Annotated in this window: 43 protein-coding genes; 23 read left to right on the plus strand and 20 right to left on the minus strand. The window is 73.2% G+C overall.

Features of this window, described 5'->3' with window-relative positions:
- The 9 genes from HF526_RS23645 to HF526_RS23685 all read right to left on the minus strand — a co-directional run.
- Window positions 1-876 (minus strand): hypothetical protein (locus HF526_RS23645; RefSeq protein WP_211177702.1); only part of this gene is annotated, 876 nt, incomplete at its 3' end.
- 628 nt (window positions 877-1,504) lie between these two features.
- Window positions 1,505-2,182, minus strand: coding sequence for a DsbA family protein (locus HF526_RS23650; protein ID WP_169383761.1), 678 nt, complete (start codon window positions 2,180-2,182; stop codon window positions 1,505-1,507).
- 323 nt (window positions 2,183-2,505) lie between these two features.
- A complete protein-coding gene (locus HF526_RS23655; protein ID WP_169383762.1) occupies window positions 2,506-2,895 on the minus strand; it encodes a DUF2267 domain-containing protein in 390 nt (129 codons plus the stop codon).
- A 90-nt stretch (window positions 2,896-2,985) separates the two neighbouring features.
- On the minus strand, window positions 2,986-4,326 hold the full coding sequence (locus tag HF526_RS23660; protein ID WP_169383763.1) for a phosphoglycerate mutase: 1,341 nt from the start codon (window positions 4,324-4,326) through the stop codon (window positions 2,986-2,988).
- A complete protein-coding gene (locus HF526_RS23665; RefSeq protein ID WP_169383764.1) occupies window positions 4,323-4,865 on the minus strand; it encodes a cytidyltransferase in 543 nt (180 codons plus the stop codon). Before HF526_RS23665 ends, HF526_RS23660 begins: the two co-directional genes overlap by 4 nt.
- Window positions 4,862-5,950: a selenide, water dikinase SelD gene (selD, locus tag HF526_RS23670; RefSeq protein ID WP_169383765.1), complete on the minus strand. Its 1,089-nt coding sequence runs from the start codon at window positions 5,948-5,950 to the stop codon at window positions 4,862-4,864. The genes HF526_RS23665 and selD overlap by 4 nt, the downstream gene beginning before the upstream one ends.
- Entirely contained in the window at window positions 5,947-7,227 is a 1,281-nt protein-coding gene (locus HF526_RS23675) for an acyl-CoA dehydrogenase family protein (protein WP_169383766.1), read from the minus strand. The genes selD and HF526_RS23675 overlap by 4 nt, the downstream gene beginning before the upstream one ends.
- Window positions 7,224-7,847, minus strand: coding sequence for a TetR family transcriptional regulator (locus HF526_RS23680; protein WP_169383767.1), 624 nt, complete (start codon window positions 7,845-7,847; stop codon window positions 7,224-7,226). The genes HF526_RS23675 and HF526_RS23680 overlap by 4 nt, the downstream gene beginning before the upstream one ends.
- 196 nt (window positions 7,848-8,043) lie before the next feature.
- Entirely contained in the window at window positions 8,044-8,625 is a 582-nt protein-coding gene (locus tag HF526_RS23685; RefSeq protein ID WP_169383768.1) for a TetR/AcrR family transcriptional regulator, read from the minus strand.
- A gap of 130 nt (window positions 8,626-8,755) precedes the next feature.
- On the opposite strand from HF526_RS23685, the gene egtA reads away from it, so the two are divergent.
- From egtA to HF526_RS23710, 5 genes are all read left to right on the plus strand, one after another.
- Window positions 8,756-10,159: an ergothioneine biosynthesis glutamate--cysteine ligase EgtA gene (egtA, locus tag HF526_RS23690; protein ID WP_169383760.1), complete on the plus strand. Its 1,404-nt coding sequence runs from the start codon at window positions 8,756-8,758 to the stop codon at window positions 10,157-10,159.
- Window positions 10,156-11,520 carry an ergothioneine biosynthesis protein EgtB gene (egtB, locus tag HF526_RS23695; protein WP_169383796.1) on the plus strand — a complete coding sequence of 455 codons (1,365 nt, stop codon included), beginning with the start codon at window positions 10,156-10,158 and terminating at the stop codon, window positions 11,518-11,520. Before egtA ends, egtB begins: the two co-directional genes overlap by 4 nt.
- A gap of 48 nt (window positions 11,521-11,568) precedes the next feature.
- Window positions 11,569-12,354 carry an ergothioneine biosynthesis protein EgtC gene (gene egtC / locus HF526_RS23700; protein ID WP_169383769.1) on the plus strand — a complete coding sequence of 262 codons (786 nt, stop codon included), beginning with the start codon at window positions 11,569-11,571 and terminating at the stop codon, window positions 12,352-12,354.
- The gene (egtD, locus tag HF526_RS23705; RefSeq protein ID WP_169383770.1) at window positions 12,351-13,322 is read left to right on the plus strand and encodes an L-histidine N(alpha)-methyltransferase; all 972 of its coding nucleotides are present in this window, start codon (window positions 12,351-12,353) and stop codon (window positions 13,320-13,322) included. The genes egtC and egtD overlap by 4 nt, the downstream gene beginning before the upstream one ends.
- An 82-nt stretch (window positions 13,323-13,404) precedes the next feature.
- Window positions 13,405-13,869 carry a cupin domain-containing protein gene (locus HF526_RS23710; RefSeq protein WP_169383771.1) on the plus strand — a complete coding sequence of 155 codons (465 nt, stop codon included), beginning with the start codon at window positions 13,405-13,407 and terminating at the stop codon, window positions 13,867-13,869.
- A gap of 414 nt (window positions 13,870-14,283) precedes the next feature.
- On the opposite strand, the gene HF526_RS23715 is transcribed toward HF526_RS23710, so the two are convergent.
- The 6 genes from HF526_RS23715 to HF526_RS23740 all read right to left on the minus strand — a co-directional run bounded on the left by HF526_RS23715 (window position 14,284) and on the right by HF526_RS23740 (window position 22,191).
- Window positions 14,284-14,994 (minus strand): sulfite exporter TauE/SafE family protein, encoded by a 711-nt coding sequence (locus tag HF526_RS23715; protein WP_338051696.1) that lies wholly within the window; start codon window positions 14,992-14,994, stop codon window positions 14,284-14,286.
- Between the two features lie 403 nt (window positions 14,995-15,397).
- A complete protein-coding gene (locus HF526_RS23720; protein WP_169383773.1) occupies window positions 15,398-16,384 on the minus strand; it encodes a DUF5996 family protein in 987 nt (328 codons plus the stop codon).
- 202 nt (window positions 16,385-16,586) lie between these two features.
- On the minus strand, window positions 16,587-17,420 hold the full coding sequence (locus tag HF526_RS23725) for an alpha/beta fold hydrolase (protein ID WP_169383774.1): 834 nt from the start codon (window positions 17,418-17,420) through the stop codon (window positions 16,587-16,589).
- 262 nt (window positions 17,421-17,682) lie between these two features.
- Window positions 17,683-18,138, minus strand: coding sequence for a PPOX class F420-dependent oxidoreductase (locus tag HF526_RS23730; protein ID WP_169383775.1), 456 nt, complete (start codon window positions 18,136-18,138; stop codon window positions 17,683-17,685).
- 199 nt (window positions 18,139-18,337) lie between these two features.
- Window positions 18,338-19,204: a rhomboid-like protein gene (locus HF526_RS23735; protein WP_169383776.1), complete on the minus strand. Its 867-nt coding sequence runs from the start codon at window positions 19,202-19,204 to the stop codon at window positions 18,338-18,340.
- 182 nt (window positions 19,205-19,386) lie between these two features.
- Entirely contained in the window at window positions 19,387-22,191 is a 2,805-nt protein-coding gene (locus HF526_RS23740) for an aconitate hydratase (protein ID WP_169383777.1), read from the minus strand.
- A gap of 420 nt (window positions 22,192-22,611) precedes the next feature.
- Between HF526_RS23740 and HF526_RS23745 the strand changes: the two genes are divergently transcribed.
- The 10 genes from HF526_RS23745 (at window position 22,612) to HF526_RS23790 (ending at window position 33,072) form a co-directional block, all read left to right on the plus strand.
- On the plus strand, window positions 22,612-23,925 hold the full coding sequence (locus HF526_RS23745; protein ID WP_338051697.1) for an NlpC/P60 family protein: 1,314 nt from the start codon (window positions 22,612-22,614) through the stop codon (window positions 23,923-23,925).
- A gap of 99 nt (window positions 23,926-24,024) precedes the next feature.
- Window positions 24,025-25,065, plus strand: a complete 1,041-nt coding sequence (locus HF526_RS23750; RefSeq protein WP_169383797.1) for an AAA family ATPase — start codon at window positions 24,025-24,027, stop codon at window positions 25,063-25,065.
- Window positions 25,062-26,015: a DUF58 domain-containing protein gene (locus tag HF526_RS23755; RefSeq protein ID WP_169383778.1), complete on the plus strand. Its 954-nt coding sequence runs from the start codon at window positions 25,062-25,064 to the stop codon at window positions 26,013-26,015. The genes HF526_RS23750 and HF526_RS23755 overlap by 4 nt, the downstream gene beginning before the upstream one ends.
- Window positions 26,012-26,995 (plus strand): VWA domain-containing protein, encoded by a 984-nt coding sequence (locus HF526_RS23760; RefSeq protein ID WP_169383779.1) that lies wholly within the window; start codon window positions 26,012-26,014, stop codon window positions 26,993-26,995. Before HF526_RS23755 ends, HF526_RS23760 begins: the two co-directional genes overlap by 4 nt.
- Window positions 26,996-27,123: 128 nt before the next feature.
- Window positions 27,124-27,834 carry a 3-oxoacyl-ACP reductase FabG gene (gene fabG / locus HF526_RS23765; RefSeq protein ID WP_169383780.1) on the plus strand — a complete coding sequence of 237 codons (711 nt, stop codon included), beginning with the start codon at window positions 27,124-27,126 and terminating at the stop codon, window positions 27,832-27,834.
- 29 nt (window positions 27,835-27,863) lie between these two features.
- Window positions 27,864-28,640, plus strand: a complete 777-nt coding sequence (fabI, locus tag HF526_RS23770; protein WP_169383781.1) for an enoyl-ACP reductase FabI — start codon at window positions 27,864-27,866, stop codon at window positions 28,638-28,640.
- 8 nt (window positions 28,641-28,648) lie between these two features.
- Entirely contained in the window at window positions 28,649-29,692 is a 1,044-nt protein-coding gene (locus tag HF526_RS23775) for a ferrochelatase (RefSeq protein WP_169383782.1), read from the plus strand.
- 63 nt (window positions 29,693-29,755) lie between these two features.
- Window positions 29,756-31,333 carry an alanine/glycine:cation symporter family protein gene (locus HF526_RS23780; RefSeq protein WP_169383783.1) on the plus strand — a complete coding sequence of 526 codons (1,578 nt, stop codon included), beginning with the start codon at window positions 29,756-29,758 and terminating at the stop codon, window positions 31,331-31,333.
- A 164-nt stretch (window positions 31,334-31,497) separates the two neighbouring features.
- Complete coding sequence (locus tag HF526_RS23785; RefSeq protein WP_169383784.1) at window positions 31,498-31,953, plus strand: hypothetical protein; 456 nt, start codon at window positions 31,498-31,500, stop codon at window positions 31,951-31,953.
- 711 nt (window positions 31,954-32,664) lie between these two features.
- Window positions 32,665-33,072: a nuclear transport factor 2-like protein gene (locus HF526_RS23790; RefSeq protein ID WP_211177703.1), complete on the plus strand. Its 408-nt coding sequence runs from the start codon at window positions 32,665-32,667 to the stop codon at window positions 33,070-33,072.
- A gap of 569 nt (window positions 33,073-33,641) precedes the next feature.
- Here HF526_RS23790 and HF526_RS23795 read toward each other — a convergent pair.
- Window positions 33,642-34,865, minus strand: coding sequence for a tyrosine-type recombinase/integrase (locus HF526_RS23795; RefSeq protein WP_169383785.1), 1,224 nt, complete (start codon window positions 34,863-34,865; stop codon window positions 33,642-33,644).
- A 148-nt stretch (window positions 34,866-35,013) separates the two neighbouring features.
- On the opposite strand from HF526_RS23795, the gene HF526_RS23800 reads away from it, so the two are divergent.
- The gene (locus HF526_RS23800; RefSeq protein ID WP_169383786.1) at window positions 35,014-36,093 is read left to right on the plus strand and encodes a coiled-coil domain-containing protein; all 1,080 of its coding nucleotides are present in this window, start codon (window positions 35,014-35,016) and stop codon (window positions 36,091-36,093) included.
- 378 nt (window positions 36,094-36,471) lie between these two features.
- On the opposite strand, the gene HF526_RS23805 is transcribed toward HF526_RS23800, so the two are convergent.
- From HF526_RS23805 to HF526_RS23815, 3 genes are all read right to left on the minus strand, one after another.
- A complete protein-coding gene (locus tag HF526_RS23805) occupies window positions 36,472-36,780 on the minus strand; it encodes a MoaD/ThiS family protein (protein WP_169383787.1) in 309 nt (102 codons plus the stop codon).
- Window positions 36,777-37,892 (minus strand): WD40/YVTN/BNR-like repeat-containing protein, encoded by a 1,116-nt coding sequence (locus HF526_RS23810; protein ID WP_169383788.1) that lies wholly within the window; start codon window positions 37,890-37,892, stop codon window positions 36,777-36,779. The genes HF526_RS23805 and HF526_RS23810 overlap by 4 nt, the downstream gene beginning before the upstream one ends.
- 158 nt (window positions 37,893-38,050) lie before the next feature.
- Entirely contained in the window at window positions 38,051-38,848 is a 798-nt protein-coding gene (locus tag HF526_RS23815; protein WP_169383789.1) for a hypothetical protein, read from the minus strand.
- A gap of 164 nt (window positions 38,849-39,012) precedes the next feature.
- Here HF526_RS23815 and HF526_RS23820 point away from each other — a divergent pair, with 164 nt between their 5' ends.
- From HF526_RS23820 to HF526_RS23845, 6 genes are all read left to right on the plus strand, one after another.
- Entirely contained in the window at window positions 39,013-39,834 is an 822-nt protein-coding gene (locus tag HF526_RS23820; protein ID WP_169383790.1) for a DUF3097 domain-containing protein, read from the plus strand.
- 19 nt (window positions 39,835-39,853) lie between these two features.
- Window positions 39,854-40,285, plus strand: a complete 432-nt coding sequence (locus HF526_RS23825) for an NfeD family protein (RefSeq protein WP_169383791.1) — start codon at window positions 39,854-39,856, stop codon at window positions 40,283-40,285.
- Between the two features lie 35 nt (window positions 40,286-40,320).
- Complete coding sequence (locus HF526_RS23830; protein ID WP_338051699.1) at window positions 40,321-41,679, plus strand: SPFH domain-containing protein; 1,359 nt, start codon at window positions 40,321-40,323, stop codon at window positions 41,677-41,679.
- Window positions 41,680-41,791: 112 nt separating this feature from the next.
- Window positions 41,792-42,814 (plus strand): metal ABC transporter solute-binding protein, Zn/Mn family, encoded by a 1,023-nt coding sequence (locus HF526_RS23835; protein WP_169383793.1) that lies wholly within the window; start codon window positions 41,792-41,794, stop codon window positions 42,812-42,814.
- A complete protein-coding gene (locus tag HF526_RS23840) occupies window positions 42,811-43,605 on the plus strand; it encodes a metal ABC transporter ATP-binding protein (protein ID WP_211177704.1) in 795 nt (264 codons plus the stop codon). Before HF526_RS23835 ends, HF526_RS23840 begins: the two co-directional genes overlap by 4 nt.
- Window positions 43,602-44,480, plus strand: coding sequence for a metal ABC transporter permease (locus HF526_RS23845; RefSeq protein WP_169383794.1), 879 nt, complete (start codon window positions 43,602-43,604; stop codon window positions 44,478-44,480). The genes HF526_RS23840 and HF526_RS23845 overlap by 4 nt, the downstream gene beginning before the upstream one ends.
- A gap of 6 nt (window positions 44,481-44,486) precedes the next feature.
- Here HF526_RS23845 and HF526_RS23850 read toward each other — a convergent pair whose 3' ends face one another.
- Window positions 44,487-45,368 (minus strand): glycosyltransferase, encoded by an 882-nt coding sequence (locus tag HF526_RS23850; protein WP_239029076.1) that lies wholly within the window; start codon window positions 45,366-45,368, stop codon window positions 44,487-44,489.
- A gap of 432 nt (window positions 45,369-45,800) precedes the next feature.
- Between HF526_RS23850 and HF526_RS23855 the strand changes: the two genes are divergently transcribed.
- Window positions 45,801-46,709 (plus strand): glycosyltransferase family 2 protein (locus HF526_RS23855; protein WP_169383795.1); only part of this gene is annotated, 909 nt, incomplete at its 3' end.

Genomic DNA, 46,709 nt, shown 5'->3' on the forward strand with positions numbered 1-46,709 from the left:
GGCGGGCACGGGGGCGGGAGGTTCCGGACCGGCCGCTGTGGTCGTCCCCTGCCGGCCCGCGCCCAGGACCAGCCCGATGTCGCGGGTGATCTGGTCGTGCAGGAAGGCGAACTCGATCAGGATCGTCGCGACCAGCACCACGAACGAGAGCGCCCACTTCCAGGACCGCCGCGCCACGCTCCGCGCTGCGGCGCGCAGGCGGTCCTCGCGGGGGGCCGCGGGTGCGACGAGCCTGCGGGCCTCGGCCGTGGATGCCGCTGCGATGGGCCGGCCCGGCGGTTGCCGGCCGCCGGCCGCCGCGACGAGCGCCGCCAGTTCGGCCCGCGCCGAGGCGCTCGCGGCACCGGCGCCGCGCAGCAGCGCGGCGATCGGCCCCGCCTCAGCCTCGGGCCGGGCAGCGTCCGCGGTGGCGTGGTCGAGAACGCACAGCAGGTCGGTGGCCCGCTGGTCCGGGTTCGGGAGCGGGCGCCGCGCGGCGAGAGTCAGCTCGGTGAGCACCGCCGCGGCCGCGGTGAGGTCGTCACGGCAGTGTCCGGTGGGTGCCGGGGACCCGTCACCGGGATACCCCGCCCGGCCGGTGAGCCGGCTCCGGCCGTCCGCGCCGACGCGCACGGCGTCGAGACCGAATCCGCCGCCGGCGTCCCCCGTCGCGTGCAGGGACTCCAGGGCGCAGAGCACGTCGGTGGCGATCGCCGCTGCCTGTGCAGGTGTGAGCCGGGTGATCTCGAGCAACCGGAGCAGGTCCACTCCGGTGCCCGGGTCGGTGCTCGGCCGGTCCGGCGCCGCCCGCCACACGAGGTGTGGTCGCGGGTCCGTGGCGGTCGTCGCGGGGCGGGGGCGCTCCTCGACGGCCAGGCCACCCGCCGGGGCGGCCACGACGGCCACCTCCTCCGTCTCCGCCGGTCCGGTGCGGCACAGCCAGGGCCATCGCACGTGCCCCCCTGCGCCGGGCCCCCGTGGCCGTCCGAATCCCGGCTTCGCCATCGCGCCACCTCAGTGGATAACCGTCTTCTCCCCGGGCCGCGTCGCGTGGCATCCACGTCCGAGACCCCTGCACCGGATCGAGTTCTGCGTGGCCGCGGACAGCTAGGTCGGCGAGGGATCGCGCGCGCAGGAGTACCTGGTCAGAGCCGGGAGCGGGTCCGGACGCCCCCAGGTCCGGCGATGTGCCCCCAACCCGCCCATGGCGTCCCCCTCACGTCGGTGAGAGCGCAATTCCACTACGGATGTGCCCGGGCCGAACGGGTCCAACGTCCCCAATCCGTGCGCGAACAGCCGCTAGCGACATGGTGTGGCACAGAACGATGGCGCCCGGTCCGGCGTCAGGGTCGCCGGACCGGGCGAGCCGGTGCGGGATGGGCCGGCGCGCACCGGCTCGGGGCGGGGCCGCGGCCCGTCCGGAGGGCCCGGCCCGGGCGGAGGGGGCCCGTCGCGAAGGGACCCGGCCCCGATGCCGGGGGAGAAGCGGACGGCAGCGGGGCCACCCGCTGCCGCCCGTTCCGGGTCAGCGGACGACGACCTGGATGGCGGCCTGGACCGCCTGCAGGATCGGTTCCGGCCGGGCCGCGACCGGCACGCCGGCGACGAACAGGCTGGGGGTGCCTGCGACCCCGCGCTCGACGGCCCGCTCGGTCACGTAGGGCGGCCAGGGCAGATAGACGCCGTTGCGGATGGTCTCGGCGAACGCCGGGTCGGTGATCCCGGCCATTGCGCCGAGCGCGATCAACTCGTCGTCGGACAGGCCGGGACCGCCCTCGGGGGGCTGGTTGTCGAACAGGACGCGGGCGTACTCGCGGTACCGCCCGGCGTCGGAGGCCGCGCCGGAGGCCGCCGCGGCGCGCGTCGAGTACCCGGTGGTGGAGACCGCGTCCAGGAAGTTCATCGGGTGGTAGACCAGGCTGATCAGCCGGTTGGACAGCAGGGTGTCGAGCGTGGAGCCGGCCATCATCTCGAACTGGCGGCAGAACGGGCAGCCGAAGTCGATGTAGGCGTCGACGGGGACCGGGCCGTTGCCGACCACCACGCCGTCACCGGAGGGCGTCGCGCCGCGCGGAAGGGGTATCGACGGCACCACGCTGCCACCGGGCGCGGTGCTCGCCAGACCCAGAACGGGCAACGCCAGCAGCCAGATCCAGGGCCCGCGCCGCCGGGCCTGCGTTCCGCGGAGCTCGTTTCCTGCCATCTCACCCTCCGTCGTCCTCTTCCGGTGAACGGGTACGGACGCCGCCCGACAACGACGGCGGAACGCCGATGCTCCCGGCCGCGACGGTCGCTGCGCCTCGGTCCACCGGTGCCAGAAGCGTTGCGGGAGTTCGTCATCGGGGGTCGGCAGCTCCGGCCGGCCCGTTCACGACGTGAGTCGGGTGCGCGCGGCTCAGCCCTCCCCGCCGTGCTCGCGGGCTGCCGAGGTGGGGATCCTGCGCTGCACCGCACCCCCCATGGTCGCCGACGACCCGGCTGTGCGGCCCGCGGGCGCCCGCGCCGGCCCGAGCGGGGTGCCGCGGGTCAGCTGCCTTCCGCAGCCTCCTCGAGAAGGCTGCGGAACTCGCCGGGCAGCTGGCCCATCGCCTGGGTGAACGCGTCCTCCGGGACGGCGTCGCGCAATGTGGTGAGCACCCCGCGGACGCCGTCGTGCACCTCCTGCTCGTTCAGCCGGGTGCGGTCCATGACCTGCTGCTTGATGTCGAGCAGCCCCTTGCGCTTGGACGGCCGCCCGCGCCCGCTCTTCAACGAGTCCGCCAGCTGGTCGGGCAGGAGCATCGCGAGGTCGTCGACCTCACCCGGGCTCATCCGCGCGGCGATGGCCTGCATCGTCGCCCGGCTCAGGTCGGCGGCCTCCTCCCGCGACAGGCCCGTGCGTTCGGCCACCGTCCGGTAGAACTCGCGGTCGTCCATGTCGCCTCCTCGTCGCCCCCGTGGCCCGCTGAGTTACCCCAGGTGTACCAGGGAAAACGGCGGGCGGTTCGGCGCTGCCGATCGGCCGGTTCAGGGTGCCGCGGGCATCGGCTCCGGGTCGTCGGGCAGCGCGAGGCTGAGTCGTGGGGTGGCGCGGTGGCCGAGGAAGACCGGCCGGTTGGCGTGCCCGAACAGCAGTGGCAGCAGCTCGGTGGCCCGCACGGCGCCGTACCAGCCCGCACGGGCCGGTGTTTCGCCGAACGCGGTGACGCCGTCGGGGCGCACCGCCGGGCCGGCGACGACCAGCGGGGTGGGGTCACCGGTGTGCAGCACCCCGTCGACCGAGGGGGTGGCGTGATCCCCGGTGACGGCGACGACGGCGTGGTCGGCCAGCTCGGCGAGCCCGGCCAGGCCGGTGTCGGCGGCCTCCAGGACCTCCCGCTTGGCGAACGGCTGCTTGGTGTGCCCGGCCTCGTCGGTCGCCTTGGTGTGCACGTGCACGAACCGGGCGCCGGAGCCGATCAGCTCCCGGGCGACGACCAGTCGCGCGGCCAGGTCGGCCGACACGTCCGGGTCGGGGGGCAGGTGCCGCTGCGCCATGCCCAGGATCCCGGCCAGCCCGCGGTAGAGCCGGGTGCTGGTGACGGCGGCCCCGGCCACCCCGGTCTGCTCGACGAAGTCCGGGATGGGCCGGCGTGTCCCGGACCACTTGGTGGTCAGCACGTCCAGCGCGGGCGCGCCGCGCCCGGCCCGGGCCGCGTTGACCTCGCTGGCGCACAGCGCGGCACGCACGTCGAGCAGCAGCGCGGTGAGCGCCTCGGCGGTCGCCGCGCCCGCGGGTCCGGTCGGGCGCACCCGCAGCCAGGGATGGAAGTCCTCGAAGAACGGGTCGGAGTCGGTGACCTCGCCGGAGGTGTGCCCGGGCAGGACCAGCAGGGCCTCGCCGCGGCCGCCCAGCGGGCGCAGCGTCGCGCCGTGCCGGGTGAGCACGGGTTCGAGTTCGGCGAGCAGCGCGGTCGCGTCCGCCTCGTCGCCGCGGCCGACCCGGCCGGTGATCCACACCCGGCCGGCGTCGACCCGCGAGGTGCGCAGAGCCGCGTGCGCCATCGCGACGCCGTACTCGACGTCGAGCCCGGCGCCGATCGCCTCCAGCACCGCGCGCCCGGGGAAGGCGACGTCGGCGAAACCGAACATCGCCCAGTGCGCCAGCTCCGAGGCCGGCGCCCGGCCCCAGCCGAAAGGCAGGTGCCAGCCGGAGGCGCCGCGCCGGGCCAGCGCGTCCAGCACCGGGGTGTGCGCGGCCTCGGCCGGGGTGCGGCCGCCGAGCTGCGGCACCGGCCGGTCGCCGAGGCCGTCGAGGACGACCAGCACCACCGGCAGCCGGTCGTCGTCGAGGCGGGGCTGGGTCTCGCCATGGCCGGGGGGTCTCACGTGCGTTGCTCCATCGGGGTCTCGGCGAGCAGCTCGGCCAGCACGGGGACGGTCGCCGCCGGGACCGCGTCCCGCCAGTCGCCGCCCGTGGCCAGCAGCCGGCGGATGTCGGTCGCGGACACCTTGGTGCCGGGATCGCCGTCGAGCACGGTGACCGGGTAGCCGGCGTCGGCGAACCAGCCGGCCTTCCGCCGCTCCCAGGCGCTGTAGGCCCGCACGAAGTGCCGCGCGTGCAGCGGGACGTACTGCGGCCACAGCTGCGGCCGGGTCAGGTCGAACGGCACCACGGTCACCCGGGGCGCCCAGCCGGCCGCGGTCACCGCGGCCCCGAGCAGCAGTGCCCGCTCGTAGTAGGTGAACGGGTTGGCCGCGGCGGTGTGCCGGTGGGCCGACGTCGGCTCCGGGTGCCGGGCCCCGGTGTCCGGGTTCGTGATCGCCACGATCAGGCGGTCGCACCGGCCCAGCGCGATCTCGAACAGCTGCAGGTGCTGGTCGTGGACCGGCTGGAACCGACCGGTGACGCAGCCGAGCGCGGTCACCGGGCGACCGCGATCGTGCCGGGCGCGCCGTCGACCAGCTCGCCGACCACCGCGGCCGCGGTGTCGCCGTGCTCGTGCAGCCGGGCGACGACGCCGGCGGCCCGGGCCGGGGGCACGGCGAGTAGCAGGCCGCCGGAGGTCTGGGCGTCGGCGAGCAGCACCTGTTCGGCGCGGCCCAGGCCGGCCGGGTCGAACCAGCCCGCGGCCAGGGCGGCGTCCAGCGTGCGGACCGACCCGTCGGGCGCGCAGCCCGCGGCGAGCAGGCCGGCCACTCCGGGCAGCCGGGGCACGGCGCCCGGGTCGATGCGGGCGGCGAGCCCGGCGGCCAGCGTCATCTCGTGCAGGTGCCCGATCAGCCCGTAGCCGGTCACGTCGGTGCCGCCGCGCAGGCCCGCCTCCCGCGCGACCGCAGCAGCGTCGGCGTTCAGCCTGGTCATCGACGCGACGGCGGCCTCGACGAGCTCCGCCGGTGCCTGCCCGCGCTTCACCGCGGTGCCCACGACGCCGACGCCGAGCGGCTTGGTCAGCACCAGCGCGTCGCCGGCGGCGCCGCCGCCCTTGCGCAGCACCGCCCGCGGGTCGACCTCGCCGATCGCGACCAGCCCGTACTTGGGCACCGGGTCGACGATGCTGTGCCCGCCGACCAGCAGCGCCCCGGCCGCCGCGACGGCCTGCGCACCGCCGCGCAGCACCGCAGCCAGCAGATCGCCGCCCAGTTCGGCGGGCCAGCCGAGCAGGTTCAGCGTGAGCAGCGGTCGCCCGCCCATGGCGTACACGTCGGACAGTGCGTTGGCCGCGGCGATCCGGCCCCAGGCCCGGGCGTCGTCGACGACGGGGGTGAGGAAGTCGCAGGTGATCACCCATGCGCGGGTCTCGTCGATCGCGTAGACCGCGGCGTCGTCGGCCGGGTCGAGGCCCACCCGCAGCGCCGGGTCCCGGACCGGCCCGGCGCCGCCGGCGCCGAGCACCCCGGTGCCGCGCACGGTGGCCAGGACGTCGGCCAGCAGCGACTGCGGCAGCTTGCACGCGCAGCCGCCACCCGTGGAGTACCGGGTGAGCCGCGGTGTGCCGGTCGGCCCGGTCATCGCGACGCCGGATCCCCCCGGAGCAGCCCGCGGGCGATGGCGTTGCGCTGGATCTCCACCGTGCCCGCGGGGATCCGCAGGTTGCGTGCGACCCGGAACAGCTTCTCCTCCGGTGAGCCCTGCAGCAGCCCGGTGGCGCCGTGCACCTGCACCGCGTTGTCCGCGACCCGGTAGAACGCCTCGTCGTTGATCACCTTGACCAGGCTGATCAATCGCGGTGCGTCGCGGTGCAGCGGGATGTCGAACGGGCCGAGCACGTCCAGTTCGGCCTGCGCGACCAGCGATGCCGACCGCGCCGCGTAGATGTCGGCGTCCATGTCGGCGAGCAGGTGCTGCACCGCCTGCAGATCGGCGATCGGACGCCCGCCCGAGGTCCGCGTGCGGGCCCGGTCCAGCGCCCGGTCGAGCAGCCAGTGGCCCCACCCGGCGCACATCCCGCCGCGGCACAGCCGCCGCCAGTTGATCCAGGACATGGCCAGCGCGAAACCGTCACCGATCTCGCCGACCACGTTCTCGGCCGGAACCCGCACCTCGTCGAACCCGAGCTCGCCGGTCAGCCCGTCGGCCATCATCGTCGGAATGTCCCGGCCCCGGCTGAACCCGGGCGCGTCGGCGTCGACGAGGAACATCGACAGCGACCGGGTGCCCGCGCCCGGTTCGGTGACCGCGACGACCTGCACGAAGTCGGCGAAGTGCGCGTTGGTTATCCACGCCTTGCGCCCGTTGACGATCCAGTCGGCGCCGTCGCGGCGGGCGTGGGTGCTCATCGCCAGCACGTCGGTCCCCACACCCGGCTCGGTGTTGGCGAACGCGGCGGTCACCTCACCGGCCAGTAGCGGATCGAGGTAGCGCCCCCGGGCGGCGTCGGAGACGTGCTCGATGGCCGGGTTCGCGCCCTCGGTCCAGGCCAGCGCGGCGAGCCCGAGGCCCAACCCGGCGTTGCGGTAGACGAACTCCTCCACGTGCTGCATCTCGACCCGGCTGAACCCGCCGCCGCCCAGCTCGGCGCGGATGTGCGGGTTGTACAGCCCGGCGGCGGCCGAGCGGCGCTGCACCTCGCGGCGGGCCTCCCAGACCTCCGGGTGCATCCGGCCGGCGTCGTCGAGCTTCGGTTGCCACGGGGTGCCGACGCCGCGGCGCGCCAGATCCTGCTCCAGCGGGGCGACCTCGGTCTCGAGGAATTTCGCGAACCGGTCGGTGTAGTCGGTGACGCGCGCGGTGGGGGCGATGCCGCCCGGGCCGCCCGGTCCGTTCGTGCTGCCGTTCTGGTCGGTCATCTCTGCTTCCGTGTCTCGTTCCGCGTCGTCAGGGTGCTGAGGTAGGTGTCCAGTTGCGCCTCGGCGTCCTCGCCGAGGGAGCGCAGCCGCCCGGTCTTGGTCATCAGCAGCAGCCCGAACACCCAGGTCGCTGCGGAGACCGCGAGATGGTGGGCGTGCTCGGGTTCGGCGAGGCCGTCGTCGGCCAGGCAGCCGGCGATGTGATCCATGACCCGGTCCAGCAGGCCGTTGAGCTCCCGGTTGAGCTCCGGGGTCAGCCCGACCGGCCGGGCACCGCCGTAGAGGTAGAAGCCGAGCTCGAAGTCCGAGCGGCGGCTGTCGTAGAACGTCCACAGCCCGCGCAGCGCCGCGGCCGCCCGGTCGGCCGTCGCCGCCGCGGTGGCCGCGACGACCTCGTCGTGCAGGGCGTCGAGGGAGTCGCGCAGCACGTCGGCGTAGAGCTCCTCCTTGGTCGCGAAGTAGGTGTAGATCGCGCCCGTCGTGTAGCCGGCGGCCTTCGCGATCTCCCGCACCGACGCCCCGCCGATGCCCTTCTCGGAGAAGATCCGCTTCGCCGCGTCGCGGATCAGCCGGCGCTTGAACAGTCGGACCGACTCCTGCCGGTCCGGTTCGACCTCCACCCGTTCACCTCGCATAACAACGTTCACTGGACTGAACGCCGTTATCCTGCCGTCGCCGGGTGGTGTCGTCAAGCCGGTCCGGGAAGGGGAGTGCGGTGTCGATCCCGAGCCGCGTGCGGACCGGGGCTCTCCGGCGGCGGCTGCGCCGACGGGGACGCCCGGTGGCCGATGCGGGCCCAGGCCCGCCGGGTGCGGATCAGGAGCGGCGGACGGCCTGCTCGACCAGGTCCAGCACGCCGTCCAGCTCGTCGGCCGGCAGACCCATCGTCAGGTGGGAGACGAGCCCCTCCAGCATGAGCTCGAGGTACTGGGCGAGCACCGGCACCGGCACGTCGTCGCGCAGCGCGCCCGCGGCGGCCTGCCGCTCCAGCCGGGTGCGGGTGGCGGCCGTCAGCTCGGCGGAGTGCGCCTGCCAGCGCTCCCGGAACTCCGGGTCGGTGCGCAGCCGGCGGGAGACCTCCAGCCGGGTGCCGAGCCAGCTGAGGTCGTCGGCGTCGGTGCCGTTCCCGGCGCCCACCAGCAGCTCGCGCATCACCTGGACCAGGCCCTGTCTGGCGACCACGTCGGCCATCCGGCGCGCGTCCTGCTCGGCGAGAGCCAGGAACAGCGCCTCCTTGTCCCGGAAGTAGTGGAAGATCGCACCGCGGGACAGCCCGGTGGTCTGCTCGAGCCGCCGGACCGTGGCGCCCTCGTAGCCGTAGCGGGCGAAGCAGGTCCGTGCGCCGTCGAGTATCTGCTGACGCCGCGCGGCGAGCTGATCGGTACTGACCCGGGGCATCCGGTCAGTATCCCGTACGTACGGATTGCTGACGGCGCGGCCGGGTCCGAGGTGCGGCGGGCGGAGGTGCGCCGGCGAGCGATCGGTCAAGACCTGCGATTGTCGGGGGCCGAGGGTAGCGTTTCCCGACGTGGCGCAGGACGCGGGGATCATGCCGACGGCCCGGGGCCCCCTGGGCGCGCCGGTCGTGGTGACGGCGGACGACGGCTCGGGGCCGGACACCCTGCACACCTGCGCCGAGGCCGAGGCGTACGTCGCGTCGGTCTGCTTCAAGCACGGGCCCCCGCGGCTGGCGGGCGTCGAACTCGAGTGGGTCCTGCACCGCTTCGACGCCCCGGCCGCGCCGGTCGACCTCTCGGTGCTCATCGCCGCCCTCGGCCCGCACACCCCGACCGCCCTCGATCCCGCCTCTCCCGCTCTCCCGCTTCCCGCCGGCTCCACCGTCACCATCGAGCCGGGCGGCCAGGTCGAGCTCGCCAGCCCCCCGCTGGCCGGCCTCGCCCCCCTCGTGCAGGCCGTCGAGACCGACATCGACGAGCTGCACCGCCTGCTCGCGGCGTACGGTCTGCGCCCCCAGCCCCGGGCGGCCGATCCCATCCGCCCGCCGCTGCGGGTCCTCGACCTCCCGCGCTACCGCGCGATGGAGCAGGCCTTCGACCGGATCGGCCCGTACGGCCGCACCGGCATGTGCGCCACCGCCGCGGTCCAGGTGTGCCTGGACGCGGGGGAGGGCCCCGACGTCGCCACCCGCTGGGCGGTCCTGCACGCACTCGGGCCGGTGCTGCTGGCCGCGTTCGCGAACTCGCCGGTGCTGCACGGGCGCCGCACCGGGTGGAAGTCCTCCCGGATGGCCACCTGGCTCTCGCTCGACCCGGCGCGGACCGCGCCGCCCACCTCCACCGACGGCGACCCGGCCGCGGCCTGGGCCGCGCGGGTGGTGCAGTCGCCGTTGTTGTGCGTGCGGCGCGACGGCCCGTGGGACGTCCCGGAGCGGGTCACCTTCGCCGACTGGGTGCACGGTGCCCTGCCCCGGCCGCCGACCACCGCCGACCTCGACTACCACATCTCCACGCTGTTTCCGCCGGTCCGCCCGCACGGCCACCTCGAGGTGCGCTACGTCGACGGGCAGGCCGGCCGCGAGTGGGCGCTGCCCACGGCGGTACTGGTCGCCCTGCTCTGCGACCCGTTCGCCGTGGATCGCGCGCTGGAGGCCTGCGAACCCGCGCGGGACCGCTGGATCTCCGCAGCACGGCACGGCCTCGCCGACCGGGTGCTGGCCCGGGCCGCGGGCACCGTGTTCGAGCTGGCCTGCGCCGCGGCACCCGATGCGGGGGCCTCCGCCGAACTGGTCGCCACGCTGGAGGAGGTCACCGAACGCCGGGTGCTGCGCGGCCGATGTCCGGCCGACGACCCGACCCCGCCCGCCGAGCTGGCCGGCGGCGTGGCGACCGGTCATCCCGTGGACTGGGCCGGCCCCGCCTTCCCTCTCGATCCGACCGACCGACCGGGCACCCCGGAAGGAGACCGATCATGACCGAGACCTCCACCGTTCCCGCACCCGCCGAGCTCGGCGCCGAGGGGCTGCGCGCGCACGTCGCGAGCCTGCTCGAGCGCAGCCGCGCGCGCAGCACCGCGCTCACCGACGCCGTCGACGAGGCCGATCTGGTCGCCCAGCACTCGCCGTTGATGTCGCCGCTGGTCTGGGACCTCGCGCACATCGGCAGCCAGGAGGAACTGTGGCTGGTCCGTGACGCGGGCGGGCACCAGCCGCTGCGCCCGGAGATCGACGGGCTCTACGACGCGTTTCAGCACTCCCGCGCGAGCCGTGTCGATCTGCCGCTGCTGACCCCGCCCGAGACCCGCGCCTACGTCGCCGAGGTCCGGGACAAGGCCCTCGACGCCCTGGAGCGCAGCCCACTCACCGGCCGCCGTCTGGTCGACCGGGCCTTCGCGTTCGGGATGATCGTGCAGCACGAGCAGCAGCACGACGAGACGATGCTGGCCACCCACCAGTTGCGGGCCGGCGCACCGGTACTGCAGGCCGACGCCCCGCCCCCCGCGGCCGCCCCCCGCGGGGCCCGCGAGGTGCTGATCCCGGCCGGCCGGTTCACCCAGGGGACGTCCACCGAGCCGTGGGCGCTGGACAACGAGCGGCCCGCACACCCGGTCGATCTGCCCGCGTTCGTGATCGACGCCTACCCCGTGACCAACGGCGAGTACGCCGAGTTCATCGCCGGCGGTGGCTACGACGACCCGCGCTGGTGGACCGACGCCGGCTGGAAGCACCGCACCGAGGCCGGGCTGGTCGCCCCGCAGTTCTGGGAGCGGGACGCGTCGGGGCAGTGGTGGCGGCGCCGGTTCGGCGTCGTCGAGCCCGTTCCGGCCGACGAGCCGGTGGTACACGTGTGCTTCCACGAGGCCGCGGCCTACGCCGCGTGGGCGGGCAAGCGGCTGCCCACCGAGCCGGAGTGGGAGAAGGCCGCCCGGCACGATCCGGCCACCGGCCGGTCCCGGCGCTACCCCTGGGGCGACGAGGAGCCGACGCCCGCGCACGCCAACCTCGGCCAGCGCTACCTGCAGCCCGCACCGGTCGGGGCCTACCCGCGCGGGGTGTCGGCCCACGGGGTGCACCAGTTGATCGGCGACGTGTGGGAGTGGACGTCATCGGGCTGGGAGCCCTACCCGGGATTCGAGGTGTTCCCCTACCCCGAGTACTCGCAGGTGTTCTTCGGCGGCGACTACCGGGTGCTGCGCGGCGGCTCGTTCGGCACCGATGCGGCCGCCATCCGGGGCACGTTCCGCAACTGGGACCACCCGATCCGCCGGCAGATCTTCTCCGGGTTCCGCTGCGCGCGGGACGCCACCGCAGCCGAGGCCGCGGAGGGCCGGCTGTAGTGCCGGGGATCGCACGTCCGGCCGCCGCCGGGGCCGGGCGCTAGGGGCATGTGCCGGCATCTGGCCTACCTCGGACCGCCGACGACGCTGTCGGCGTTGCTGCTCGACCCTCCCCACGGGTTGGTGCACCAGTCCTACGCCCCGGCGGACATGCGCGGCGGGGGGACGATCAACGCCGACGGGTTCGGCGCCGGTTGGTACCCGGGCCCGGCGGCCGATGCGGTGCGCTACCGCAGCGACAAGCCGATCTGGTCCGACGTCGCGTTCTCCGCGCTGGCCGGCGTCACGAGCAGCACCGCGGTGCTCGCCGCGGTCCGCTCGGCCACCGTCGGCATGCCGGTGACCCCGACGGCCGCCGCGCCGTTCGGGGAGGGGCGCTGGCTGTTCAGCCACAACGGGGTCGTCCGCGGCTGGCCGGACTCGGTGGCCGGCCTCGCCGCGTCGCTGCCGGTCACCGACCTGCTGACGCTCGACGCGCCGACCGATGCCGCGCTGCTCTGGGCGCTGGTGCGGCACCGGCTGCGTGCCGGCGACGAGCCGGGCCGGGTGCTCGCCGAGACCGTGCTCGCCGTCGACGCCGCGGCCCCGGGTTCCCGGCTCAACCTGTTGCTCACCGACGGCGAGCGGATCTGGGCCACGGCCTGGGACCACGCCCTGGCCGTCCGCACCGAACCCGGGGCCGAGGCTGCGGTCACCGTCGCCTCCGAGCCCGTCGATCCACTACCCGGCTGGGCGCACGTGCCCGACCGGCACCTGGTGACGGCCCAGCCGGGCCGCTGCCGGTTCGAAGCGCTCATGACAGAGAAGTCCGAGAAGCCCCGGGGAGTCCGATGAGCACCGCCCTGCTCGACGTCCACCTGACCGGCGCCGACGCCGACGCCGCCCTGCGCGCCGACGCCCGCGCCGGGCTCACCGCCGACCCCAAACAGTTGCCGCCCAAGTGGTTCTACGACGCCCGTGGCAGCGAGCTGTTCGAGAAGATCACCGAGCTGCCGGAGTACTACCCGACCCGGACCGAGCGCGCGCTGCTGCTCGACAGCGTCGGCGAGATCGCCACCGCGTCCGGCGCCCACACCGTGGTCGAGCTGGGTTCGGGGTCGTCGTACAAGACCCGGGTGCTGCTCGACGCGTTCGCGAAGGCCGGAACGCTGCGTCGCTACGTGCCCCAGGACGTCAGCGAGTCGGCGCTGCGCGGCGCGATGGACGCGCTGGAGGAGGAGTATCCGGGTCTGGAACTGCACGGCGTGGTCGGCGACTTCACCCGCGACCTCGGCCGGCTGCCCCGTGGCGGCCGCCGGATGATCGCGTTCCTGGGCGGCACCATCGGCAACCTGCTGCCCGATGAGCGGGCCGCCTTCCTCGCACACGTCCGATCGGTGCTGGAGCCGGGGGAGCAACTGCTGCTGGGCACCGGGCTGGTCATCGACCCGGCGGTCCTGGTGCCGGCCTACGACGACGCCGCCGGGGTGACCGCCGAGTTCAACCGCAACGTGCTGCGGGTGCTCAACCGCGAACTCGGGGCCGACTTCGACGAGGAGGCGTTCGCCCACGTCGCGTTGTGGGACGCCGAGAACGAGTGGATCGAGATGCGGCTGCGTGCCGAGCGGGACATGACGGTGACCGTCGCCGAGCTCGATCTGACGGTGGCGTTTGCGGCGGGGGAGGAGATGCGCACCGAGGTGTCGGCGAAGTTCCGGCCCGACGGGGTGCGCGCGATGCTGGTCGACGCCGGGTTCGAGCTGACCCGGTGGTGGTCGGATCGCGACGGACGCTTCGGGCTGAGCCTGGGCACCGCGCTGTGACCCGGCCCGGCTCCCGGCGTGGCCGGTGAGCCGGGAAGACCGTGGTTCCGGACCGCACGCCCGGACCATTAGCCTGGCGCGCATGGGCACGGACTGGCGCACCGACGGCGTACGCGTCATCCCCGGTGACGCGCTGGACACCAACACCCCGCAGACCCCGGGGATGCACCGCGCCGCCGCGGTGACCCATGGCCGGGTGGGAGCGGAGAAGCTGTGGGCCGGGACGGTCACCATCCACCCCGGCGCCCGGACCGGGGCGCACCACCACGGTGAGCTGGAGAGCGTGATCTACGTGGTGCGCGGCCGGGCCCGGATGCGCTGGGGCGAGAACCTCGAGTTCACCGCGGAGGCGGGACCGGGCGGGTTCATCTTCGTGCCGCCCTACGTGCCGCACCAGGAGATCAACGCCCTCGACGACGAGCCGCTGGAGTGTGTACTCACGCGCAGCGGCCAGGAGCCGATCGTGGTCAACCTCGACATCGACGGCGTCGCCGAGCCCGAGCACGTGCCCTGGGTGGACCCGGCTCATCCCGCGCCCGCCGGCTGACCCGCTGCAGAGCCCGGCGTGGAGCCCGCTCGCTCCAGTAGTCAATGAAACATTGACGCAACCTCAGCGGTGCGGCCGGCGGTCGGGGAGAAGCCGGTGAGTCCTCAGCAGCCGTGGCCGCGGTCCGGAGAGTGCGATGACCGGCGACCGATCGTGAACGGGCCGCGGTGACCGGGGCGCCCGCTGGTGCCGGCCGCGCGGGACCGCCGATCGACGAGGCAGTACCGGGGCCGGCCCCATGCCGGACGAGCGCCGGGCGCGCCCGCTTCGGATGCGCTCGTCCACACCGCAGGTCCGGCCTCTCGGCAACGGGCCCCTCTATCTGTCAATGACAGATTGACACTCCTTGTCGTGAACCTGTCGTGGACAGATGAACCCGGACGGACCCACGCGCGCCCGCAGGGCCGTCCCGGCTCAGGGCGCCAGTGCCTGGGCGAGCAGCACCAGCGCGCTGGTGCAGGCGAGCCCGACGACGGCCGGCCGGGTCCAGCCCCGGTCCAGGAACCGTCGGGCGGGGGAGGAGAGCAGGAACCCGGCGAACATGAACGGGAGCAGCAGGGCGCCGGTGAGCAGACCGTCGAGACGGACCTGGCCGGCCGCGGCCAGGGAGAGCACCGACATCGCGGTGCCGGCCGTGAAGTAGGCGGCCATCGTGGACCGGATCCGCGCACCCCGCTCGCGCTGGTAGGCCAGGGCCACCGGCGGTCCGCCGATCGAGGACGCGGTGCCCGAGACGCCGCCGACCAGCCCGGCGACCATCAACGTGCGCGGCGTGGGATGCAATCGCCAGCGCAGGGCGGACAGGCCGGCGCACACCAGGACCGAGCCCGCGATCAGGATCGCGAACTTCCGCTGCGGCAGGGTGGCCACGGCCAGCACCCCGAGCGCCGTACCGGGCAGCCGGCCGACCAAGGCCCACCCGACGCCCCGCCAGTCCGTGTCCCCACGCTCCCGCGCCAGGCTGAGCAACGCGTGCGTTCCGGACAGCACCAGCAGTGGGACCGGGACGAGCCGCGGATCCAGAATCGCGAGCAGCGGCGCGGAGACCAGTGCGATGCCGAACCCCACCGTGCCCTGCACCAGGGCGCCGAGCGCGACGACGAGGCCGGCCAAGACGATCACCACGGACTCACGGTAGGTGGTCGGCAGGCCATGAGTGCAGCGGGCCGGGGCGATCCGGTCGACGATGCGGACAGGACCCGCGCCTGCCCCGGTCGGTTCCTCAAATGTCATTGAATGATTGACGCTTCTAATCGTCAACCAACCGTTGACAACGAATCCGCGACGCAGACTCCGAGACGCCGGCTCACGGACGGCCCGCGAAGGAACCGCAGAGGCAGGCCCCCGGTGCCGGCCCGGGGTCGATCAGACCGCGGACGTGCTGGCCCGGCGGCCGTTCAGCCTGTCCGCCGGGCCCGCAACACGGCGTCGTGGACGGTGGTCGTCCGGCCTTCGGGTCACGATGACCAGCTCCGAGAGCACGGTCCCGGCGACAGGAGCGGGTCGACAAGGTCTCGCGCCGGCGGCGTCACATGACGGGCCGCCCGTGCCGCTCCCACGCGTACGGGTCGGTGGCCCCGCCGATGCAGTCGTCGCGGGCGAGGTCCCAGCCGGTTCGGCGCGTGCCGGCCCGGTAGGCGCTCTCGTAGAAGTCGAGCACAGCGGTCCGGGGCTCGGGCAGCGTCCGGGCGTCGTCGTAGCGGAGCACGGCGATGTGGCTGCCGTTGCGCTCGGCCCATCGCGCGCCGGCGGGTTGCAGCGGTTCGTCGGCGAGGCCGTCGGGTTCGGGGGAGGTGTAGGAGTAGAACGCCGGCTCCGGGAAGGAGTCGTCGCCGAACCAGAACCCGAAGCTGATCACCTCACGCGAATAGGCCTCCCGGGTGACCGGGTCGGTGGTCGGCGGGTGCTCGACGCGCCCGGCGCCGAACCGCGTGACGGCGATGTCGAAGGTGTGCCAGAAGTGGTGGACCGGGCTCGTCTTGCCCGACCAGCGTCCGGCGAACTCCTCCAGGAGCAGGTTCACCCGGCTCAGCACCCGCCAATACCGGGTGACCGCGGCCGGGTCGTAACCGGCGTGCTCGGTGTCCTCGGCGAAGGGCCGGGCGGCGTCGGGCAGGTCGAACGGCCGCGGGTGTGCGATCGCCACGTCCACGTCGACGGCCTCGAGCCCGCGGGCCAGCTCGGCGGTGAAGCCGGCCACCGACTGCCCGACCAGTGGAAAGGCGTGGCGTAGCCCGCTGACCGTGGTGATGTCGAGCCGATGGTCGAGGAAGTCGAAGTCGATCGTGAAGATCGGGTCGTCGCCCATCGGGCGGGTGGTGATCCCTCGCCCGGTCAGATGGAAGGGCACGTTCCACCAGTGGTTGCGCCGGTGGCTGGCGGCCAGCCGGATCTTGCCGACCACCTGCGCGAACCGGTGCAGGGTGGCCAGGCTGTCGCGCCAGGACGGGTAGGGGATCTCGGGGAACGCCGCAGTCGTCGCCCGGGACGCCCGGATCGGCGGTTCAACTGCCATGGCACGCCCCCTCCGGCGGCGAAGGCCGGGATCTCCGGCAGCTCCGCGGGCACCGCCCGGGGAGCTGCGCCACAATCGTACGGCCGTACGCAGCGGTCGCCCCTCACCGACGATGGCCTGCCCGGCGGCGGCTGACCAGGCGGCCGGCCCCCGTCACCGGGGCTCGGAAACGGGCCCCGGACGTCGGGCCGGGTCCCGCGGGTCACCCCGCGAGGAAGCCGAGCAGCTCGCGGTTGACCTCCTCGGCATGGGTCCAGCCGATGTTGTGCGGGCCCGCGGGGATCTCCACGAGCCGGGAGTCCTTGATCAGCGCGGGCAGCCGCCGGCCGGTGGAGTCGATGGGCAGGATGCGGTCCTCGGTGCCCTGGACCACCAGCACGGGGACGTCGATCTTCGGCAGGTCGCCGCGGAAGTCGGTCAGCCAGGTCGGGACGCACGCCCATGTGGCGTAGGCCGACGCGCCGGCACCGACGTTCCAGCTCAGCTGCCAGGCCTGGTCGCTGATCCGGGTGCCGCGGAACTTGTCGACGTTGTAGAAGTTGTCCAGGAAGTCCTTCAGGTATGCCGGCCGGTCGGCGATGACCGCCGCCATGATCTGGTCGAAGACGCTCTTGTCGACGCCCTCGGGGTTGTCGTCGGTCTTGAGCAGATACGGCGGGATGGGCCCGAGCAGCACCGCCGAGCGGACCCGGTCGGAGCCGCGGGTGCCCAGATAGTGGGTCACCTCGCCGGTACCCATCGAGAACCCGACCAGCGTCGTGTCGCGCAGGTCGAGGGTCTGCATCAGGGCGGTCAGGTCCGCGGTGAAGGTGTCGTAGTCGTAGCCGACGGTGGGCTGGCTGGAATCGCCGAAACCGCGGCGATCGTAGGTGATCACCCGGTGGCCGGCGTCGAGCAGGACCTTGAGCTGCTTCTCCCAAGAGTGCCCGCTGAGCGGATAGCCGTGGATGAGCACCACGGGCCGACCGCTGCCGTGGTCCTCGTAGTAGATGTCGATGTTGCCGGAGTTCTCCCGGCCGACGGTGATGAAGGGCATGGGCTTCCCCATCGAGCACGTGCGGTGATCCGGCCGCCGGTTGACAACCGGAGACGGTGTCTTCGCGTGCGGGCATCCGCGTCGTGCGCGGCCCCGGTCTGCCGCCCGGCCATCGTCGACCACCCTCGACGGCGGTGTCTACGGACCGATGGCGGCAACCGACTCCGCTGTTCGCGCGCCGCGACGGCCCCCGGCCTGCACCGATCCGCGGCCCGGCCAGCGCTGGTCGAGCGGCCCCGTCAGCCGCCCCTGTCCGGGCTGATCATGTTGGCGATGAACCGCGGGACGTTGTGACCGGCTCGTCCTCCGCAGACGGCGCGGTGGTCCATCCCGTGCTGCTGATCGTGTCCGCCTCGACGGTGATCAGCAGGCGGGTCTGGTCACGGCCTCCGTACCAGGGATACGGGCCACCCAGATACCGCTGAGCCAGTTTCTCGATGTGGTCGACCGCGCCGTCGGTCGTCACGTCCAGGACGTGGCCACGAACTGCGAAGTACCGGGCGGGGTCGGTCGGGTCGGAGACGGTCAGGGCCACCCGCGGGTCGCGTTCGATGTTTCTGATCTTCTGGTAGCCGGCGACGCTGTTGATCAGGATGTGCTCACCGTCGGTGTCGACCCAGGTCTGCGTCAGTTGCGGGGAGCCGTCGGGCATCGACGTCGCCAGGTAGCAGGGACTGGACCGGCGGAGCAGTTCGAGCAACCCGGGAGGCAGGTCCATGTTCGAGGTTCTCCTGTCGGCTCGTGCACGCGACGCCCATCGTGCCGGTGGGGCCGGGGACTGCCGTCGCCGGGACCGGCGTCCGTACCTGGTGGCGGCCGCGAGCGTGTTCGTACTGCTCGGCATCGTCGCGACCCGGAGCACCGCCGGCGGCGACGCCGGGAGTCGCACGACGCCGCCGCAACGACCGCGGGTCACGTCACAGCGTCGGGCGGCAGGTGGCCCGCACGGCCCTCCGCCGGTTCGCCGCATACCGGACGGCCGCGACCCCGAGACCGGCGGCCAGGCCGATCGGCAACGGCGACCACCAGGCGCCGACGCTGCCGCCGACGGCCGCGTACACGAAGGCCACACCCACCGCGAGCAGCGCCCGGAAGCCCAGCGAATCGGTCCGCGTTCCGGCCGTCCCCGCGCCGCGGCGCACCGTCACAGCGGCCACCGCGAGGCCGAGGAGCAACCCGAGCACGTGCCCCACGGCCGTGAAGCTGGGCGCCGCGATCAGGGCGGTCACGGCGACGGCCGAGCACCCGGCCGCCCAGGGGAACCGGTACCGGGCCGGCAGCACGGCGGTCAGGGAGCCGAGTACGGCGGCCGCGCCGTAGCTGACCCCGACGTCGTCGGCGCCGCTCAGGCTCGCCGGCAACCACGACCCCTCGATCCCGATCACCAGCCCCACCGCCACCAGCGCAGTCGCCCCGACATGGCCCAGCGCGAACGTCGTGACGAGCCGGCGGCTCCCGAGGGCGAACTCGGCCGCGGCGAGCAGCGCGCCGACCCCCGCCCACCACAGCCAGCTCGGCGGCTCGTCGGTGACGAACGCGCTGGTCACCAGCGTGACGAGATCACCCCTGCTGAGGTTGTCCAGGTTGGTGCTCGCGGCCAGGATCACGTGCGCCTGGGCGCCGGGCCGCAACGACGCCAGCAGCGTCGCGACGACCGCCGAGGTCAGGAGGTAGGACACCGTCACCGGCAACCGGGTCACGCCGACGGCCAGCGCAGCGATCGGCGCGAGACGCCGACGGCCGTCGGGACCGACCACACGTGGCGGGACGGCGGTCATCGTCATCTCGGCGGTTCCTCTCCCGAGCGGGTCACCTGCTGCGCACCTCCGAGTACAGCCCATCCTGCTATGCGCATGCTGTGCGCAATCGGGCGAACCCACAGCGAATTCCCAGCTCGGGGTCTGAGACGGCCCGGAAAACGCCGACGGCGGGCACCCGAGGGGTGCCCGCCGTCGTGCGGTGGCGCTCAGCTGCGCGCGAGCATCCCGCGCAGCACGTACTGCATGATCCCGCCGTTGCGGTAGTAGTCCGCCTCACCGGGGGTGTCGATCCGGACGACGGCGTCGAACTCGACGGTCTGGCCGCCGTCCTTCGTCGCGGTCACCCTGACCGTGCGCGGGGTCGAGCCGTCGTTGAGCACGGTGACCCCGGAGACGTCGAAGGTCTCCGTGCCGTCCAGGCCCAGCGACGCGGCCGACTCGCCGGCCGGGAACTGCAGCGGCAGCACGCCCATGCCGATCAGGTTCGACCGGTGGATGCGCTCGTAGGACTCCACGATCACGGCCTTGACGCCGAGCAGCGCGGTGCCCTTGGCCGCCCAGTCGCGCGACGAACCCGAGCCGTACTCCTTGCCGCCCAGCACCACCAGCGGTGTGCCCTGCGCGGCGTAGTTCTGCGCGGCGTCGTAGATGAACGCCTGCGGGCCGCCCTCCTGGGTGAAGTCGCGGGTGTAGCCGCCACTGACCCCGTCCAGCAGCTGGTTGCGCAGCCGGATGTTGGCGAACGTGCCGCGGATCATCACCTCGTGGTTGCCGCGCCGGGAGCCGTAGGAGTTGAAGTCCTTGCGGTCCACGCCGTGCTCGGTCAGGTACTGCCCGGCCGGGGTGTCCGCCTTGATCGAACCGGCGGGGGAGATGTGGTCGGTGGTCACCGAGTCACCCAGCAGCGCGAGCACGCGGGCACCGCTGATGTCCTGCACCGGCTCCGGCTTCGGCTGCATGCCCTCGAAGTACGGGGGCTTGCGGACGTAGGTCGACTCCGGGTCCCACTCGAAGGTGTTGCCCTCCGGGGTGGGCAGCGACTGCCAGCGCTCGTCGCCCGCGAAGACGTCGGCGTAGTCCTTGGTGAACATCTCCTGGCTGATCGCGTTGTCGATCGTGGTCTGGACGTCCTGCGCCGAGGGCCAGATGTCGCGCAGGAACACGTCGTTGCCCTCGGTGTCCTTCCCGAGCGGCTGGGTCTCGAAGTCGAAGTCCATCGTCCCGGCCAGCGCGTAGGCGATGACCAGCGGCGGCGAGGCCAGGTAGTTCATCTTGACGTCGGGGTTGATCCGGCCCTCGAAGTTCCGGTTGCCCGACAGCACCGAGACGACCGCCAGGTCGGCCTCGTTCACCGCCGCGGAGATCTCCTCGGCCAGCGGGCCGGAGTTGCCGATGCAGGTGGTGCAGCCGTAGCCGACCAGGTGGTAGCCCAGCTTCTCCAGGTAGGGCCAGAGGCCGGCCTTCTCGTAGTAGTCGGTGACGACCTGCGATCCCGGCGCCATCGACGTCTTCACCCACGGCTTGACGGCGAGGCCGCGGTCCACGGCGTTGCGGGCCAGTAGCGCCGCGCCGAGCATCACCGACGGGTTGGAGGTGTTGGTGCACGAGGTGATCGAGGCGATCACGACGGCGCCGTGGTCGAGCTCGAAGGAGGTGCCGCTCTCCAGCGTCACCCGGGTGGGCTTGCTGGTGCGCCCGTCGGCGCCGGCCGCGGCCGAGATCGGGGCGTGCGGCGTACCGTCGCCGTTGCCGTTGTCGACCGCGGGCGGGTCGCTGGCCGGGAACGACTGGTCGGAGGCCTCGTCGACGCTGGAGCGCTTGCCGTCGTCGTCGGCGTAGTCGCCGAGCGCGGAGCGGAAGGCCTCCTTCGCCTGGACCAGCTCGATGCGGTCCTGTGGGCGCTTGGGCCCGGCGATGGACGGCACGACGGTCGACAGGTCCAGCTCGAGGGTCTCGGAGTAGACGGCCTCGCGGGACGGGTCGTGCCACAGACCCTGCTCCTTGGCGTAGGCCTCGACCAGCGCGATCTGCTCGTCGGAGCGGCCGGTGAGCGTGAGGTAGCGCACCGTCTCGTCGTCGATCGGGAAGATCGCCGCGGTGGAGCCGAACTCGGGGCTCATGTTGCCGATGGTGGCGCGGTTGGCCAGCGGCACGGCGCCGACGCCCTCGCCGTAGAACTCCACGAACTTGCCGACGACGCCCTGCCGGCGCAGCATCTCGGTGATCGTCAGCACCACGTCGGTGGCGGTGGCGCCGGCCGGGATCTCCCCGGTCAGCTTGAATCCGACGACCTTCGGGATGAGCATCGAGACGGGCTGGCCGAGCATGGCCGCCTCGGCCTCGATGCCGCCGACGCCCCAGCCCAGCACGCCCAGGCCGTTGACCATGGTGGTGTGGCTGTCGGTGCCGACCAGGGTGTCGGGGTAGGCCTGCCCGTTGCGGGCCATCACCACGCGGGCCAGGTGCTCGATGTTGACCTGGTGCACGATGCCGGTGCCGGGCGGGACGACCTTGAACTCGTCGAAGGCGCCCTGGCCCCAGCGCAGGAACTGGTAGCGCTCCTTGTTGCGCTGGTACTCGAAGTCGACGTTGCGCTCGAAGGCGTCCGGCCGACCGAAGATGTCGATGACCACCGAGTGGTCGATGACCAGCTCGGCCGGGGCGAGCGGGTTGACCTTCGCCGGGTCGCCGCCGAGCTCGGTGACGGCCTCGCGCATGGTGGCGAGGTCGACGACGCAGGGGACACCGGTGAAGTCCTGCATGATCACCCGGGCCGGGGTGAACTGGATCTCGGTGTCCGGCTCGGCCGTGGGGTCCCAGGACGCGAGCGCCCGGATGTGGTCGGCGGTGACGTTGGCGCCGTCCTCGGTGCGCAGGAGGTTCTCCAGCAGCACCTTCAGGCTGAACGGCAGCTTCTCGGCACCCTCCACGGCGGAGAGCCGGAAGATCTCGTACGAAGCGCCGCCCGCCTCGATTGTTCCTTTGGCTCCGAAGCTGTCGCTGGTGGCCACGATGGCTCTCCTCCTGGCGTGGTGGGCGCGTCTGTTCGGTTGCGGGGCAGTCTCGCGCACAGCACCCGGCGCGTCAGCGAGACCCCACTCGGGCCAAACAGTACGCCCGTCCTATTAGCGCGTCGACCGCAGGGGCCCTCACGGGCGAGGCGGGGCGGAGGGGGTGCCACCGGCTGCCCGGACCGGCTCGGGCGGGCGATTGGTGACCGTCGGGGATGCATCGGGTGAAATCTCCTACGGCTGATCGGAGTAGTCGCTCCCTCATGACTCCGCACCGTGTTGGCATTACGCCATGTGGTGGAAGTTGCTCTGCGTTGCGCGTGTGGCTACCCGCTGTGTCGTCCCCCGACTGGCACAGTCGGCGCGGTTCGCGTGATCACCGGCGGGCCTGGCCCGGTCGGCGGCGGGATGGAGGGATACGTGCGGTCCGGACGCGCGGTTGTCGTACTGCTCGTGCTGGTCGCACTGCTCGGCGGCACCTCGACGGCGATGGCCCAGCCGCCGTCGCCGGCGCCCCCGCCGAACCCGAGCGACGGTGAGCTGCAGCGCAGCCGCGACGCCGTGTCCCAGCAGGCCGTGGCGGTCGGGCGGCTGACCACTCAGCTGGCCGACCTGGACAGCCGGGCCGAGGAGCTGAACATGCAGCTCGCCGGGCGCCGGGAGATCGCCAACCGGGCGCTGGTGGATATGCAGAACGCCCAGGACGCGGCAGTCGCCGCGACCCGCAAGGCGGAGGCCGCCCGCGTCGAGACCAATGCGGCGAGCGCGGCCATCGACGCGGCCCACCGGCAGTTCGACGACTTCATCGCCGTCCAGTACCAGCAGGCTCTCGGCGACGGGCCACTCGGCCTGCTGAACGCCGCCACCAGCCCGGACGATCTGCTGGACCGGGCCCAGCTGACCAACGTCATCGCCCAGCAGCAGAAGCAGGCCCTGGACGGCCTGGAACGCGCGCGGGTCGACAAGGCCAACGCCGACTCGCGCGCGCGGGCCGCGCAGGAGGAGGCCCGGGCCCGTGCGGACCAGGCGCAGCGGGCCAAGACGGCCGCCGACGACGCGATGGCCCAGGCCGAGTCGGCGGCTCAGGCGCAGGCCGCCCAGCTCGCGGCCGTGCAGGCGCAGCGGGCCGGTGTGCAGAACCAGCTGGACGCGGCGCAGGCCGCGGACGCCGGGCTGCGCGGACAGCGCGCGCGGTTCCAGGAGTGGCAGCGCGAACAGCAGGCGGCGGAGGCGGCGCGGGAGCGGGCCGAGCAGCAGGCCGCGGCGAGCCGGGTCGCGTCGGCGGCCGGGTCACCGCGCGCCGCCGCCGGTTCCAGCAGCGTGCAGCGGGTCATCGACCGGGCCATGTCGCAGCTCGGGGTGCAGTACGCGTGGGGCGGCGGCACCGGGTCCGGCCCGTCGCTGGGCATCCGCGACGGCGGGGTCGCCGACGAGTTCGGTGACTACCGCAAGATCGGCTTCGACTGCTCGGGGCTGATGATCTACGCCTTCGCCGGAGCCGGGATCTCCCTGCCGCACTACAGCGGCTACCAGTACACCTCCGGCCAGCAGGTGCCGGTCGCGCAACGGCGGCCGGGAGACATGCTGTTCTACAGCGACGGCGGGACCATCGTGCACGTGACCCTCTACATCGGGAACGGTCAGATGATCGAGGCCCCGTACTCGGGCAGCCATGTGCGGGTCACCGCCGTGCGCACCAACGGCCTGATGCCGTACGCCACGCGCATGCTGTGAGCCACGTCCGCCGGTGCAACAGGCCCGGACGTGGTCGAGTGCGGGCATTCCGGTTTCACCGCCGTCATACGGTGATCGCGGTGTGATGGAGAGGTGAGCGTGCCGCAGTCTGCGTCCGACCAGCCCGATGGTGTCCCGAGCCCGGCGCGGGAGGGTGAGAAGCTCGAGCGGGTCGTGTTCGAGATCAAGCGGGTGATCGTCGGACAGGACCGGCTGGTCGAGCGGATGCTCGTGGGGCTGCTGGCCAAGGGGCACCTGCTGCTGGAGGGCGTGCCCGGAGTCGCGAAGACCCTGGCCGTGGAGACGGTGGCGACGGTGGTCGGCGGCACGTTCGCGCGCCTGCAGTTCACCCCGGACCTGGTGCCCGCCGACATCCTCGGCACCCGGATCTACCGTCAGGGCCGCGAGGAGTTCGACGTCGAACTCGGCCCGGTGGTGGCGAACTTCGTGCTCGCGGACGAGATCAACCGGGCGCCGGCCAAGGTGCAGTCGGCGATGCTCGAGGTGATGGCCGAGCGGCACCTGTCGATCGGCGGCCGGACCTTCCCGATGCCCGACCCGTTCCTGGTGCTGGCCACCCAGAACCCGATCGAGAACGAGGGCGTCTACCCGCTGCCCGAGGCGCAGCGCGACCGCTTCCTCTTCAAGATCATCATCGAGTACCCGGGCGTCGAGGAGGAGCGCGAGATCGTCTACCGGATGGGTGCCGAGCCGCCGGTGGCCCAGCAGATCATCGACCCGGCCGAGCTGTCCCGGCTGCAGCAGGTCGCGTCGCGGGTGTTCGTGCACCACGCGCTCGTCGACTACGTGGTGCGGCTCGTCGTCGCCACCCGCACCCCGGCCGACCACGGCCTCGGCGACATCGCCGGCTGGGTGTCCTACGGCGCCTCGCCCCGCGCCACCCTGGGGATCGTGGCGGGCGCGCGGGCGCTGGCGCTGATCCGCGGCCGCGACTACGTGCTCCCGCAGGACGTCCTCGACGTCGCGCCCGACGTGCTGCGGCACCGGCTCGTGCTGTCCTACGACGCCGTGGCCGACGCCGTGCCGATGGACCACATCATCTCCCGGGTGCTGCAGACCGTCCCGTTGCCGCAGGTCAGTGCGCGGCCGCAGTACAGCCAGGCGGGCACGCCGACGTGAGTGCCGGGCCGCCCCGCGCCACGCCGCGGCGGGCCGCCGCCGCGCCGCCGTCGCTGCGCGACGGCCACATCGACGCTGCGCTGCGCACCCTGGAACTGACCGTGCGCGGCCGGCTGGACGGACTGCTGCAGGGCAACCACCTCGGGCTGGTCCCGGGGCCGGGCAGCGAGCCGGGGGAGTCCCGGCCCTATCAGCCCGGCGACGACGTGCGCCGGATGGACTGGGCGGTCACCGCGCGCACCACCGAGCCGCACGTCCGCGAGACCATCGCCGACCGCGAGTTGGAGACCTGGGTCGTCATCGACCTGTCACCCAGCCTGGACTTCGGCACCGCGGCCTGCGAGAAGCGCGACCTCGCCGTCGCCGCGCTCGCCGCCGTCACCCACCTCACCCGGGGCGGCGGCAACCGCATCGGGGCATTGGTGGCGACCGGGGCGCAGACCGTCCGGATCCCGGCCCGCAGCGGCCTCGGGCACGCCCGCGCGCTGCTGCGCCGGGTCGCGGAGACCCCGCGCGCGCCGGAGGGCACCCGCGGCGACCTGACCGCGGCCGTCGAACAACTGCGCCGGCCGCCGCGCCGGCGCGGGCTGGCCGTGGTGATCTCCGACTTCCTCGGCGAGCCCGACTGGGAGCGCTCGCTGCGGGCGCTGTCGACCCGGCACGACCTGCTGGGCGTCGAGGTGCTCGACCCGCGCGAGCTGGAGCTGCCCGACATCGGCACCGTCGTGCTGGCCGACCCGGAGACCGGGCGGCAACGCGAGGTCGTCACCACCCCGCTGCTGTGCCGCGAGTTCGCCGCCGCGGCCGCCGAGCACCGCGAGCGGGTGGCCGCGACGTTGCGCCGCTGCGGGGCCGCACACCTGACGCTGCGTACCGACTCCGACTGGATCGCCGACGTCGTGCGGTTCGCGCTGACCCGCAAGCGGGCCTGGTCCGGGGGCGGCCGGTGACCTTCTCCCACCCCTGGTGGCTGCTCGGGTTGCTGCTCGTGATCGCGCTGGTCGCCGGGTACCTGCTGCTGCTGCGCCGGCGCCGCCGCGACACCGTGCTGTTCACCAACCTGGCGTTGCTCGACACGGTCGCCCCGCGGCGTCCGGGCTGGCCGCGGCACCTGCCGGCCGCCGCGCTGATCGCGGCCGTGGCCGTGCTGACCGTCGCGCTGGCGGGCCCCGAGGCCGAGGCGAGGGTTCCCCGCAACCGGGCCACCGTCATGCTGGTCATCGACGTGTCGCTGTCGATGAAGGCCACCGACGTCGCACCGACCCGGCTGGCCGCGGCACAGGCCGCGGCCAAGGCGTTCGCCGACCAGCTCACCCCCGGGATCAACCTGGGCCTGGTGTCCTTCGCCGGCACCGCCGCGGTACTGGTCTCGCCGACCACCGACCGGGAGGCCGTCAAGCGCGCGGTCGACGGGCTGCGGCTCGCGGAGTCCACGGCCACCGGCGAGGCCATCTACGCGGCGATGCAGTCGATCGACAACTTCTCCCGGGCCGTCGCCGCCGCGGACGCGGCGGGGCCGCCGCCGGCCCGGATCGTGTTGATGAGCGACGGCAAGCAGACCGTTCCCGGTCCGGACGGGGAGAACGAGCCGCGCGGCTCGTTCACCGCGGCCCGCAAGGCCGCCGAGGCGAAGATCCCGGTCTCGACCATCTCCTTCGGCACCGATTACGGCACGATCGAGATCGAGGGCGGCCGGACCCGCGTCGCGGTGGACGACGCGTCGATGCGCGAGATCGCCGCCCTGTCCGGCGGCCAGTTCTTCACCGCCGCCAGTGAGCAGGAACTCCGCCAGGTCTATGCCCAGCTCGGCGAGCAGATCGGCTACGAGGTACGCCGCGTCGACACCAGCCGCCCATGGCTGATCGCCGGCACCGTCCTGCTGGTCCTCGGCACCGCCACCGGCCTTCTCCTCGGCCGCCGCTTCCCCTGACCGCGAGTCGGCACTTTCGGGATGGCGAGTCGGCACTTTCCGGTGAGTGGGCCCGGTGAAGGTGTGACCGTGGCCGACCCGGGCCGCGCGACGTGTCCGGTGCAATCCGGTGCAATAGGGTGGCCGCCGTGGGACGCAGCGTGCTGGTGACCGGAGGAAACCGCGGAATCGGGTTGGCGATCGCGCAGGCGTTCGCGGCCCGGGGCGACCAGGTGGCGGTGACGCACCGCAGCAGCGCCGACGGCCTGCCCGGGGACCTGCTGCCGGTGCAGTGCGACGTCACCGACGCCGACGCCGTCGACGCCGCCTTCACCACCGTCGAGGAGAAGCACGGCCCGGTGCAGGTGCTGGTCTCCAACGCGGGGATCACCGACGACACCCTGCTCATGCGGATGAGCGAGGACCAGTTCACCCGGGTCGTCGACGCCAACCTCACCGCCGCCTACCGGGTCGCCAAGCGCGCCTCGCGCGGCATGCTGCGCGCGAAGAGCGGTCGGATGATCTTCGTCTCCTCGGTCGTCGGGCTGACCGGCTCCGCGGGCCAGGTCAACTACGCGGCCTCCAAGGCGGGCCTGGTCGGGCTGGCCCGCTCCATCGCCCGCGAGCTCGGCTCCCGCGGCATCACCGCCAACGTCGTCGCCCCCGGCTTCGTCGACACCGACATGACCCGGGCGCTGCCCGACGCCCGGCGCGCCGAGATCCTCGGCCAGATCCCGCTGGGCCGCTACGCCTCACCCGAGGAGGTCGCGGCCGCGGTCACGTGGCTCGGCTCCGACGCGGCCGGGTACGTCACGGGCGCCGTGATCCCGGTCGACGGCGGCCTCGGCATGGGTCACTGATTCTCTCTCCACAACCAGAAAGGGCCCACATGGGACTGCTCGACGGCAAGCGGCTGCTGATCACCGGGGTGATCACCGACGCCTCGCTGGCGTTCCACGTCGCGAAGGTGGCGCAGGAGGAGGGCGCGGAGGTCGTGCTCACCGGGTTCGGCCGGATGCGTCTGGTGGAACGGATCGCCCAGCGGCTGCCCAAGCCCGCCCCGGTCGTCGAGCTCGACGTGTCGAACTCCGAGCAGCTCGACAGCCTGGCCGAGCGGGTCTCCGAGCACCTCGGCGCGCAGCCGCGCCTCGACGGCGTGCTGCACTCGATCGGCTTCGCCCCGGCGAGCTGCCTCGGTGAGGACGCGTTCATGAACGCGCCGTGGGAGGACGTCGCCACAACGATCCAGGTCAGTGCCTACTCGTTCAAGTCGCTGTCGACGGCGCTGCTGCCGCTGCTCGGCCCAGGTGCCTCGATCGTCGGGATGGACTTCGACAACCGGCAGGCCTGGCCGGCCTACGACTGGATGGGCGTGGCGAAGTCCACGCTGGAGTCCGTCACCCGTTACCTGGCCCGGGATCTGGGTCCGAAGGGCATCCGGGTCAACCTGGTCGCCGCCGGTCCGGTGAAGACGATGGCCGCCAAGTCGATCCCCGGATTCTCCGCGTTCGAGGACTCCTGGGACGGCCGCGCGCCGCTGGGCTGGGACGTGAACGACCCGCTGCCGGTGGCCAAGACCGTCTGCGCGCTGCTCTCCGACTGGATGCCGGCCACCACCGGCTCGATGGTGTGGGCCGACGGCGGGTTCCACGCCATCGGTGTCTAATCGTCGGTGTGAGTGAGTTCGACGCGCTACTGGTGCTGTCCTTCGGCGGCCCCGAGGGACCCGACGAGGTCCGCCCCTTCCTGGAGAACGTGGTCCGCGGGCGCGGCGTCCCGCCCGAGCGGCTGGACGCCGTCGAGGAGCACTACCGGCATTTCGGCGGCGTCTCGCCGATCAACGCGCGGAACCGGGAGCTGATCGCGGCGATCCGGGAGCGCACCGACCTGCCGGTCTACTTCGGCAACCGCAACTGGCACCCGATGGTCGAGGACACGGTCGCGGAGATGACCCGCGACGGGGTGCGCCGGGCGCTGGTGTTCGCCACCAGCGCCTACGGCGGCTACTCGGCCTGCCGGCAGTACCACGAGGACATCGCGCGGGCCCGCAAGGCCGTCGGCGACGACGCGCCGGAGCTGGTGAAGCTGCGGCACTTCTTCGACCACCCCCGGTTCGTGGCCGCAGGCGCCGACGCGGTGCGGGCCGCGCGAGCCACCCTGCCCGCCGGTGTCCGGGACTCCGCGCGGATCGTGTTCACCGCGCACTCCATCCCGACGGCGGCCGACGCCGCCGCCGGCCCGCCCGAGGAGGGCGGGTACCGGTACTCCCGGCAGGTCGCCGAGGCGGCCCGGCTGGTGGCGGCCGAGCTGGGGGTGACCGAGCACGACGTCGTGTGGCAGTCCCGGTCCGGCCCGCCCCAGGTGCCGTGGCTGGAGCCCGACGTCATCGACCACATCGAGGCGCTGCACTCCGCCGGAGTGCCCGCGGTGGTGGTGGCGCCGGTCGGTTTCGTGTCCGACCACGTCGAGGTGGTGTGGGACCTGGACAACGAGGCCGCCGAACGGGCCGCCGAGCTCGGCATGGGCTTCGCCCGGGCGGCGACGGCCGGGCCGGATCCGGGGTTCGCCGACATGGTCGTCGAGCTGATCGCCGAGCACACCGCCGGCGCCGCGGAGCGCGGGATCGGCGACGTGCCGCGGGCCGGGTGCGCCGCGAACGGGCAGCTGTGCGCGGTGAACTGCTGCGTCCCCGCGCGCCGCCCGGCACGTCCGGAGTGACGTTACCTCCCGTTCATCCCGGAAACTTGCCCCTCGACCGTTTCTACGGTCGACTACGGCCTCATGGCTCCCCCCAGCGCAGGTCTCACGGCGGCCGCCGCCCCGCCGCTCGCCGCCGAGGGCGGCACGCTCTCCGGGATCGAGGACGCGATCAACGCGGTCTTCACCCCGATCTCGGAGTTCGTGGCGGGCTTCGTGTTCGCGAAGGTCACGGTGTTCGGGGCGACGTTCCCGTGGATCGTGGCCTGGCTCGTCGTCGCGGCGGCGGTGTTCTCGGTCTACTTCGGATTCATCCAGTTCCGCGGTTTCCGGCTGGCCACGAAGATCGCGCGCGGGCACTACACGCGTGCCGACGAGCCGGGTGAGATCAGCCATTTCCAGGCGCTGAGCTCGGCGCTGTCGGGCACCGTCGGCCTGGGCAACATCGCCGGTGTCGGTGTGGCGGTGACGATCGGCGGGGCCGGGGCGACGTTCTGGATGATCATCGCCGGGCTGCTCGGGATGTGCACCAAGTTCGTCGAGTGCACCCTGGGGGTGAAGTACCGCGAGGTGCACGCCGACGGCACCGTGTCCGGCGGGCCGATGCACTACCTGCGCAAGGGCGTCGCGGAGCGGCTGCCCGGCACCGCGGGCCGAGTCCTCGGCCGCGTCCTCGCCGCCCTGGCCGCGGCGATGATCCTGTTCTTCGGTATCGCCGGCGGCAACATGTTCCAGGCCAACCAGACCTTCGCCCAGCTGCAGGCCGTCACCGGCGGGGACGCGGGCCTGCTCGGCGGTGACGGCGCGGCGCTGATCTTCGGGGTGCTGCTGGCCGCCCTGGTCGGGTCGGTGATCTTCGGCGGCATCACGACGATCGGCCGGGTCACCAGCCGACTGGTGCCGACGATGGCGATCATCTACATCGGCGCGTGCGTCGTGGTCCTCGGCGTCAATCTGCCGCAGGTGCCGGCCGCGTTCGGGGCGATCCTCTCCGGTGCGTTCAGCGCCGAGGGCGTGCTCGGTGGCGCGATCGGCGCGCTGATCGTGGGCTTCCAGCGGGCCGCGTTCTCCAACGAGGCCGGCCTCGGGTCGGCTCCGATCGCGCACTCGGCGGTGCGCACCAGGCACCCGATCACAGAGGGCTACGTCGCGTTGCTCGAACCGTTCATCGACACCGTCGTCATCTGCACGATGACCGCGCTGATGATCATCGTCGCCGGAACCCCGTTCTGGCGTGAGGCGCAGGCCGCGGCCTTCGCCAGCGGCGGCTCCGTCACCCCGGACGGCGTCCTGGTCACCTCGAACGCGTTCGAGACGGTGCTGCCCTGGTTCCCCTACGTGCTCGCGGTCGCGGTGGCGTTGTTCGCCGTCTCGACGATCATCACGTGGGGCTACTACGGCCAGAAGGCGTGGACCTACCTGTTCGGCAAGAGCGTGGCCAGCGAGCGGGCCTACCAGATCGTGTTCTCCGCGTTCGTGATCATCGGATCGGTGCTGACCCTGGGCAGCGTGCTGAACTTCGCCGACGCGGTGCTGTTCCTGCTGGCCCTGTTCAACATCATCGGCCTGTACCTGCTGGCCCCGATGGTGAAGCGCGAGCTGAACGGCTACCGGGAGAAGCTGCGCACCGGTGAGGTGCAGCGGGTCGACAGGGCGGCCTGAACCGCCACCGCCGCGGGTCAGGCCGTTGCGACGCGAGGCGAGAGCTTCGAGGGCCTGCAGCAGGTACTTGCGGAACCGGTGAACGAGGACCGTCAGCTTCGCGATCGACTACTACAAGGCGGGCGGCTACGACCGCCAGACGTGGAACCCCTCCCGGTGTGGTCGTGCTGCCGGAGAATGTCGCCACCGCCCGTACTGCTGCCGAGCAGGAGACCCACGCCCGTGTGGCCCACCTGCTGACCGGCGAGCGCGCCGGCGGTCTGGACGGGCTGCGGGTCTTCGATGCGAAGCTGCGCTCATCTCGGCTGCACTGGCTGGGGACCGGGCCGGTGCAGGCGTCGCCCAACAGGGTGGGCGGCGAGGTGGCGAAGCTGAAGTTCCTGCGCGGTCTGGACGTCGACACGCTCGATCTGTCCGCGCTGCCCGCCGAACGCCGCCGCCACCTTGCCCAGATCGAGCTCACGCTGCTGGCCCAGTCCGCGGTCGACGTCCTCGACTCGGTCGTGCAGCTCGTCGACCAGACCCTGTCGGGCTCGGAGTCGCGGGCCCGTATCACGCTGCGGCACGGACAACGCGCCGACGCTGTTCGTACCAACCCGCTGGCAGAGCTACTTGGATGAACCGGCGGCAACGGGGGCCGCGACCGCTTGTCGGCACTGCTGGGAGCTGTGCACACTGCTCGGGCTGCGGGACGGGCTGCGGTCGGGGCATGTGTACGTGCCTGGCTCGCGCCGCTACGACAATCCGGCCGCCTCCCTGTTCAAGCCCGCCCGGTGGGAGGAGCATCGGGCGGGGTTCTGCCGGCTGGTCGGCAAGAGCCCCGATGCCTCACAGGCGTTGCCGCTGGTGCTGGGCGATCTGGAGGGGACCCTCAAACGCGGTGACGGGCCCGTGCACCTGAACGACGAGGGGGGAGCTGGTGATCTCGCCGTTGACGGCGGAGGACATCCCGAGCGAGGCCGAGGAACTGCTCTGCGTCCTGCACCGCCACACCCACACCCGGTGAGCACCCCGCTTCCGACCCGAGGACGAGGAGCCTGACCATGCCCACGGATTTCGACGCGACCGTCATCGGATCCGGCCCGGGAGGCGAGGTCGCCGCCTCCCGGCTTCTGGCGCCGCCGGGCTGGCAGCCCCGTGGGTCCGGGCCCGCCCACCGAGGCCACCGGGCGTCATCCAGGCCCGGGTACCGTCGCCGGTCGCCGGCGGTCATTCCCCGGATCGGCCTCGGGACGCTGAGCCGCCTGGCAGCACCCAGCAGCGCGGCCGAACCCCGGTCAGGCGAGATTGAACCGCACGACAGTGAGATTTCTGCCGCTGATGAGGCCTAGATGAACAGCACAGTGGATCGAGACGCCAGGACCCGGGCCCGGCTGGAGCAGCACTGGAAGGCCTCCGACCGCGGGGACATCGACACCGAGCACGCCATCTACGCTGCAGCCGCGATCCTGGACTACCCGCAGTCCGGGGAGCGCTTCCGGGGCCGGTCAAAGATCCAGGCGCAACGCGGCGGGCACCCGGCCGAACGCCACTTCACCATCCTCCGGATCCGGGGCGGTGGCGACCTTTGGGTGAGCGAGTGCGTGATCACCTATGACGACGTGCCCACCTACGCGGTGAGCGTCATGGAGTTCACCGACGATCTGGTAACGCACGAGACCCAGTACTTCGCCGACCCTTTCCAGGCGCCTCCCCGGCGGGCAGCGCTGGCTGAGCCGATCCCGGGCCGCGACCGATGAACCCATGCGACTGCAGGGCGATGGACACCGCCGCCCGCCAGGGATGACCGAACAGGTGACGCTGGTCCGGCCCGGCCGCACCACCCGCTGAACAGGCTGCGCCCCTGCGCGTCGCTGAAGGTGGTGGTCTTGATGGTGTTCGGCCGGCGCGGCGTGCGGAAGCCCCGACCGCGGGTTGCACCAGCGTGACCAGGAGGTGGTCGACGAAGACCAGCCTTTGCTTGCGCCCGGCGCCGGCCGCCCGCCGGCGGTGTCGCCCGCGACGCTCGTGCAGCGCGGGCTCTCGGGGCCGCCACCCATTTCGGCGCGAGTTCTTCGAGCAACTCGCCGAAGTGTGCGCGGGAGACCCCGGACAGGGCCGAATGGGCACAGGCCGCACGGGCCCAGGTCAGCTTCACAACTCGTCCGATCCGTGCGGTCCTCGTCACGTCACGGCCTGACCGGGCCCGACCGGCCGCCGGACACGGATTCGCGAGCCGAACGTCCTCGACAGGGCTTCGGGAGAGAATCGGTCGCGGCGGCACGACGGGTGGTTCAGGACGTGGATCGCAGACCGCGTAGGCCGGTGTTCACTCCCCGGCCGGGTCCGGGGCGGCGGCGATGGCGGCGGCCACCAGGTCGGCGGCGCTGGACTCCCGGGTGCGCCGTCCCCGGTCGTAGTGCTGGGTGGTCGCGATCGTCGCGTGCCCGACGTCCGCCTGGACGTGCTGGATGCGCGCGTCCTGCTCCAGCGCGATCGTGACGTAGGCATGGCGCAACGCGTGCGGGTGCACCCGGTCGGCGACCTCGGCCAGGGCCGGGCCGCCGCCGGCGGCGATGCGGCGTAGCAGCGCGTACAGGTCCACCCGGGAGCACCGGCCGCCGTCCCGGGTGGCGATCATCGGCGTCCCGCCGGTCGTCGTGCGGCCCCGCCGCGCCGGGACCGCGGCGCCGGCGGTCCTGTCCCGCTGGGCCAGGTACTCCGCGAGCGCCGTGCGGACCAGGTCGGTGAGGTAGACCTCCCGGCGCAGGCCGCCCTTGCCCATCACCCGGAGCACCTCGTCGCCACCGGTGCGGTACAGGTCGTCGCGGTCCAGCCCGACCAGCTCGGAGATCCGCAGCCCCAGCGTCAGCAGCGCGACCACCGCGACCGCCCGCAGCGCGTAGAGCCGCCGGTAGCGGGCGTCGGCGGTGTAGTGCAGCCGGGCCGCGGCGACCAGCATCGCCTTGAGTTGCTCAGCGGTGAGCCGCACCGTCGGGGACGGCTCCCGGGCCGTGCTCGCCAGGCCGAGCCGCGCCCGGTTCAGCGCCGCCGGGTTCGCCGGGACCGCGCCGGTCTCGGCGAGGTGCCCGTAGAGCGCCGACAGCGTGGAGAGCATCCGCTGCCGGGTCCGGCGCTGCGCGCCCGCAGCCGACAGCGCGTGCAGCCACGCCTTGACGTGCACGCCCGTCGCCGCCCGCGGGTCGAGGGCCCGGGCCGCGCACCAGCGGAACCAGGCCAGATGGTGCAGCGGACCGGCAGGGGCCGGGGGAGGGCGCCGGCCGGCCGGCTCGGGTGCGGCGGCGCCGGCCCCGCCGATGGCGTCGACCCATGCGATCGGCAGCCCCAACGCGTAGGCGTAGGTGCGCCGGGTGCCGGCGTTGTCGTACTGGCTCAGCCAGTCCACGAGTTGCGCCCGGAGCGCATCGGGGTCCGCCACGCCGGGCCACCCGGATCCGCCGTCCTCGATCGGGTCCGCGACGGCGAGGGCGGCCGTCCCGGGCGCGCTCAGGGCCTCCAGTACGGCCAGGGGCTCGTCCGCATCGACTGTCATAACGCGATCCTCGTCGCCTCCCTCTCCGAGATCACGCCGCCACGCCGGTACACCAACAAAACATCGGTTTCGTTGGTGGTGGACTCAGTTTGAACGAACTGATTCATGGTTTCTTAGTTTGAAACAAGCGAACTGATAGGCTCTCGCCGTGATCGACAGCGCCGTGAGATGCGGTTACAGCAAGTGCCGGGCCGAGCTGCCCCCTCCCGGACCGCAGGGCGGACGACGGCGCTCGTTCTGCCGCGACACCCGCTGGCCGGGCGGGCGGACGTGCGCGCAGATGGCGCGGGCCGAACGCGACGCGCTGGACGCGCTGGGCCTCGACGCGGGCGGGACGACCTTCCAACTCGACGCCGACCGGCTCCGCGAGCACGTCGAGGCGGTGCGCGGCCCGGTGCAGGCCCTCGCCGAGGCGCTGGCCGCGATCTCCGACCGGCTCGACGAGGTACAGCGCGACGCGGTGACCGCGGTCGAGGCCGCGAACCGCCGGGTGGCCGAGGCCGACGCCGCCCGGGCCACCGCCGAGACGGCCCGGGAACAGGCTGAACAACAGGCCGCCGGCAGCGCGCAGCTCGCCGAGCAGGCGGTGGAGGAGAAGGCCGAGGCGGTCAAGCGGGCGGCCGCGGCGGCACGGCAGGCCCTGGAGGCGACCGAGGCGCTCGGCGCCGCGCGGCAGGCGGCCGACGAGGCGGCCCGCGGGCGCCGCACCGCCGAGGAGCGCGCCGAGCGGGCCGAGGCCCGGGCCGCGGCGGCCGAGCGGGAGGCGGCCGCGGCGGCGGTCAGCGCCGAGCGCGCGAACACCGAGCGGGACACGGCGCAGGCGCGGGCCGAGGAGCTGCGGACGGAGAGCGCCGAGCTGCGGACGGCGCTCGAGGCCGCCCGGGCCGATGCGGCCGCGGCCACCGACGCCCGGGCCCAGGCGGAGCAGCGGGCCGGCGCGAACTCGGCCGAACTCGACCGGGAACGCACGCAGCGGCGGGCGACGGAGGAGGCCCTGCTCACCGCGCGGGAGCGGGCGGACGCCGAGACCGCGCTGCGGGTGCGCGCCGACGCCGAGCTCGACCGGCTGCGCGCCGAGCTCGACCGCGGCCGCGGGGAGCTCGACCGGGCCCGCGCCGAGCTGGCCACCGCCCAGGAGCGCACCGTGCGGCCGGAGGACCTGCGCGCCCTGGTCGCGGCGCTGGGGCGGCCCGACCGATCAGCGGCAGCAGGGCCGGACGGAGGCTGACGGCCAGGCCCTCAGCAGCTCAGACCGGGCGCTGTCGCAGCACCCAGGCGTTGGCGTCGGGATCGCTGGAGGAGACGACGGAGTTCCGGTCGCCGGCGGGCCCGTCGACCATGGCGCCGTCCTCGACGTGCTGGATCTCGCTGACCTTTCACCCCCCGCTCTGCCGGTTCGGTGCGGGCGGCCTCGATGTCGGACACGACCGGCTGCAGGCCCTGCAGCGACCCCGGGGAGGTGTCGATCCCGACGCGCGGGGCGATCGAGCACGCCGACCCGGGCGGGGTCAGCTGCACCACGCGCCGGTCGTCGCTGATCCGGATGTCGTGGTCGACGACACGGGAACCGGCACCGTTCCGGTCCCCGCTCCACGTCGCGTCCTCCTCAGCCGCCTGCCATGGCCCCGACGACGAGCAACGGTTCGGCCCCCGTCGCGACCGCGGCAGGCAGCGGGGCGTCCGGTGCGTCGTGGGACAGGTCCTGCTCGCAGGCGAAGAACCGGACGAACGCCCGACGGCGGTGCGTCCGGTGGTCGCGGACCGTCCCGCGCAGCACCGGATACCGCTCCTCCAGCGCGTCGAGCACCACACGCTGGGTGACCGGCCCCGCGACCTGCAGGTACACCTCCCCGTCGATGCGCGCGAGGACGCGCAGGTGCGCCGGGAGCGCGACCCGGACCGTCGCCGTGCTCATGACAGGGTCTGCACTTCGACGGACAGCACGGCCGGGAGGTCCCGGACGATGGGCGCCCAGCTGTCCCCGGCGTCGGCGGACACGTACACCTGACCACCGGTGGTGCCGAAGTAGACGCCGCACGCATCGAGGGAGTCGACGGCCATCGCGTCGCGCAGCACGTTGACGTAGCAGTCGCGCTGCGGCAGCCCGTTCGTGAGCGGCTCCCACTCGTTGCCGCCCGTCCGGCTGCGGTAGACGCGCAGCCGCCCGTCGGGCGGGAAGTGCTGCGCGTCGCTGGTGATCGGGACGACGTAGACGGTGTCCGGCTCGTGCGCGTGCACGTCGATCGGGAAGCCGAAGTCGGTGGGCAGGTTCCCGCTGATCTCGTGCCAGGACTCGCCGGCGTCGTCGCTGCGCATGACGTCCCAGTGCTTCTGCATGAACAACACGTCCGGGCGCGAGGGGTGCATCGCGAGCTTGTGCACGCAATGGCCGACCTCGGCGTCGGTGTCGGGGATGCCCCCGGAGTGCAGGCCGCGGTTCACCGGGCGCCAGGTCTTGCCGGCATCGTCGGTGCGGAATGTGCCGGCGGCGGAGATGGCGGCGTACATCCGTGCCGGGTCCCGCGGATCCAGGATGATCGTGTGCAGGCACATCCCGCCGGCGCCCGGCTGCCAGTGGGGTCCCGAGCCGTGGCCGCGCAGTCCGGGGAGTTCCTGCCATTCGCGCCCGCCGTCGACGGAGCGGAACAGGGCGGCGTCCTCGACCCCGGCGTAGACGGTGTCCGGGTCGGTGAGAGACGGTTCGAGGTGCCAGACCCGCGCGAACTCCCAGGGATGCGGCGTGCCGTCGTACCACTGGTGGGTGCCGGGGACGCCGTCGTAGTCGAACTGGTTGCCGACGGTCTCCCAGGTGCGGCCGCCGTCGTCGGAACGCTGGGTCACCTGCCCGAACCAGCCGCTGGACTGTGATGCGTACACCCGGTCCGGGTCCGCAGGCGATCCCGCGAGGTGGTAGATCTCCCAGCCCGCGAAGTGCGGGCCGTCGACGTTCCAGTGCTCGCGCTTCCCGTCCGCTGTCAGCACGAACGCGCCCTTGCGCGTGCCGACCAGAACTCGCACACCGCTCATCGGTTCTCCTGTGTCCCTGGCCCTCGGGCGGCTGTCGCCGTCACCTTCTTGGACCGGGGCCGGGCCGGGAACTCATCGGCGCGGTGCGCGTCCCGTCCCGCGGGACACAGACATTGCCGACTCACCCTCCCGAAAGTGCCGACTCGCGGGGGAACGGGCTAGACCAGTGGGCTCGCCGCGAGAACCCGCACGGCCTCGGCGACGGCGGCGCGCCGGGCCACCCGCACCGCGGTCTCGATGGGCCGCAGCGCCTCCCGGCGCGCGTTCGCGGCGGAGGCGGAGAGCGCGCCACCCGGCTCGTCGACCGACGCCGCGGCGAGGATCGCCTCCACCTCGTCGGCGTGCTGCAGCACGCGCAGCGCCTGACCGGGCATCCCGGCCGGCCACAGCGACGTGGGCCGGGCGCGCAACGCGGCGGCGATCTCCTCGCGCACCCCGGGCCGGTGCCGGGCGACCCCGAGCGAGGTCAGGATCGACGCCGACTGGCGGACCTGGTCGCGCAGGTCGCGCTCGGCCTGGCTCAGCGCGACGAACTCCGGCGGGGGCCCGGGCTCGGTCACCGAGTAGACCGTCCAGCGCAGCACCCCGTCGGCGACCGGGGTCGGGACGACGCCCAGTCCGGCCTCGACGAAGAGCACGCCCTCACCCGCCGCGGTCGCCTCGCGGCTGAACAGGCCGGGGCCGGGCAGCCCGCGGATGTCGCCGGGAGCGGGCAGGACCAGCCGGGCCTGGCCACGCGGGGCGGCGCGGCGCAGCGCGGCCAGCAGGAAGGCCACCGACGACACCGACGAGCCGGGTGCGGGCAGGTCGGTGACGGCGGCGATCTCATGGTCGGCGGCGAGCACGTCGTGTGCCTCGGCCCATGGCCCCAGGGCGTCGAGGACGTCGTCGGGCGCAGCGGACCCGGCCAACCAGGCCGAGGCCCAGACCGTCAGGGTCGCGGAGGGACTGGACACGGCCGCAAGGCTAGCTACGTCCCACAGCGCTGGCACTCCGGCCGTGTGGGTGACACGCCGACACGTTCTGTAATCCCTGGTCGGAGGTCAGGTCCGTTGCGTCACAACGATCCCGGTGCGTGTCGGTGCATCCGGCGCGGCGCTGCGCAGGGTAGAACGCCGGAATGCCCGCCCGCCCGCACGACTACAGCGGCGCCTTCGCCGCCGACGGCACCCGCGTCAAGGTCCGCAAGGAGATCCCGCAGGTTTCCGCCGAACCCGGGCTCGTCGTCGAGGACCCGGCGAGCGGCTTCTGCGGTGCCGTGGTCGCCGTCGACATCCGCCAGGTCACGCTCGAGGACCGGCACGGCCGGCGCCGGGTGTTCCCGCTGTTGCCGGCCGGGTTCCTCCACGAGGGCAGGCCGGCGACACTCGTGGTGCCCAAGGCCGCCCCGAAGGGTCCCGCACGGTCGGCGTCCGGCTCGGTGCGGGTACAGGGGCTCAAGGCCCGCACAGCCCGGGCGAGCCGGATCTGGGTCGAGGGCGTGCACGACGCGGAACTGTTGGAACGGGTCTGGGGCCACGACCTGCGGGTCGAGGGCATCGTCGTCGAGCCGATGCACGGCATGGACGATCTGGCCGCCGCGGTACGCGACTTCGCCCCCGCCCCGCACCGGCGCCTCGGCGTTCTGGTCGACCACCTGGTGGAGGGGTCCAAGGAGACCCGTGCCGCGCGGGACGTCGCGGGCCCGGACGTGCTGGTCACCGGCCACCCCTTCGTCGACGTGTGGCAGGCGGTGAAGCCGTCGGTGGTCGGGATCCGCGCCTGGCCGGAGATCCCGCGCGGCACCGACTGGAAGACCGGCGTGTGCGCGGCGCTGCGCTGGGGCGAACCGGCCGACGGGGCCCGCCGGGTGCTCGGCGCGGTGCGCGACTTCCGCGATCTGGAGACCCCGCTGATCGGGGCGGTGGAACAACTGATCGATTTCGTGACGGTCCCGGCTTGATCTCTGGCAGGATCACGACATGGCCGCCGTGATCTGGCTCATCGCCGGAATCGTGCTGGTCGTGGCCGAGGTGATCTCGGGGGACTTCGTCCTGCTCATGCTCGGCGGCGGTGCGGTGCTCGCGGCCGCCGCCACGGCTCTCGGCGTGGGTCCGCTGGCCGGTGCGCTGATCTTCGGCGGCACCTCGGTGCTGTTGCTGTTCGCGGTGCGCCCGACGTTGAAGCGCAGGCTCAACCGGGCCGTCCCGCACACGGTCATGCACTCCGACGCGCTGGTCGGCAAGCGGGCCGTCGTGATCAGCCGGGTCGACGGGGACGGCGGCCGGGTCAAGATCGGCGGGGACGTGTGGTCGGCCCGGGCGTACGACCACACCCAGACCATGGAACCGGGGCAGCGCGTCACGGTCATGGACATCTCCGGGGCGACGGCGCTGGTCCTCCCGGAGATCTGATGAATGAGGGAGGGGATCCGGTGACCGATGGCACGGTGCTGCTCATCGTCGTCGTTCTGATCGTGCTGCTGGTCGTCGTGTCGGTGGTCAAGGCGGTACAGATCATCCCGCAGGCCACAGCCGCGGTGGTCGAGCGACTGGGCCGCTACAAGACCACTCAACCGCCGGGGCTCTGCTTCCTGGTGCCGTTCATCGACAAGATCCGGGAGCGCATCGACCTGCGCGAGCAGGTCGTGTCGTTCCCGCCGCAGCCGGTGATCACCCAGGACAACCTCACGGTGAACATCGACACGGTCGTCTACTACCAGGTGACCGACCCCAAGGCCGCCGTCTACGAGATCTCCGACTACATCACCGGCGTCGAGCAGATCACCACCACGACACTGCGCAACGTGGTCGGCGGGATGAGCCTGGAGGGCACGCTCACCTCCCGCGACGAGATCAACACGGTGCTGCGCGGCGAGTTGGACGAGGCCACCGGCCGGTGGGGCATCCGGGTCGCCCGGGTGGAGATCAAGGCCATCGACCCGCCGCCGTCGATCCAGGAGTCGATGGAGCGGCAGATGAAGGCCGACCGCGAGAAGCGGGCCATGATCCTCACCGCGGAGGGCCAGCGGGAGTCGGCGATCCGCAGCGCGGAGGGGCAGAAGCAGTCCCAGATCCTCACCGCGGAGGGCGCCAAGCAGGCCGCGATCCTCAACGCCGAGGCCGACCGGCAGTCCCGGATCCTGCGTGCGCAGGGTGAACGGGCGGCCCGCTACCTGCAGGCGCAGGGGCAGGCCAAGGCGATCGAGAAGGTGTTCGCGGCGATCAAGGCCGGAAAGCCGACGCCGGAACTGCTGGCCTACCAGTACCTGCAGACGCTGCCGCAGATGGCGCAGGGGGACGCGAACAAGGTCTGGCTGGTGCCGTCGGACTTCGGCAAGGCGCTGGAGGGCTTCACCCGGATGCTCGGGGCGCCGGGAGAGGACGGGGTGTTCCGCTTCCAGCCCAGCCCGTCCGACGACGGCGTGCGCAGCCGGCCCGAGGACGACGACGAGGCGATCAAGGACTGGTTCGACACCTCCAGCGACCCGGAGATCGCGCGGCAGGTGGCCAACGCGGAGGCCCAGGCTCGCCAGGAGGTGCCGGCCCTCGGCTCCGAGGTGCAGCACGCGATCCCGCCGGCCCCGGCGCCGCGTCCGGCGCCGCGCGAGGACGCGGGCGCTCAACAGGGCGGACCGGCCGAGCTGCCTGCCGGGGCGCCGCCGGCGGGGGAGCCGCCGGCGCAGCCGGAGAGCGCGGTGCCGACCCCGCCGCGGGGGATCCCGCGCGTCGCCGGCAGCGGCCCGGAGGGCGGCCAGCAGGGCCCACCCCCGCGGCCGGGGTACCCGTCGCCACCGCCGGCGCGGTAGGCCTCGTCCCGGCCCGCGGCGCCCCCGGTCCGGACCGCGGGCGCCGCGGCGCAATCCGGGCGTTGTCGCACATCTGTTGCAGATGCACTGATTCTGCTCATACGCTGCGCCGGTGAGAGCAACGGAGCATGTCCGGCGTCGTCGTCTCGGTCTCGTCGGCGGCCTCGCCGCGGCCGGACTGGTCCTCGCCGGGTGCGGCGGGGGCGCGCCGGCGGCGGAGCCGGACCGGACCCTGCGGATCGTCACCACCGTCGCCCCCGTCACCTCGATCGTCGCGGCGGTGGCGGGGGACCGGGCCACGATCGACGGTCTCGTCCCCGAGGGCACCAACTCCCACACCTTCGACCCGCCGCCGAGGGCGGCCCGGGTCCTCAGCAGCGCCGACGTCGTGTTCGTCAACGGGCTGCAGCTCGAGGAGCCGACCAAGCGGCTGGCCACCGAGAACATGGCCGAGGGCGCCCGGCTCGTCGAGCTCGGCACGACCGTGCTGCCCGAGAGCCAGTACATCTACGACTTCTCCTTCCCCCGCGAGGAGGGGAAGCCCAACCCGCACCTGTGGACCGACCCGACATGGGCGGTCCGCTACGCCGGCCTCGTGCGCGACACCCTCGTCGCGGCCGATCCCGCCGGCGCCGAGACCTACGTGACCAACTTCCGGTCCTTCGAGGCCGGCGCGAACCGGCTGTCCGAGGCGCTGCGGGCCGACCAGCAGACGATCCCGAACGGCAAGCGGGAGCTGCTGACCTACCACGACGCGTACGCCTACTTCGCCCGGACCTACGGCTGGAACGTCATCGGCGCCATCCAGCCGGAGAGCTTCGACGAGCCCACGCCCCAGGAGGTCGCCCGGCTGATCGACCAGATCCGGGCCGAGCAGGTCCCGGTGATCTTCGGCTCCGAGGTCTTCCCGTCGGCCGTGCTGGCGGAGGTCGGCCGGGCCACCGGGGCCCGGTACGAGGACACGCTGCGCGACGACGACCTGCCCGGGGCGCCCGGCGAGCCGGAGCACTCCTGGGCGGGCCTGATGCGCTACAACTACGTGACGATGATCAAGGGGCTGGGCGGGCAGGCGCCGCGGCTCGAGGCCCTGGACATCGCCCCCGCCGTGCCCGACACCGCGAACTACCCCCAGTGACGGGCCCGGTCACCGGGTCGCCCAGGGACGACTCCGAGCTGATCCGCGTCGAGGGTGCCGCGGTCTGCTACGACCGGCGCCCGGTCCTGGAGGACGTCACGCTGTCCGTGCGCGCCGACGAGTTCGCCGGCGTCGTCGGGCCCTCCGGCTCGGGCAAGACCACGCTGCTGCGGCTGCTGCTCGGTACCGTCCGCCCGCACCGCGGCACGATCACCCGGCGGCCGGGCACCGCGGTCGGCTACGTCCCGCAGCTGGAGACCGTGAACTGGAACTTCCCGGTGACGGTGGCGGAGTGCGTGCTGATGGCCCGGCGCCCCCGGTGGTGGCCGTGGGCGTCGCCCGCGGAGCGCGCCGAGGTGGCCGCGGTGCTGGAGCGGCTCAACATCGGCGGGCTCGCCCGGCGGCACATCCGTGAGCTGTCCGGCGGACAGCAGCAGCGCATGTTCATCGCCCGCGCGCTGATCCGCCGCCCCCGGCTGCTGCTGATGGACGAGCCGACCTCCGGGGTGGACGTCGCCAGCCGGCACGACATGCTGCACCTGCTCGCCGAGCTCAACGCCGCAGGTACGGCCATCCTGCTCACCACGCACGACCTCAACGGGGTCGCCGCGCACCTGCCGCGGCTGGTGGCGCTCAACCGGACCGTGGTCGCCGCGGGCCCGCCGGCGGAGGTGATCCGCCGTGAGGTCCTGGAGCGCACGTTCGGCGCCCCGATGGAGGTCATGCAGCACCTCGGCATGCCGGTGGTGTTGGACGGGCAGCCCGGCGGGACGGGGCGGGCGACAGCATGATCGACCTGCTGCTCGACCCGTTCCGCTATGCCTTCTTCGTCAAGGGCCTCATCGTCGCCACGCTGGCCGGCGGGCTGTGCGGGCTCGTCGGCGTCTACATCACGTTGCGCGGCATGAGCTACATCGGCCATGGGCTCTCGCACGCGATCTTCGGCGGATTCGCGGCCAGCTCGCTGATCGGGCTGAACTACTACCTGGGGGCCGGGATCTGGGGGCTGGCGTCCGCGCTGGCGATCAACCGGGTCTCCCGGAACCGCCGGATCGGCGCCGACGCCGCCATCGGCGTGATCACCACCGCGTCGTTCGCGCTGGGCATCGCGCTGCTGACCGTGTTCGGGAACAGGGGACCGAACTTCGACGCCGCGCTGTTCGGCAGCATCATCGGTGTCTCGACCGCCGACGTGTGGGTGCTGGCCGGCATCACGGTGTTCACCGTCGCGGTCGTGTTCGGCCACTACCGGGACCTGCTGTTCGCCACCTTCGACCCCGAGGTGGCCGACGTCAGCGGGGTGCGGGTCGCGCGCACGGACGCGCTGCTGATGCTCGTGCTGTCGCTGTCCATCCTGGCCACGCTGACCGTCATCGGCGTCACGCTGGTCGCCGCGACCCTGGTGATCCCGCCGGTGGTGGCGCGGATGCTCACCCACCGGTTCTCCCGGATGCTGTGGCTGTCCACGGTGGTCGGCGCCGGCAGCGGGTTGGCCGGCATGGCGCTGAGCTACCACCTCGACGTGCCATCGGGCACGGCCATCGTGCTCGTCGGGGCCGTGGTGTTCGTGCTCGTCCTGGCGGTGACCGGGGGCGGGCGGCTGCGTCGTACCGCCGGCCCGGGAGCTGTGGTCGGGCCGGCGCGGGTGCGCCCACCGGCCGGTTAGCCGCCGCTAGTCGGACGCGCCGGCGGCCATGCTCTCGCTCTGCTTGCGGTCGTCCCGGCGCGCGGACAGCTTGGAGATCGCGAACAACGCCTGCCGGCGGGCCCTGCCCGCGGGGGCGAGGAGCCGGCCGACCTGCAGGTCCAGGCCGCGGACCTGGAAGTGCGCGGACTCGCCGAGCTCCTCGATCAGCAGCCGCTGCTCGTCGTAGATCTCCTGTTCGTTCTCCGCCGACACCGAGCCGCGGCCGATCCGGAACGCGGCCAGGGTCTCGGGCAGGCCCAGGAACTCGCCGTACTGGAGCAGCCGCATCCACAGGTCGAGGTCCATGATGAAGCGGCGGTCCTCACGCCAGCCGCCCGCCGCGAAGAAGTGCTCGCGGCGGAACAGCACGTTGCCCGGCTCGCCGATCGGGTTGGCGCCGTTGCGCACGACCCGGCGGGCCACCTCGACGCTGGTCCGGACGCCGAGCAGGCCGGCCAGGCCGCGCCGCGGCACGATCACCCGGCTCTGCTCGTCGATCATGTGCCGGCGGGCGGCGACCACCGCGAGCCCCGGGTCGGCCTCCATCGGGCCGACCTGGAACTCCAGGCAGCGCGGGTGCAGCAGGTCGTCGGCGCACACCAGCTTGATCAGCGGGGCTCGGCAGAGCTCCACGGCCCGGTTCCAGTTGTCGGGCTGGGACAAGGTGCTGGGGTTGCGCTCGATCCGGATCCGCGGGTCGGAGAACGACCGCATGATGTCGAAGCTGGCGTCCGTGCTGGCGTTCTCGAGCAGCACGAGTTCGAAGTCGCGGTAGGTCTGGTCGAGCACGCTGCGGATGGTCTCGGCGAGGAAGCGCTCGCCGTTGTAGACCGGAATGCACACCGAGACGCTCGGCTGCGGCAACATCGCGCAGGCCCCCCTGACGCTTCGCGGTGCCGGACCGCCGAGATCGGCCGAGCACTCTGGGTCACGATGCCGGGTGCGGCGCCCCGGACGTTGCGCGGGCACCGCGCGGCTGTTCTGACGGGACCGACCGTACCCGGTCGGGCGATGGCGCCGACGTCGCCCTCCCGGTGTTGTGCTTGTCGGAGGGGGTGGTGGGGCAAATTCGACAGTCCGTACAGTCTGGTGCGACTAAGACAGCACGGTCACGCCGAATTGGGCTGAATGCGGTAGCAGTCCTACTCCGATCGCATGTCGGAGCCTCAGAAATGTAACGTAACGCGACGAGACCTGGCGCAGATAGAGCCTACGAGGCGAATGGGTCGGGTGACGGTCAGGCGCAGGGATGCGAGCTCGGCGCGAGCGCACCGTTGGTGCGGTGGGGGGAGATCAACGATGCAACGGACCGGCAACCCGCGGGTATCCGTCGTGGTGCCGACGCGGAACGAGGCGCGCAACCTCGAGGTCGTGCTGCCGGCGATCGCCGCGGTGCGCCCGGCCGTGCACGAGATCATCGTCGTGGACGGCCATTCCGTGGACGGGACCATCGAGACCGCGCAGCGGGTGCTGCCGTGGGTCAAGGTGATCACCCAGACCCGCAAGGGCAAGGGCAACGCGATGGCCTGCGGCTTCGCCGCGGCCACCGGCGACGTGATCGTCATGTTCGACGCGGACGGTTCGGCCGACCCGCAGGAGATCCCCGCCTTCGTGTCGGCCCTCGTCGCCGGCGCCGACTTCGCGAAGGGCAGCCGGTTCGTCCGCGGTGGGGGCAGCGACGACATCACGCTGCTGCGCAAGTCCGGCAACGCCGGGCTCAATGGCGTGGCCAACGCGCTGTTCGGCACCTCCTACACCGATCTGTGCTACGGCTACAACGCCTTCTGGGCCGATATCCTGCCCGTCCTGGAGCTGCCGGCGGTGGACGCTCCGGCGCCCGCGGACGGCATGCTCTGGGGCGACGGCTTCGAGATCGAGACCGTGCTCAACTGCCGCGTCGCCGCGGCCGGCCTGACGATCACCGAGGTTCCCTCGGTCGAGCGGGAGCGGATCTTCGGGCAGAGCAACCTGCGCACCTTCGCCGACGGCTCCCGGGTCCTGCGCACTCTGGTCGCCGAGCGCCGCCGGGCGGTCCGCCGGCGGGCCGAGCGGCGGCAACAGCCGGCCGCCCCGGCTCCGACCGGGCAGTCCCCGCTCGCCCAGCCCCCGCTCGCCCAGCCGCCGTTCGCCCAGCCGCCGTTCGCACCGCGCCCGGCGGGGCAGCGTCCGATGGCCCCGCCCCCGGCCCCGCAGCTTCCGGCCGCGGGC

The sequence above is a fragment of the Pseudonocardia acidicola genome, assembly GCF_012911935.1.
GTDB classification, from domain to species: Bacteria; Actinomycetota; Actinomycetes; order Mycobacteriales; family Pseudonocardiaceae; genus Pseudonocardia; species Pseudonocardia acidicola.

Coding starts and splice junctions, on each gene's coding strand:
- HF526_RS23710 (WP_169383771.1), top strand. CDS start 13,405: ATGGGCACGGACTGGCGCACCGACGGCGTACGCGTCATCCCCGGTGAC.
- HF526_RS23655 (WP_169383762.1), bottom strand. CDS start 2,895: ATGGACGACCGCGAGTTCTACCGGACGGTGGCCGAACGCACGGGCCTG.
- HF526_RS23650 (WP_169383761.1), bottom strand. CDS start 2,182: ATGGCAGGAAACGAGCTCCGCGGAACGCAGGCCCGGCGGCGCGGGCCC.
- HF526_RS23845 (WP_169383794.1), top strand. CDS start 43,602: ATGATCGACCTGCTGCTCGACCCGTTCCGCTATGCCTTCTTCGTCAAG.
- HF526_RS23795 (WP_169383785.1), bottom strand. CDS start 34,865: ATGACAGTCGATGCGGACGAGCCCCTGGCCGTACTGGAGGCCCTGAGC.
- HF526_RS23685 (WP_169383768.1), bottom strand. CDS start 8,625: ATGCCCCGGGTCAGTACCGATCAGCTCGCCGCGCGGCGTCAGCAGATA.
- HF526_RS23730 (WP_169383775.1), bottom strand. CDS start 18,138: ATGGACCTGCCTCCCGGGTTGCTCGAACTGCTCCGCCGGTCCAGTCCC.
- HF526_RS23820 (WP_169383790.1), top strand. CDS start 39,013: ATGCCCGCCCGCCCGCACGACTACAGCGGCGCCTTCGCCGCCGACGGC.
- HF526_RS23725 (WP_169383774.1), bottom strand. CDS start 17,420: ATGCCCTTCATCACCGTCGGCCGGGAGAACTCCGGCAACATCGACATC.
- HF526_RS23790 (WP_211177703.1), top strand. CDS start 32,665: ATGAACAGCACAGTGGATCGAGACGCCAGGACCCGGGCCCGGCTGGAG.
- HF526_RS23675 (WP_169383766.1), bottom strand. CDS start 7,227: ATGACCGACCAGAACGGCAGCACGAACGGACCGGGCGGCCCGGGCGGC.
- egtD (WP_169383770.1), top strand. CDS start 12,351: ATGAGCACCGCCCTGCTCGACGTCCACCTGACCGGCGCCGACGCCGAC.
- HF526_RS23780 (WP_169383783.1), top strand. CDS start 29,756: ATGGCTCCCCCCAGCGCAGGTCTCACGGCGGCCGCCGCCCCGCCGCTC.
- selD (WP_169383765.1), bottom strand. CDS start 5,950: ATGACCGGGCCGACCGGCACACCGCGGCTCACCCGGTACTCCACGGGT.
- HF526_RS23850 (WP_239029076.1), bottom strand. CDS start 45,368: ATGTTGCCGCAGCCGAGCGTCTCGGTGTGCATTCCGGTCTACAACGGC.
- HF526_RS23805 (WP_169383787.1), bottom strand. CDS start 36,780: ATGAGCACGGCGACGGTCCGGGTCGCGCTCCCGGCGCACCTGCGCGTC.
- HF526_RS23735 (WP_169383776.1), bottom strand. CDS start 19,204: ATGACGATGACCGCCGTCCCGCCACGTGTGGTCGGTCCCGACGGCCGT.
- HF526_RS23720 (WP_169383773.1), bottom strand. CDS start 16,384: ATGGCAGTTGAACCGCCGATCCGGGCGTCCCGGGCGACGACTGCGGCG.
- HF526_RS23810 (WP_169383788.1), bottom strand. CDS start 37,892: ATGAGCGGTGTGCGAGTTCTGGTCGGCACGCGCAAGGGCGCGTTCGTG.
- fabI (WP_169383781.1), top strand. CDS start 27,864: ATGGGACTGCTCGACGGCAAGCGGCTGCTGATCACCGGGGTGATCACC.
- egtC (WP_169383769.1), top strand. CDS start 11,569: ATGTGCCGGCATCTGGCCTACCTCGGACCGCCGACGACGCTGTCGGCG.
- HF526_RS23825 (WP_169383791.1), top strand. CDS start 39,854: ATGGCCGCCGTGATCTGGCTCATCGCCGGAATCGTGCTGGTCGTGGCC.
- egtB (WP_169383796.1), top strand. CDS start 10,156: ATGACCGAGACCTCCACCGTTCCCGCACCCGCCGAGCTCGGCGCCGAG.